General features: G+C 46.3%; 45 protein-coding genes and 4 tRNA genes (2 of these 49 only partly in view). 36 read left to right on the top strand and 13 right to left on the bottom strand.

Annotated features, from left to right (window positions below; all coding sequences use genetic code 11):
• A protein-coding gene (locus AAA952_RS15010; protein ID WP_338258191.1) for a response regulator crosses the window boundary here: on the bottom strand, positions 1 to 227 show its 5' portion. The gene continues 769 nt to the left of window position 1, outside the view; only the first 227 of its 996 coding nucleotides appear in the window; it begins with the start codon at positions 225 to 227; its stop codon lies beyond the left edge, outside the window.
• A gap of 577 nt (positions 228 to 804) precedes the next feature.
• Between AAA952_RS15010 and AAA952_RS15015 the strand changes: the two genes are divergently transcribed.
• Entirely contained in the window at positions 805 to 1611 is an 807-nt protein-coding gene (locus AAA952_RS15015; protein ID WP_338258193.1) for a crotonase/enoyl-CoA hydratase family protein, read from the top strand.
• Between the two features lie 35 nt (positions 1612 to 1646).
• Here AAA952_RS15015 and AAA952_RS15020 read toward each other — a convergent pair whose 3' ends face one another.
• Both AAA952_RS15020 and rapA read right to left on the bottom strand, forming a co-directional pair.
• On the bottom strand, positions 1647 to 2549 hold the full coding sequence (locus tag AAA952_RS15020) for a DUF3530 family protein (RefSeq protein ID WP_338258195.1): 903 nt from the start codon (positions 2547 to 2549) through the stop codon (positions 1647 to 1649).
• Between the two features lie 223 nt (positions 2550 to 2772).
• Entirely contained in the window at positions 2773 to 5679 is a 2907-nt protein-coding gene (gene rapA, locus AAA952_RS15025) for an RNA polymerase-associated protein RapA (RefSeq protein ID WP_338258197.1), read from the bottom strand.
• 406 nt (positions 5680 to 6085) lie between these two features.
• On the opposite strand from rapA, the gene AAA952_RS15030 reads away from it, so the two are divergent.
• The 3 genes from AAA952_RS15030 to AAA952_RS15040 all read left to right on the top strand — a co-directional run bounded on the left by AAA952_RS15030 (position 6086) and on the right by AAA952_RS15040 (position 13959).
• Positions 6086 to 7480 (top strand): PhoH family protein, encoded by a 1395-nt coding sequence (locus tag AAA952_RS15030; RefSeq protein ID WP_105250289.1) that lies wholly within the window; start codon positions 6086 to 6088, stop codon positions 7478 to 7480.
• 215 nt (positions 7481 to 7695) lie between these two features.
• Positions 7696 to 11412, top strand: coding sequence for a response regulator (locus AAA952_RS15035; RefSeq protein WP_338258200.1), 3717 nt, complete (start codon positions 7696 to 7698; stop codon positions 11410 to 11412).
• Between the two features lie 138 nt (positions 11413 to 11550).
• A complete protein-coding gene (locus tag AAA952_RS15040) occupies positions 11551 to 13959 on the top strand; it encodes a zinc-dependent metalloprotease (protein WP_338258202.1) in 2409 nt (802 codons plus the stop codon).
• A gap of 20 nt (positions 13960 to 13979) precedes the next feature.
• On the opposite strand, the gene AAA952_RS15045 is transcribed toward AAA952_RS15040, so the two are convergent.
• The gene (locus AAA952_RS15045) at positions 13980 to 15788 is read right to left on the bottom strand and encodes a protein kinase domain-containing protein (protein ID WP_105250286.1); all 1809 of its coding nucleotides are present in this window, start codon (positions 15786 to 15788) and stop codon (positions 13980 to 13982) included.
• Between the two features lie 249 nt (positions 15789 to 16037).
• Between AAA952_RS15045 and AAA952_RS15050 the strand changes: the two genes are divergently transcribed.
• Entirely contained in the window at positions 16038 to 16379 is a 342-nt protein-coding gene (locus tag AAA952_RS15050) for a hypothetical protein (protein ID WP_105250285.1), read from the top strand.
• Between the two features lie 102 nt (positions 16380 to 16481).
• Positions 16482 to 17138, top strand: coding sequence for a thiopurine S-methyltransferase (locus AAA952_RS15055; protein WP_338258205.1), 657 nt, complete (start codon positions 16482 to 16484; stop codon positions 17136 to 17138).
• A 255-nt stretch (positions 17139 to 17393) separates the two neighbouring features.
• On the opposite strand, the gene AAA952_RS15060 is transcribed toward AAA952_RS15055, so the two are convergent.
• Positions 17394 to 17585, bottom strand: a complete 192-nt coding sequence (locus AAA952_RS15060) for a bacterioferritin-associated ferredoxin (RefSeq protein ID WP_076498521.1) — start codon at positions 17583 to 17585, stop codon at positions 17394 to 17396.
• 259 nt (positions 17586 to 17844) lie between these two features.
• On the opposite strand from AAA952_RS15060, the gene AAA952_RS15065 reads away from it, so the two are divergent.
• A complete protein-coding gene (locus AAA952_RS15065; protein WP_338258209.1) occupies positions 17845 to 19419 on the top strand; it encodes a methyl-accepting chemotaxis protein in 1575 nt (524 codons plus the stop codon).
• A gap of 106 nt (positions 19420 to 19525) precedes the next feature.
• On the opposite strand, the gene AAA952_RS15070 is transcribed toward AAA952_RS15065, so the two are convergent.
• The gene (locus AAA952_RS15070; protein WP_338258211.1) at positions 19526 to 20461 is read right to left on the bottom strand and encodes a D-2-hydroxyacid dehydrogenase; all 936 of its coding nucleotides are present in this window, start codon (positions 20459 to 20461) and stop codon (positions 19526 to 19528) included.
• Between the two features lie 92 nt (positions 20462 to 20553).
• On the opposite strand from AAA952_RS15070, the gene AAA952_RS15075 reads away from it, so the two are divergent.
• Positions 20554 to 20889, top strand: coding sequence for a DUF3392 domain-containing protein (locus AAA952_RS15075; protein WP_113939153.1), 336 nt, complete (start codon positions 20554 to 20556; stop codon positions 20887 to 20889).
• A 20-nt stretch (positions 20890 to 20909) separates the two neighbouring features.
• Here AAA952_RS15075 and AAA952_RS15080 read toward each other — a convergent pair whose 3' ends face one another.
• The 5 genes from AAA952_RS15080 to rsgA all read right to left on the bottom strand — a co-directional run bounded on the left by AAA952_RS15080 (position 20910) and on the right by rsgA (position 27812).
• On the bottom strand, positions 20910 to 21632 hold the full coding sequence (locus tag AAA952_RS15080) for a glycerophosphodiester phosphodiesterase (protein ID WP_219251046.1): 723 nt from the start codon (positions 21630 to 21632) through the stop codon (positions 20910 to 20912).
• Positions 21633 to 21646: 14 nt separating this feature from the next.
• Positions 21647 to 24850, bottom strand: a complete 3204-nt coding sequence (locus AAA952_RS15085; protein WP_113939261.1) for a mechanosensitive ion channel domain-containing protein — start codon at positions 24848 to 24850, stop codon at positions 21647 to 21649.
• Between the two features lie 68 nt (positions 24851 to 24918).
• Positions 24919 to 25800, bottom strand: coding sequence for a DMT family transporter (locus tag AAA952_RS15090; protein ID WP_219251047.1), 882 nt, complete (start codon positions 25798 to 25800; stop codon positions 24919 to 24921).
• Positions 25801 to 25806: 6 nt separating this feature from the next.
• Positions 25807 to 26685 (bottom strand): archaetidylserine decarboxylase, encoded by an 879-nt coding sequence (gene asd / locus AAA952_RS15095; protein WP_106651692.1) that lies wholly within the window; start codon positions 26683 to 26685, stop codon positions 25807 to 25809.
• 62 nt (positions 26686 to 26747) lie between these two features.
• Entirely contained in the window at positions 26748 to 27812 is a 1065-nt protein-coding gene (gene rsgA / locus AAA952_RS15100; RefSeq protein ID WP_263184511.1) for a small ribosomal subunit biogenesis GTPase RsgA, read from the bottom strand.
• Positions 27813 to 27924: 112 nt separating this feature from the next.
• Here rsgA and orn point away from each other — a divergent pair, with 112 nt between their 5' ends.
• The 28 genes from orn (at position 27925) to AAA952_RS15240 (ending at position 55759) form a co-directional block, all read left to right on the top strand.
• Positions 27925 to 28470 carry an oligoribonuclease gene (orn, locus tag AAA952_RS15105; RefSeq protein ID WP_131523968.1) on the top strand — a complete coding sequence of 182 codons (546 nt, stop codon included), beginning with the start codon at positions 27925 to 27927 and terminating at the stop codon, positions 28468 to 28470.
• A 270-nt stretch (positions 28471 to 28740) separates the two neighbouring features.
• Positions 28741 to 28816: transfer RNA gene (locus tag AAA952_RS15110), tRNA-Gly, on the top strand.
• 42 nt (positions 28817 to 28858) lie between these two features.
• Positions 28859 to 28934, top strand: a tRNA-Gly gene (locus AAA952_RS15115).
• 41 nt (positions 28935 to 28975) lie between these two features.
• A tRNA-Gly gene (locus tag AAA952_RS15120) sits at positions 28976 to 29051 on the top strand.
• Positions 29052 to 29093: 42 nt separating this feature from the next.
• Positions 29094 to 29169 (top strand) — tRNA-Gly (locus tag AAA952_RS15125).
• A gap of 806 nt (positions 29170 to 29975) precedes the next feature.
• Entirely contained in the window at positions 29976 to 30431 is a 456-nt protein-coding gene (locus AAA952_RS15130) for a hypothetical protein (protein WP_028761762.1), read from the top strand.
• Between the two features lie 268 nt (positions 30432 to 30699).
• The gene (locus tag AAA952_RS15135) at positions 30700 to 32184 is read left to right on the top strand and encodes an NAD(P)H-hydrate dehydratase (RefSeq protein WP_338258218.1); all 1485 of its coding nucleotides are present in this window, start codon (positions 30700 to 30702) and stop codon (positions 32182 to 32184) included.
• A gap of 102 nt (positions 32185 to 32286) precedes the next feature.
• Complete coding sequence (gene tsaE, locus AAA952_RS15140; protein ID WP_198571956.1) at positions 32287 to 32745, top strand: tRNA (adenosine(37)-N6)-threonylcarbamoyltransferase complex ATPase subunit type 1 TsaE; 459 nt, start codon at positions 32287 to 32289, stop codon at positions 32743 to 32745.
• An 8-nt stretch (positions 32746 to 32753) separates the two neighbouring features.
• A complete protein-coding gene (locus AAA952_RS15145) occupies positions 32754 to 34211 on the top strand; it encodes an N-acetylmuramoyl-L-alanine amidase (RefSeq protein ID WP_113939148.1) in 1458 nt (485 codons plus the stop codon).
• A 13-nt stretch (positions 34212 to 34224) separates the two neighbouring features.
• Positions 34225 to 36138, top strand: a complete 1914-nt coding sequence (gene mutL / locus AAA952_RS15150) for a DNA mismatch repair endonuclease MutL (RefSeq protein WP_445190385.1) — start codon at positions 34225 to 34227, stop codon at positions 36136 to 36138.
• Complete coding sequence (gene miaA, locus AAA952_RS15155) at positions 36131 to 37057, top strand: tRNA (adenosine(37)-N6)-dimethylallyltransferase MiaA (protein WP_263167845.1); 927 nt, start codon at positions 36131 to 36133, stop codon at positions 37055 to 37057. The genes mutL and miaA overlap by 8 nt, the downstream gene beginning before the upstream one ends.
• Before the next feature lie 92 nt (positions 37058 to 37149).
• Positions 37150 to 37422: an RNA chaperone Hfq gene (gene hfq, locus AAA952_RS15160; protein WP_006084207.1), complete on the top strand. Its 273-nt coding sequence runs from the start codon at positions 37150 to 37152 to the stop codon at positions 37420 to 37422.
• Positions 37423 to 37445: 23 nt separating this feature from the next.
• Positions 37446 to 38753, top strand: a complete 1308-nt coding sequence (hflX, locus tag AAA952_RS15165; RefSeq protein ID WP_028761769.1) for a ribosome rescue GTPase HflX — start codon at positions 37446 to 37448, stop codon at positions 38751 to 38753.
• Between the two features lie 36 nt (positions 38754 to 38789).
• Positions 38790 to 39929, top strand: coding sequence for an FtsH protease activity modulator HflK (gene hflK, locus AAA952_RS15170; RefSeq protein WP_028761770.1), 1140 nt, complete (start codon positions 38790 to 38792; stop codon positions 39927 to 39929).
• Between the two features lie 3 nt (positions 39930 to 39932).
• The gene (gene hflC, locus AAA952_RS15175) at positions 39933 to 40826 is read left to right on the top strand and encodes a protease modulator HflC (protein ID WP_113939145.1); all 894 of its coding nucleotides are present in this window, start codon (positions 39933 to 39935) and stop codon (positions 40824 to 40826) included.
• Positions 40827 to 41196: 370 nt separating this feature from the next.
• Positions 41197 to 41787: a ubiquinol-cytochrome c reductase iron-sulfur subunit gene (gene petA / locus AAA952_RS15180; protein ID WP_006080059.1), complete on the top strand. Its 591-nt coding sequence runs from the start codon at positions 41197 to 41199 to the stop codon at positions 41785 to 41787.
• Entirely contained in the window at positions 41787 to 43001 is a 1215-nt protein-coding gene (locus tag AAA952_RS15185; RefSeq protein WP_105250274.1) for a cytochrome b, read from the top strand. The genes petA and AAA952_RS15185 overlap by 1 nt, the downstream gene beginning before the upstream one ends.
• A complete protein-coding gene (locus AAA952_RS15190) occupies positions 43001 to 43699 on the top strand; it encodes a cytochrome c1 (RefSeq protein WP_105250273.1) in 699 nt (232 codons plus the stop codon). Before AAA952_RS15185 ends, AAA952_RS15190 begins: the two co-directional genes overlap by 1 nt.
• 96 nt (positions 43700 to 43795) lie before the next feature.
• Entirely contained in the window at positions 43796 to 44425 is a 630-nt protein-coding gene (gene sspA / locus AAA952_RS15195) for a stringent starvation protein SspA (protein WP_338258231.1), read from the top strand.
• Positions 44425 to 44862 carry a ClpXP protease specificity-enhancing factor gene (locus AAA952_RS15200; RefSeq protein WP_105250272.1) on the top strand — a complete coding sequence of 146 codons (438 nt, stop codon included), beginning with the start codon at positions 44425 to 44427 and terminating at the stop codon, positions 44860 to 44862. Before sspA ends, AAA952_RS15200 begins: the two co-directional genes overlap by 1 nt.
• A gap of 179 nt (positions 44863 to 45041) precedes the next feature.
• Entirely contained in the window at positions 45042 to 45626 is a 585-nt protein-coding gene (locus tag AAA952_RS15205; RefSeq protein ID WP_263206434.1) for an anthranilate synthase component II, read from the top strand.
• Between the two features lie 179 nt (positions 45627 to 45805).
• Complete coding sequence (locus tag AAA952_RS15210) at positions 45806 to 48286, top strand: S9 family peptidase (RefSeq protein ID WP_263206432.1); 2481 nt, start codon at positions 45806 to 45808, stop codon at positions 48284 to 48286.
• A gap of 205 nt (positions 48287 to 48491) precedes the next feature.
• Positions 48492 to 49637: an HDOD domain-containing protein gene (locus AAA952_RS15215; protein WP_263206430.1), complete on the top strand. Its 1146-nt coding sequence runs from the start codon at positions 48492 to 48494 to the stop codon at positions 49635 to 49637.
• A 54-nt stretch (positions 49638 to 49691) separates the two neighbouring features.
• Positions 49692 to 50603, top strand: coding sequence for an alpha/beta hydrolase (locus AAA952_RS15220; protein ID WP_338258237.1), 912 nt, complete (start codon positions 49692 to 49694; stop codon positions 50601 to 50603).
• 308 nt (positions 50604 to 50911) lie between these two features.
• Entirely contained in the window at positions 50912 to 52129 is a 1218-nt protein-coding gene (locus AAA952_RS15225) for an aspartate aminotransferase family protein (RefSeq protein ID WP_338258239.1), read from the top strand.
• A 127-nt stretch (positions 52130 to 52256) separates the two neighbouring features.
• A complete protein-coding gene (gene astA, locus AAA952_RS15230; protein WP_338258240.1) occupies positions 52257 to 53276 on the top strand; it encodes an arginine N-succinyltransferase in 1020 nt (339 codons plus the stop codon).
• A gap of 9 nt (positions 53277 to 53285) precedes the next feature.
• Positions 53286 to 54746, top strand: a complete 1461-nt coding sequence (astD, locus tag AAA952_RS15235; RefSeq protein WP_338258242.1) for a succinylglutamate-semialdehyde dehydrogenase — start codon at positions 53286 to 53288, stop codon at positions 54744 to 54746.
• A 209-nt stretch (positions 54747 to 54955) separates the two neighbouring features.
• Positions 54956 to 55759, top strand: a complete 804-nt coding sequence (locus AAA952_RS15240) for a DUF1338 domain-containing protein (protein WP_338258244.1) — start codon at positions 54956 to 54958, stop codon at positions 55757 to 55759.
• Positions 55760 to 55861: 102 nt separating this feature from the next.
• Here AAA952_RS15240 and AAA952_RS15245 read toward each other — a convergent pair whose 3' ends face one another.
• Both AAA952_RS15245 and AAA952_RS15250 read right to left on the bottom strand, forming a co-directional pair.
• A complete protein-coding gene (locus AAA952_RS15245) occupies positions 55862 to 57190 on the bottom strand; it encodes an ATP-binding protein (protein ID WP_287478547.1) in 1329 nt (442 codons plus the stop codon).
• Positions 57187 to 57671: the 3' portion of a response regulator transcription factor gene (locus AAA952_RS15250; protein WP_131523983.1), read on the bottom strand. It continues 190 nt past the right edge of the window; the window shows 485 of its 675 coding nt (coding positions 191-675); its start codon lies off the right edge, out of view; its stop codon occupies positions 57187 to 57189. Before AAA952_RS15250 ends, AAA952_RS15245 begins: the two co-directional genes overlap by 4 nt.

Genomic DNA, 57671 nt, shown 5'->3' on the forward strand with positions numbered 1-57671 from the left:
GCGGGTAAGTCCTGTTGCTGCACGGTTTGCAGTACTTCATAACCGTCCATTACAGGCATGTTGAGATCGAGAAACACCACTTCGCCTTTTCCAGCGCGGATGGCATCAAGGCCTTCGGCACCATTGGTCGCATAAGTTATTTCCACATCCCACTCTTTGGGAAGTGTGCGGGCCATTTGCTTACGTGCCATGGCGGAATCGTCACAGATGAGTACAGATATTGACATGCTGACTAGTGATCCTTATTTGCCCATTTATTGAAGATAACACTTATTTTTTAGGTCTGACTGACGAATTGCGTTCTTCGGGCAAGTCTGATTAATATCTTTTATATGTAACTTATAGATATCATTGATAAATTTATATTTTTTGGTGGCATTAAAATTTGAATCATTGTTGAATCAAATCATGCTGAATCTTAAATCGAACTGGCTAATGTTGAGTAAATAACAAGGATATAGTGACTAAAAAAGGACTATAGAATCCATATATTGCTGCCCAATCATCCTTCGCTGCAGGTAGCATTGCGATACTGGTGTCGATTTTTAGCAGTTAAATAGCTAGCAGTTAAATAGCTAGCGGTTAAATACGCTTAATTATTGAGCTTGCTAAGGCTATCTAATCGAAAAATACATTAGGATTACTGCACGTAGTGATGACAGCCTAACATAAGTTACCTTCAATCCATGATGGAATTGGCAATATTTTGACTTAAGTCAAAAAACAGGCTCATGTTATATCTTTTAGTGAATTATGCCAAACGTGTTAACATTTATTCTGGACTGACCAGTAACGGAATATTTCATGAGTGGCCAAAGTGTACAAGTTAAAATCGATGATGGCATCGCCTACGTGTTGCTTAATCGTCCTGAAAAAATGAATGCTATTAACTATTTAATGTTTAGTGAGCTTGACTGCGCGATTAAAAGTATTAAATCCAATCGTGCGGTGCTAGCCGTGATCCTCTCGGGAGCGGGTGGGCATTTTAGCTCTGGGCTCGATGTTAAAAGCGTCATGTCGGCACCGATGCAGGCAGTTAAGTTACTGTTTAAGGGCTTACCGGGGAATGCGAATTTGGCACAGCGGGTGTCACTAGGTTGGCAAACCTTGCCTGTGCCAGTGATTGCCGTGCTTGAGGGCTGTTGCTATGGCGGCGGTATGCAGATCGCTTTAGGCGCAGATGTGCGTATTGCTAGCCACGACAGTAAGTTATCTATCATGGAAGCGAAATGGGGACTTGTGCCGGATATGGCGGGTTTAGTCGCATTAAGGCAAATTATGCCTAAGGATCAAGCCATGTTACTTAGCCTGACGGCAAAAGTGCTTGATAGTCATGAAGCGCTAGCTTTAGGACTCGTGACACAAGTGAGTGAGACGCCCATGGAAGCCGCTGAGCAATTGGCGCGGCAACTGATGCAAACCTCACCGGATGCAGCTGCGGCCATCAAACTTAGCATTAATCGCAGTTGGACTGCTTCTATCCGTAGCCTGCTGTGCCGCGAGTCTATTAGTCAGATTCGGTTATTGTTAGGCAAAAATAGCAAGATAGCGGCGACGCGTCAGCTGAAAGATCCGCAGAAACCCTATCGGGATCGCCAATCGGGTTGGTAATGCTATTTTGTCTGAATTAGCTTGAATCGCCGTTTTTAATGCGCGCCGCTCATTCGGGCAGAAAAGCCTTTAATCGCATTTAAGCAATTCTGCCATGCGCTCTCGTTATCTAAATTGAGCGCTAGGGTAGTTTGGCGATAGTTAGGGCTTTCTAAGGTCACCGCGAGTTTTTTGCGATTGTCGGCCGTCTCCAATGAGGCTGGGTGACCGTCTGGTGATTGAATATCTAAAATGGGCAGCGTAAGTTTTGCCAGTTGCTCCGCGAGTGCTTGATTACGCTGTTCGTCTTCTCGATAGGGATTGATGACAATCAGCACATCGGGATCGGCAATCTTCTTCTGGCTTAATAGGCTAATCAATAATCCTGCACTTTGGTCTGCGGTGATCAAAATACGTTTTCCCGCATAATCTGCACCGACGGCATCTAACTGCGACATGCTTTTGACTAGAAAATCTTCCTGCTCTTGCAGATGCTTGCTGTTATCTTCGGGCTTGATTTTAGGGCTTGGTTTGTTGGACGGTGAGCTTAATTGCGCGGCGCCAGGCGAGGTCACTTCAGTGGCGGCGGTGGCAAAGTTAGCTGCGGGCATTTCTGTTGGCGGAGTTAAACTTAAGCTGGCCCAACCAGCAGGATTGATATTGCGGCGTACAAACGCCATCAATCCAGGCGCGTCTGCGGTACCATTGGTGGCGGGCAGGATTATCGCCGCACCAAGTTTCTTTTTACCTTCCCATGGTCGCACTAACAAATCGTAGGGCTGATTATTAATCGTGATTTGTTTAATTTCATTTGTGGGTAGATAGCTGTTATTCGACTTTTTGGCACTGATTTCGGCTGGCGCGGATGTTGGCGGAGTTGTTGTCGTGTCTGCCGCGTGGGTAGCGATGGTTGTGATGCCGAGAATGAGGCAAAAGAGGAGTGAAAGAATGCGCGGCATAGAATTGATAACCACCTGTGTAGTCTCATAAATTCATCAGTGTTTGAGTATAACCTGAACAATTACCAAAAAGTGAATTTTCCTCGCCAAAGAATTGCACCTGTCATTTAGTATAAAAAGCCACTTGTAATAAAAGGCCACTTGGAATCGAAAGCCACAGGGCATAAAAAAGCCCAACGCTGAGGCTGGGCTAATTGATTGAAACCTGCTGTTCCGCTTGGGTCTATACGTGGCTGACGAGGACCATACGGATCGCATCGAGTTGTAACTGGCTGGCATCCAGATAAGTGTTTAACTCTTGCATCTGGTTGCGCAGGTATTCCAATTCTTCCTCACGGATATTGGGGTTCACAGCTTTAAGTGACTCTAAACGATCAAGCTCTGCGCTCAGTTGCTGAGTCATTTTCTCTCTGGCTTGGGCGACCATCTCATCGACAACCACTTGAGCATATTCTTCACCCTTAGCAAATAACGGATGCAAAATAGGCTGAGATGCCGTGACTAACTTGCCGCCAATGTGACGATTCACCGCGCTTAATTGCTTATCGAAACTGGCGTAATCCACCTTAGCCGATAGGTCGTTACCGTTTTTATCCAACAACACGCGAATGGGGGTAGGCGGTAAATAACGGTACAGCTGGCTTGACTTAGGTGCTGAAGCATCGGCCATGTAGATGAGTTCTAAGAATAAGGTACCTGCTGGCAGGGCTTTATTCTTCAGAATCGCGACGCTGGTGGTGCCAGTTTCAGAACCAGTGATCAGATCGAGTCCCGTTTGCACCAGCGGATGCTCTTGGGTGATCAGCGCAATATCATCGCGTGATAACGCTGTGTCACGATCAAAGGTTACCGTCACGCCATCTTCTGGCAAGCCAGGGTAAGTTGGGAACATCATGTGCTCACTCGGGCGTAGAATAATCGAGTTTTCACCCTTATCTTCTTGATCAACACCGATAATATCCCACAGACGGATCACTGAGCCGATTAAATGAGTATCACCGTCACTTTGGGCAAGGCGGTTGACGATTGCCAGTGCCTTCTCGCCGCCGTGTGAGTTGATTTCCAGCAGCTTGTCGCGGCCTTGCTCCATGGCGTGCTTGAGTTCTTTATAACGGCTCTGGGTGTGATTGAGCAGGTTTGTCAGCTCATCGCTGTCATCACCCACAAGCACGTTTAGCAGATCTTCGGCAAATTCACTGTAAAGCACATGACCACTCGGACAAGTGAGTTCAAAGGCGTTCAGCCCTTGGTGATACCACTGCATCAAACGTTCTTGGGCGGTATCTTCAAGGTATGGCAAGTGAATTTGGATATCATTTTTCTGGCCGATACGGTCTAAACGACCGATTCGCTGTTCCAATAGATCGGGGTTTAGTGGCAGATCGAACAGCACTAAGTGGCTGGCAAACTGGAAGTTACGACCTTCAGAACCAATTTCAGAACAGATCAGCGCCTGTGCGCCGCCTTCCTCTTGGGCAAAGTAAGCGCCGGCTTTATCGCGCTCGATAATCGACATGCCTTCGTGGAATACCGTTGCTTGAATCCCTTCGCGGGTACGCAGGGCTTCTTCTAGGCTAAGGGCCGTTTCCGCTTGGCTGGCGATGATCAGCACTTTTTTGCTGCGGTGTGATTTTAAGAACTCGATTAACCAATCCACACGGGGATCGAACTTCCACCAACTGGCGCTGTTATCTTCAAATTCTTGATACAGTTTTTCAGGGCTTAGGGCTTGCGCCGCTTTCGCCTCTAATGACTTGTGTCCGCCCATCATGCCGCTGACGCGTGCGGCTGTTTGATATTGATCTGGCATGGCGTGTGGGTAAGCGTTAAAGAAACGCTTTGGAAAGCCTTTTACTGAGGCGCGGCTGTTTCGGTATAACACGCGGCCAGTACCGTGACGGTCAAGTAATTCTTGCAGTAATTCGCTGCGGGCGGCCTGTTGTACTTCGGCATCAATACCCTCGGCTTGGATTAAACGAATACTTGGGCTGATGTCTTTCTCGCCCAGTAATTCGGTCAAGCTGTTGATGGCTGCATCGGGTAATTTAGCGTTACCAGCCAAGGCTTCGGCGGCAATGGCGACGTCTTTATAACTGTCTTCTTCAGCTAAGAAAGCATCGTAATCGTAGAAACGATCCGGATCGAGCAGACGCAAACGGGCGAAGTGACTCTCATGGCCGAGTTGATCGGGTGTTGCGGTTAACAGCAAAACGCCTGGGATGACTTCGCTTAATGCTTCAACCACTTGATAGGCGCGGCTTGGCGCTTCTTCGGTCCATTCTAAGTGGTGCGCTTCGTCAACCACTAACAGATCCCAATCGGCATCTAGGGCTTGATCAAGACGTTTTTTCTTACGCAGTAATTCGAGTGAACAAATCACTAACTGTTCTGTGTAGAAAGGATTGTCATGATCGGCATAGGCTTCCACACAACGGTCTTCATCGAATACCGAAAAACGCAGATTAAAGCGGCGCAGCATTTCCACTAACCACTGATGGCGCAGAGTATCGGGCACGATAATCAGAATGCGTTCGGCGCGGCCGGTCAGCAGTTGTTGGTGAATAATCAGACCTGCTTCAATGGTTTTACCTAAACCCACTTCATCGGCTAACAGTACACGCGGTGCATAGCGACGGCCGACTTCATGGGCAATCCACATTTGATGTGGAATAAGTCCAACACGTGGACCTTGCAGACCCAGCAAATCCGATGAGGCCAGTTTGTGGCGCAACATTTGGCATTGATAACGCACACCAAAACGGTCGAGGCGATCGATTTGGCCAGCAAATAAACGGTCTTGGGGTTTGTTGAAACGAATATTGTGGTTCAGCAGGGTTTCACGCAGGGTAGCTTGCTCGCCTGTCTCACTGTGAATGCCGTGATAGATCACTATCCCGTCTTTCTCGGTCAATTCACTGACCGCAAGGCTCCAGCCTTCATGGCTTTCAACCGAATCGCCGGGATTGTATATAACGCGTGTCAGAGGGGCTTCTGCTCGGGAGAACATGCGGTTCTCACCCGTGGCAGGGAATAATACAGTGACCATACGGCCTTCTACTTGAACCACAGTTCCTAAACCAAGCTCTGACTCGGTATCACTTATCCAACGTTGACCTAAGGCGAACGGCATCTTAAATTCTCATTTCTAGGCGGACTCTAACAAAGGGCGCGTATGTTATACCAATACTCGTGATATTTAAATCGCCCTCTCACCCGTTAGAGCCTAATTCCCAGAGTGCTAGATTACAAATTGTACAAGCGACAAAATTGTCATGTCAGTACATGAAACTGTCACGCTAATGTCACATCCGCGGTTATACACTGCTTCGAGTCTGTAAGGTAAACAATGGTTGCTGTATTGTTATCTTGTGAGTTTGGTGCCAATATCAACTTAAGGTTTAAGTGCGAGTAAAGTGCTATCAACTTGAACCTTATGATCATTCTTTGCCATATGCTTAGCCAGTAATAGGAGCCGTGTAACTTTTATTGAGACTCAAAAGTGTGTTTAAACTTTAATGAAGCACTCTGGAGGCGCCATGGAACAAGACGACAGAAAGTTGTTTGTACTGGATACCAATGTGTTACTACATGAACCTTTGGCGATCTATTCGTTTAAAGAGCACGATGTGGTCATTCCGATGACAGTGCTAGAAGAGTTGGACCAGATTAAAGATCGAAAGAGTGATGTGAGTCGTGATGCTCGGGTTGCTATCAGGGCATTGGAAGATACCCTAGGCGGTGAAACTACTCCTGAGCAGATTATCAATGGCGTCCCTTTACCCAGCCGAGAGGGTCATGCCGATGCCGTCGGTTCGCTCTCAATTTTCCCTGATCACCTTGTCGATTTTACCTTAGGCGCACTGCCTGGAGATGGAAACGACAATCGCATTATCAATACCGCGCTACATCTACAAAACCTACATCATCCCCGTACCGTTGTCTTAGTCACCAAAGATATCAATATGCGCCTTAAAGCCAAAGGTGCGGGTATTCAATTGGTTGAGGATTACCGAACTGACCAGTTGATTGATGATATCCGCTTCCTCAGTAAAGGCTTTTACCAGTTTGAAGGTAATTTTTGGGAGCACTTGAACAAGGTCTCCACCGAGCGCCACGGTAGACATACAGTGCATGAAGTACCGCTCAAAGACCTCGAAAATGATAATTTCTATATCAACCAATATCTTATCGACACAGAGTCTGATTTTTGCGGTCGTGTTATCGAGCGCACAGACACCCATTTACATATTTTAGATTTAGGCCGTGAGCGGGTGAAAAACCTCGAAGCATGGGGTGTTAAACCTAAAAACGTCTATCAAGGCATGGCATTGCAGGCGCTGCTCGATCCCGATATAGATCTGGTGATCTTAACTGGCCCTGCGGGTTGCGGTAAAACCTTGCTGGCCATGGCGGCGGCGTTGGAACTGGTGGTCGAGCGTAATCGCTACGACAAAGTGATTGTCACCCGTAACACCCCAGAAATCGCCGAATCTATCGGCTTCTTGCCCGGCACGGAAGAGGAGAAGATGATGCCGTGGCTGGCCGCGATTACCGATACGCTCGAAGTGCTGCATAAGAATGATGTGAATCCCACGGGCAGCATGAATTACATCATGGAGAAGGCTAACATTCAGTTTAAGTCGATAAACTTTATGCGCGGGCGGTCGATCCAAAACTCCATAGTGCTATTAGATGAATGCCAAAACCTCACTGCCTCGCAGATCAAAACTATGATCACCCGTATGGGCGAAGGCACAAAACTGATTTGTTGCGGTAACTTAGCGCAAATCGACTCTAACTACTTAACTGCTGTTACCTCAGGTTTAACCTATATTGTCGAACGTTTTAAAGACTTTGAAGGCAGTGCCAACGTGTATCTGAATGGCGTGGTGCGTTCACGCTTAGCGGAATACGCTGAAGAGCATCTGTAAAGCAGGTCAGTTTAATTTAGGGTAATGACTAAGGCCTCAGATATGGAGGCCTTAATTTTATGGAGTAGTAGATTTTTAATCGACTTATCAGTGGTATGAGTAGGCTTTATCTGACAATTATTTTATGTGATTGGCAGTTCCTTCCTGCTACTATATGGAGCTCATAGTTTTTGCCGCCGTAGGCTGAAATTAAGCGCTGCAATCAAGGGTAGTGGATGAAATCGAGTGAGCCGGATCTCCAACTAAAATCGCCGATCCAGAAGAACTACAACCGTGCCGTTTTTTATACGTACATCGGCGTTATCGTCATGTCTTTGTTGACCGCATGGATGTTTTTCGACCGCCAAAAAGCACAGCAGATGGAACAGCGTGAAGAGCAGGTTCAGCGCCATGTATTGCAAATCGATTTGCTACTTGAGTCGAGCATTAGAGCGGTAAAAAGCTTACGCAACGTTGCTGTGGATCATTTACGTTTGGGCGAACTCGTGCGTAAAGAACGCTTACCCCAATACGGTAAATTCAACGAAAGCGGCCAGTATTTTACCTTAGAACCTAGCTACGCCCAGAGCGGTGAGCCTTTTACCAACATGGGGAGGATTACTGGTGCGGGTTCTCTCGACGGCCGCGATGACAAGTTCTATCAAGAGCTTGAGATGTTGTTTGAGCTGTCACTGTCATTCCCCGTCGCCAAAGAAGCCGCCCCGAAAGCCTCGGCGATTTATTACCTGTCGAAACGTAGGATCATGTCCTATTTCCCTTGGTCGAATGACGATCAACGTTTTAGGGACGAATTACTCAACAAGAAACAGTTCCAATACGCCACCCCAGCAATGAACCCGCAGCGCAGTGTATTTTGGAGTGAAGCCTATGTTGACTCCACGGGCAAAGGCTTATTGACCACTTTAGGTGTGCCCATTTATTTGGATGATGAGTTCATTGGCTCAATCAACTTAGACATGACGCTTGCCTCGTTAGCGCGGCAAATTCGGGTTTACTTTAAGATGCCGGGCACAGTGATTTTGCTCGACCAACAGAACAATATTTTATCCCACAGCGATTTTGATAGCTCAGATATCAATCGTGTCTATCACATCAGCCAACGTATTCCCTCTGAGCTGCATTCTTTACCTGAGTCGGAATTGTTCGATGCCCACGATGGCATCATTCGTAACGGCTATTACATTCACTCGGTTGCCCTGCATAACGCGCCTTGGCGTTTACTGTATTTGCAGGATGAAGACGACCTATTCCAAGACTCGTGGGAAAAACTGCAGCTGACCTTTATTTTAGTGGTTATCGCCCTGTCGGTGTTGGTGACCATAGTGCATTGGCAGACGCGTCGATCTTTTGTGAGTCCAGCCTCGCGATTACTGTCGCACCTTGAAGGTTGCTCACAAGAGCCACGTAAACCACCGGAGAAAATCACCCGTGGCTGGGAGCCTTGGTTCTTGTTGGTCAGTCGGATCTTTGAGGAAAACAAACAATATACCCACCATCTGGCTGAGCAGAATAAGCGGCTCGATAAGCTTGTGGCGCGGCGTACTGAACGCTTAAAAGACACCACAGAGCGGCGTGAGCGCGAATATGCGCTACTGCGATCCCTGCTTGACTCGATTCCTGAAGCGATTGTCTTTAAAGATAAAGAAGGCAACTATTTAGGTTGTAACAAGGCGGCTGAACGCATGCTGGGTTACACAGAGAGCGAGATGATAGGTTTATCATCTGAGGATCTGACCTCGCCTGAAATGGGCATACGTATCCGCGCCGAAGACGAACAAGTCTTAAAAGATCGCACGCCGCTGCGCTACCAAGAAAAGGTCGAGCTTGCGGGTAAACCTGTGCTGCTCGATACCCTTAAGCTGCCTTTCTACAATCGCCGTGGCGAACTGCAGGGATTGATTGCCGTGTGGCGTGATGTGACGCGGGAATACGAATCTGCCGAACAATTACGCCTGTCCGAAGAGCGTTATCACTTAGCTATGGATGCGGTGGAAGATGGCCTGTGGGACTGGTATTTAGACTCTGAACAGATCATTTGTAACCCAGCCTATTATTCTATGTTGGGTTATAAAACCAATGAATTCCCAGCTTTAGTATCGACGATTGATGAATTATCCCACCCCGACGATCGTATTCGCGTCGAGGAATACCGTGCTCAGTATCTTGCTGATCCCGTCGGTGCTTTCGAAATTGAATTCCGTATGTTAGGTAAAAATGGCGGCTATCACTGGGTGTTATCCCGTGGTCGTGTGGTGGAGTTCACCGCCGAAGGTCAGCCCAAACGTATGCTTGGTACCCATAAGGATATTACCCGCCATAAGAGTAACGAAGTGGCGCTGCTGGAAGCCAAGCAAGACGCCGAACTCGCTAACCTCTACAAGAGTGAATTTTTGGCCAACATGAGCCATGAGATCCGCACGCCGATGAACGCCATTATCGGTATGTTGCAGTTGGCACAGCGCACCTCGTTAACGGCGCAGCAGAAAGATTACCTCGAAAAAGCCGGTTTCTCGGCGCAATCGCTACTGAGGATCATCAACGATATTCTCGACTTCTCTAAAATTGAGGCGGGTAAGTTGGAGCTTGAGCGGGTGCCGTTCCCGCTGGATAAAGTGCTCGATCACGCTCTGGATCTCAATGCGCTCAAGGCACAGGAACAGGGCGTCGAGTTACTCTTATATGCTCCTGTGACGGCGGGACTCATTCTTAAGGGCGATCCGCTACGTTTAGGCCAAGTGCTGATTAACCTGTTATCGAATGCGGTGAAATTTACCCAATCTGGCGAGATTGAGCTCGGCTGTGAAGATGTCGGCGAGCGGGATCATCGGATTACCTTGAAGTTCTGGGTGCGCGATACGGGTATCGGCATAGGTAAAGATCAACAGGATAAGTTGTTTGATGCCTTCGCCCAAGCCGACGGTTCGACCACCCGTAAATACGGCGGCACCGGCTTAGGTTTATCGATCAGTAAGCATCTGGTGTCTATGATGGGCGGCAAGATGCAAGTGCAGAGTGAGCTTGGGGTCGGTAGTACCTTTAGCTTCACCATCAGTTTTGAAATTGCCGAAGCCGCTAAGATTGAGCCTTTGGTCGTGCCGGAAAAACTCAATAGTCTACGCACCTTAGTCGTTGACGATAACCCGACGGCACTGCAAATTTATTCGACCTTGATGCGAGATTTCCACTTCGACGTCGATACTGCCGCCAGTGGCGCCGAAGCGCTTTACAAACTGTCGCGGGCACCAATCGATCTGTTATTGCTCGACTGGATGATGCCAGAAATGGACGGTAGCGATGTGGTCAGTGCCATAGATACTATGGTCGCCGAAGGCCGCTTAGCGAAACGGCCGGTGATTATTATGATGACGGCCTATGCGGCAGAGCCCTTGCAGCATGAAGTCGATAGTGCCAATGTGTTTGCCGTACTACAAAAACCGTTTAAGGCATCGAGTCTGTTCGATGAGATCATTGCCGCCTTTGCCGATGAACCGAGATTGAATGTGGTTCAGCCTATGGTTGAAGTTCAAGTTAAGGAAGGGGAGCACACAGGTTTAGTGCTGCTGGTGGAGGATAACTTTATCAACCAGCAAGTGGCCACTGAACTTCTTAAGAGCGCTGGCTACGAAGTGGTGCTGGCCGACAATGGTCAAGTGGCGCTGGATACTATCGACTCGCGGCCGTTTGATGCTGTGTTGATGGATATTCAAATGCCAGTGATGGACGGGTTAACGGCCGCAAGGGCATTGCGTGAGCGTTTTAGTGCCGATGAACTGCCTATCATTGCCATGACAGCCCATGCCATGTCGGGCGACAGGGAAAAGAGTTTAGCGGCGGGGATGAATGCCCACATCACTAAACCCATAGTGCTTAACGAATTATTTGAAACATTAAATCACTGGATCAAACACAAGAACCAGCATCAGAATCGTTAATTTATTTGCTCGGGGCCAGTGATGGCCTCGCATTATTTACTTTAAATCAATCGCTTGAGATAAGCAGTCATCAAAGATGCATATGACATAAATGACTTAATAAGGTAAATAACGCAGCCAGCCGAATCAGGAGGAAAGATGAAACCCCAAAGTGTAGCCTTAGCCTTATTTATAGCGCTGTTAGGATTTCCCACCGTTACGGTCGCGGCAGCCGCGCCTAGCGCCAAGATCATTAAGCAGGGCCAAGAGGCGAAAGGGTTTCTTAATCTCTATTACGAGGAGTCTGAGGGAGAGTTATATCTTGAGGTCAATCGTTTAAATCAACCTTTTATCTTAGTTACTAGCCTGCCACAGGGCGTAGGATCAAACGACATTGGTCTCGATCGCGGCCAACTGGGTCAGACCCGTATGGTGCAGTTTGAGCGCCAAGGTCCCTATGTTTTACTCAAGCAACTCAATACTCAATATCGTGCGAATACCTCTGATGCCGCCGAGCAAAGAGCGGTTGAAGAAGCCTTTGCCGATTCTGTGTTATGGCAAGGCAAAGTGATTGAGGGCAAGCCAGATTTGGTAGCGATTAACGATCTGGTGCTCAATGATTTACACGGCGTGTCTTCCGTATTGCAACAAACAGAGCAGGGCAATTATCAGCTCGATTTGAGCCGTTCTGTCATCTTACCCAAAGGGATTAAATCCTTTGAGAAAAACGCCGATGTGGATGTGCAACTGACGTTCAAAGGCGATGTTGCTGGCGCGCAGGTCGCACAGGTAACACCCGATGGCACCTTAATGTCGGTGCGGATGCGTTATTCCTTTGTTGAGCTGCCTGATACCGACTATCAGCCGCGGGCTTATCATCCTATGAGCGGTTATTTGTCCGATGAGTATCGCGATTATGCCACGCCCTTTAACCAGCCTTTAGTGCAGCGTTTTATCCTACGCCACCGTTTACAGAAAGTGCATCCGGGCCCAGCGCCAAGCGAAGTCGTTAAACCTATTACTTATTATCTTGATCCCGGTGTGCCAGAGCCGATACGGTCGGCCTTGCTCGATGGCGCCCGCTGGTGGGAGACGGCTTTTACTCGGGCCGGATTTATCAACGGCTTTAAAGTTGAGTTATTACCGGCAGATGCCGATCCGCAGGATATTCGCTACAACATGATCCAATGGGTGCACAGGGCGACGCGGGGTTGGTCTTATGGCGCCGCGCTGACCGATCCACGCACCGGTGAAATCATTAAGGGTCAAGTCACGCTCGGCAGCTTGCGTGTGCGTCAGGATTACTTGATTGCTAAAGGTTTAACCGCAGGCTGGCAGGATAGAGTGGCGGCCGAGAAAGCGGCGACAGCCTTGTCGCTGGCGCGTATTCGCCAACTGGCTGCCCATGAAGTCGGCCATACCTTAGGGCTAGATCATAACTTTGCCGCTTCGACCAATCAGGATGCCTCTGTGATGGATTATCCCCATCCGAAAATCCAGCTAAAGGGCAATGATATTGATATTTCCGCACCTTACACTACAGGTGTTGGTCCTTGGGATGATTTTGCTATCGCCTATGGCTATAGCGATCAAGGCGATGCTCGCACCCAACAAGCGCTGCAAGTCGACTTACTGGCCGATGTAGCCAAACGTGGCTTACGTTATATCGGTGAGGCCGATTCCCGCCAAAAGGATGCGAGTCAGGCCTATGCCAGTTTGTGGGATAGTGGTGACGATCCGATCGATCAGCTGGGTAAGTTAAATAAAATTCGCACTAAGGCGATTGCGGATTTCTCCAGTGCGGCCTTGTTACCCAATGAGCCACTGGGCGAGCTAGCCGATGCCTTTGCGCCAATTTATTTGCTGACGCGTTATCAAATCGATGCGGTCGCTAAGTTTATTGGCGGCACTGACTATAACTATCAATCTATTGGTGAAGGCAGCCGCTGGAGCTATATTGCGCCGCAGTTGCAGTTAACGGGCTTAGACGCGCTACTTAACACACTCGATGCGGCGAGTTTAAGTGTGCCGCAAACCTTGCTCGACAGTTTAGTGCCAAAGGCGGGGAATTATCATGTTACGCGGGAATCCTTCGATTCAGGTCTAGGTGCAATTAACGACCCTCTCGGTATGGCTGAAGTGTTTAGCCGTCATACCGTGAGCTTGCTATTGATGCCTAAACGCTTGAATCGTGTCAGCCAAGCATCCATGGCAGATAGTGAGCAGTTATCGGTGACGACATTATTGGATAAGTTATTTGCGGTGACCTTGTATCAAGAGGATAAGCTCGCGCTGGTCGAAGGCGTATGGATGCGAGTGAACGCTGTGGTGATTGATGAAGTGCTGGCAACGCTGCACGATCCTCAAACCTCACCAGAGGTGAGGGCTGCGATCAACGATCGCGCTCAGTTTGTGATTAAGCAATTGAAAGCGAAGTCGAATCGAGCGAATGTGAGTCTTGCGGCGCACTATACTTGGTTGCAACAGGGTCTGGCTGCGGGTTTGACCGATGCTAAGGTTAAGCTTATTCCTAAGCCGTTAACCCTACCGCCGGGATCACCGATTTAATCCGATGAACATAGGCGCCATTAGGCGCCTATTTCTTTTGGATTTTTCGGATAAAAGTGATCGGCTTTACGCTCTAGATGAGTAAAGCGGCGGGTGTTTTTGTAGGGCAGTTTCATAAAGCCCGATACGCCGTGACCTTGGATTTTTCCGACATGGTGCAAGATGCGATCGAGGCTCGCGCGAAACGCTGCTTGCTTACGTGGATTGAGCAGCTTCAAGTAACTGTGAATTTTTAAGTGATTCGGCAGCGCCTCAAAAATGATGCAGCCTGTGTGGTGAATTTGGTTGATGCGGGCTAATTCTTCCATGATTTCATGGGGTAATTCGAGGTTCTCATCGGGATCTTTACCGTCTTCAAAATAAGAATGTAAGCGCGACTTATCTTCTAAGGTGGGTACGTCACCGACTTCGAATGGCAACTGCAGTGCGGCACTGGCGACAAAAGGCTCGCTGGTGTCAGCTCGTTCGATATGCAGTGTGTCTTTGGCGTTAAAGAAGCAGGCCTTAAACACCCCTATACGTTTAATTCCCCGTGCAAGATCCACCATATTGTTGACTGCAATGATTAACGCACTTTTTTGCTTTGCATCGTAAATCGCAAGATTGGAGTCGATAAACACGCCGGTTTCCTGCCAATGAATAGCCAGACCACCCACGATCGGATATTGCGCTAAACGACCCACTGCGGCGATAAAGCCTTTTTCGGTATCGCCCATGCCAGCGAGGAAGTTGCGGTAATATTTTTCGAGCTGAATATCATCCATCTTAGCGATGGGATCTTGGGCGTTGTGTTCCTTTAAAAAGGATTTACGCGAACTGTAGCTGACGGTTTCAACATCTTTGTCGCGGGATTGTACCCATACAGGAATTTCACCCTGTAAATCAGCTTTGGGCAGTTCAGGTAAATGCAGTCTGTGGCTGTGGCGCATACTTTTTAAAAAGTAATCGCCGGCAATGTTGCGCTGCTGCGGATCAGTGCTGAGCATGCCTTCTAAGGTACGGGCTAATTCTATCGGTAAGCCAATGCTGGTGGGTGAAATCACCTGTGCACCGAAGCGGCTTGCTTGCCCAGAGGCGAGGGCATACAGAGTCGCGGCAACTCCTTGCTCGTCAAAGCGCGGGCTGGAGAGTGCTCCATTGAGTTGCTCTTCGCCGATAAAGTACACATCACCCATGCGGGCGTTGGTATGTTGTTGATCGCTCGACATTAACGCCATCACATTGTCTTCGACGGGTTTGTTATGTTCATCCCGCTGCGCAAATACCGCAGAGCCCCAATCGATTAACGATAAGTGTTGCTGTTCAATATCGTAAACCAGATTCGAAGGTTTGATATCGCCGTGCACTAAAGGCTTGCCCGTGCGCAGGTAATACAAGATATCGGCGAGTTGGCGGGCGATGCTCATGACCATAGCGGTAGGTAAGGCGCCCATGCGGCGGCAAAGTTGGTCGAGATCTTCCCCTTTTGCCCGTTCCATCACGAGTATTCCCTGCTTACCTACTCGCTCAAATTTGATCGCCCCCGGCACATTGGGATGCTTGAGTAAGGAGAGCATAAAGGCTTCTTCTTCGAGCCGATCTTGAATGTGTTGTGGCAGATTAATCCGTGAAAACTTAAACACATGGGCATCGCCAGCTTGATTGATACCCGCAAACACGAAACCGTAGGCGCCTTTGCCGACCAATTCGATATCGGTATAACCTAATTTGCTCAGCTGTTGTTTACAGAGGCGGATCCACGCCTTGTGTTTACGGGCATCATTGGCTTTGAGCAAGTAAATGGATTGCTCTTCAGAAATATAAAAATGCTGCAGCTGCGGTGTTTGCAAATTGTGCTCCTTGTTTTGTTCATTTAACCAGTAAGCGGGGGAGATAATCAAATAGCGGGTGGCTTTATTTTAGTATTTTGAATGGCATTGATGATCAGCGTCAGGCGCGGCTTACCTATACGATCATTTCGTCACTGACTTTGACTTACATCAAATTAAATCCTCGCGACTATAGGTAATCTTTGGGGCATTAGATGGAATCAATTTTTGTTAATTAACCCACAGACAAAGTGCAGCTAAGGAGGGCGTATGCCCACCCAATATAAAGCCTTGTTGATCGAACTTTTGGAATATCCGCGTAAGCGTATTTTACAGTCAATGGAAGTGACCCATTGCCCGCATGCGGTATTTTTTAATGATAGAGACGAGCAATGTTTAACGTGTCATCAGGGCATGGAATGTATCTGGATGAACCAGAATGACGAGCTGGTAGCCGTGAACGAAAAATCGATTGCCGAGTTAAAACAGCAGTTGTTGATCGCCGTGGACTTTATCGACTCATCTTTAAGCCCACATCATTTATCACGCCGTCAATGCCAATGCGATAACTGTGTTTGGCTGCGTAAAGTGCAAGCCACGTTAGATCAGTAAGTTAGTCTTTACATTGCAGAGTTTGCCGAATGGCAGGAGGTTTTGCATCCACTTTAAAATGTCATTAGAGTAAGGACAACATTAGCGAATAGAGATAAACCCATGGAACCCGGTTTTTGGCATGAAAAGTGGCAGCAGCAACAGATAGGTTTTCATCAGCAAGACATCAATCCTTTCCTCGTTAAGTATTGGCAGCAGCTTGCATTACCCGCAGATACCAAGGTTTTTGTGCCCTTATGTGGTAAGTCGCTAGACATGTGTTTCCTCGCAGAACAGGGGCATCAGGTCATAGGTTGTGAGTTGAATGAATTGGCAGTACAGCAATTTTTTAGCGATAACCAACTCGAGATGACGAAAACGGCCGTGGGTGAGCACCAGCATTATCAAACCGAACAGATCAGCTTGTATCAGGGTGATATTTTCACCCTACCTAAGGCTATCACTCAAGAAGTGACAGCATTTTATGATCGCGCGGCTTTGATCGCATGGCCAGAAAGTATGCGTGCACAATATGCCAAGCAGTTAGCGAGCTTATTACCTAGCGGCAGTGTCGGTTTATTAGTGACTTTAGATTATCCGCAAGAATCCCTTATCGGCCCACCTTTTGCTGTATCCCCTACTTGGGTAGAGCAGCATCTGAGTGAGGATTTTGATATTGAAGTATTAGCGTCGCAAGATGTGTTGGCCGACAATCCACGTTTTATTAAGAAAGCCGTGCCTTGGCTTAATGAAGCGGCCTATTTGTTGAAACGTAAGTAGGCTTGACTCGGAAGTTGGATCTGTAACCCCATTGAATTATTCGCGGCTTTCGAGCTTGGCGTTCAGTGGGGCTTGTCATTAAAACATCATATCTAAAGATTAGGCTGGCAAGATTATTTAAGACGAAATGACAGATAGAAGACTTTGTTGCCGCTGGATTTTTGGGATTAAGTTTGCTTGAGTCAGCGTGGTTTTAGCTTGTCGGAAGTTTGTTCGTGAGTGAATTACCCTTTACCATGCTATTCGCGATGAACTCTATGCGACTTCGTAATAATTAGGCTCAAGCTCTAGTTGATTCTGAATGATCTGCACTGCCATTCTGGCGCATTTACCACATTGATCGGCAACACCTAAGCGCTTTTTTACGTCAGCAAGCGAGCTATCGCCCTGGCTTACTGCGTTTTTAATTTGCGTATCAGTGATCGCATGGCAAAGACAAACGTACATATATTAGTCTCCAATCGAATTGCGCTAATTCTAAATGAAAACGCTTATCAAATGCAATCATGTTTTTTGGGTGATTTTCATACTTTAACGTTTTTGTTACATGGCGCACGTTTTATCGTCTATGCTAGGTGTGTTTTAGCATTAAAAAGCTAGGCAGTTTTAGAAGGGTTTAGGAATACAGAGTCAGGGTGATGATGCCTCACGGATGGATAACTCATGGATGAATAACGAAGAATTAATCAAAGATCCATAAGGTTTCATGAGAACTAATTTACCAGTTACACAGCGAGAATATGATTATCCAGCGGATTGGATTTTATTGTCGACCACGGATACTCAAAGTCATATCACTTACGCCAATCAATCTTTCTGTACCGTTGCCGGTTACGACCTCGATGCCATGCTAGGCAAGCCCCACAACATGGTGCGTCATCCAGATATGCCTCCGCAAGCGTTTGAAGATCTGTGGCGATGTATCAAAAAAGGCGAGCCTTGGAAAGGGATAGTGAAAAACCGCTGCGCCAATGGCGATCACTATTGGGTCGATGCCTATGTCTCACCGATTTCAGTTAATGGCAAAGTCGTCGAGTTTCAATCTGTACGCACTAAACCCACACGCGATCAGGTTAAGCGTGCAGAAATAGCCTATGCGGAGTTGAACAAAAAGGGCAGCGTCAGTGCGTTAAAACGTACCTTGGATATGCCAGTTAAATTGCTGTTACTCGCATTGGTTGCCATGCTACCTATGTTTTACCTTGCTCTGCAAATTGGCTTAATGGGCTTTATTGCCCTAGCGATAAGTGTCCTAGTATTGCTGGTGGGCGGTAATCTGGTGCTGAGTCGTTACTATGCTTTAGTGACTAAGGCGAAGCATATCTACGATAACCCCTTGATGGCGCATATTTATAGTGGAAGCAGTGATGATCTTGGCGCGATTGATTTAGCACTGCAAATGCAGAATTCAGAGCTTAAGTCGATTCTTGGGCGTGCATCGGATTCCTGTTATAACGTGTCAGAACAGGCCAAAATATCTGCCGCCAAGGGCAAACAAATCCAGAGTACCAGTCAGGCTCAACTATCTGAAATAGAACAAGTTGCTACAGCGATGCAGGAAATGACCGCCACATTAGGCGATATGTCCTCCAATTGTGCAGATGCGGCGAGTGCCACGCAAATGGCATCCGCTGAAACTATTAATGGTGATAAAACGGTGTCGAGTACTATTCGCTCGATTCAAGCTATGGCGGAGCAACTGCAACAAACGTCAAAAGTTATTACTGAGTTAGAAGCCCACAGTAAAGATATTGGCACAGTGCTCGATGTGATTCAGAGTATTGCGGGGCAGACGAATTTGCTGGCATTGAATGCAGCAATTGAAGCGGCTCGAGCGGGTGAGCAAGGTCGTGGCTTCGCTGTCGTTGCTGACGAAGTACGGGCGCTGGCACAACGTACTCACGATGCCACCAAAGAAATCCACAGTATGATTAATCTGTTGCAGCAGGGAACGAATAAAGCTGTTATCAGTATGCAGCAAGGAGTGGTTGCCGCTTCCGAATGTATTTCAACGGCGGATTTAGCGGGTACGGCATTACGTACGATTCGTGAGGCCATTTCGACCATTACCGATATGACGCACCATATTGCCAGCGCGGTTGAAGAGCAATCGAGTGTGGCAAATGAGATGAATCGCAGCGTGGTGAATGTGTCGCAATTTACCCATTCTAGTCATCAACTCGGCAGTGAAATGGTCGGCTTGAATGACGAAGTGACTCGCGAGATGGATTCTCACTCGGTATTAGTCGAGCAATTCTTAAAGCGCAGCTTTAGGATTTAACTGCCTAAAATTTAAAATAAAAAAAGGCAATAGTCTGACTATTGCCTTTTCTTTTTCTGATTTCTAACTCAATTTCTGCTCTCTGAATCAATTCCTGATCGTTAACTTAATAGCCTTTACTAAAGTCGACTCTATTCTGCAGTGGTTCACCCATGATGTAGCGGCGATAGTTTTGGCTAAAGATATCGACGATTTGTGCAGGATGGCTTGGCGCCGAAATATGCGGCGTGATCACGGCATTTTCCCGTTCCCAAATAGGATGGCTATTGGGCAAAGGTTCCTGAGCAAATACATCGAGGATCGCTTGCTGACTAGGATTAGCGATAAGTTGGATATTGAGTGCATCGAGATCGAGTGCATCACCGCGGCCAACATTAAACAGCACTGCATCAGTTTTTAACATGGCTAACATGTCAGCATTGAGAAGATTGTACGTTGCAGGAGTGCTTGGCAGTAGATTTGCAACCACATCGGCCTGTGTCAACACTTGGCCTAAATTGGACATAGCTTCTATGATATCAAAACCTTCTACGGCATTACCGCTGCTATTGATACCAGTAACATGCATGCCAAAGTGTTTTGCCGTCTTCGCTAAATGCTGGGCTATTGACCCTGTGCCAAGCAAGAGCAATCGCATGCCCTGTAAACTTGAGTGGCGCTGCTGGGGTTGAATCAGCCACTGTTTTTGTCCTTGTTGCTGGCGATAAAAACGATGGCCGCGGATATGCGCGAGTAAATAGCCGAATAGATACTCGCTCATCAGCGGGCCGAAAATGCCTTTAATATTGGTGAGTTGATAGTCTTTTCTGCCCCTTGGACTCATCAGGGCATCTATGCCAGCAAAGCTTGATTGTAACCATTGCAGATTTTTAGCATGGGGTAATAGGGGCGCGGCGAGTTTAGGTTCGGCTAACCAAATATCTGCATCAATTATGCTCGCAGGATTATCGTCGAGTAACGTTAAATCTGGGAGACTCTGCGCCTCAATCAAGTCGCGGTACTGTTGATTTACCTTTGTTAGCAAGAGTAACTTGTGCCCCATGGCGTCTCCCTTTATGCTTGGTTATTGTTATTTTTCAATACGCTGTCGCGGCCACTCAGATGGATTGCGCTGCATATTTTTAGGTTAAGTCTATGTTTGATCAATTAGTCGCCATTATTGCCCAGTTAGGTAATATGCTTCGCCCTTGGGCCTTCGATATTGCTACCGCTATGGTGGTGTGTCTTATTTTGGTTTTTTCAGCGGATGTAAATCGTATCTTAAGGCGTCATTTGTTGGGGCATTCTTTTGTGCTGCGAACATTTGTTTTTATTATTGTGAATGCCTTTGGCTATGGCCTATTAATCGTGAAAGCCACGCCTTGGGTGGCAAGACACATAGTGGCTATGCCATCCCATTGGATGTTTCTGTTAATTGTGGCCATGTTTATTTTTATCGGTTATTGGGCTCAGCGAAATAGCCAAGCTTAATATCGTTATTATTTTTGCCGCTACTCAAAGTAGCCAGAGTAATCGGCCATTGCCTTTTGGGTTAAGGCTTGCATGGCGCGATCGGGGTAATTGCTGAACACGCCATCGACGCCTATCTGCTTAAGCGCATGAATATCATCAATATGATCGACAGTATAAACATAAACCTTGGCACCTCGGTTATGGGCGTCGTCTACTAGTGCTTGGCTGATAAAACTCACATCTAAATGCAATGAATAGGCATTCAGTTCGCTTACCACGCCAGCCCCATCGAGTGGAATACTGGCAAGCAACGGTGCGACTAACGCATCCGGCAACGCCTGTTTAAGTTCATGTAGATAGGGGTGATTAAAGGAAGAGATCAGTAACTGCTCCTTGGTAAACCCAAGCTGACTCATAGCCTTTGGGTATAAGTCGATTAACGGCGTGACGGTATTAATGCCTTTTAACTCTATATTGACTATGCAGCGCCCCGCAATCAGCTCAAGTACTTGCCATAGCGTCGGAATGGATTCACCTTTCACATTGATGCTTGCTAGATAATCCTTGCTCACTAAGTGAATGACGCCCGTGCCCGAGCTTTTATTATCGAGTCGTCTGTCGTGAAACACGACTAACTCACCTTCGACATTATGTACATCGAGTTCGACGGCTTGTGCACCCAATTCTAACGCTTTAGCCATGGCGGCTAAGGTATTTTCGGCCTGATAACCGCTGGCGCCGCGGTGAGCAAAAATAAGCATGGTCTGCGATCCTATTAGCTTCTAATAATGCCTTGTTGCTCGCGATTTTGACCATTCTTAATATGGATTTCCATCTGCGGGTAGGCGAGTTCGAGATTGTTTTCTTTGAGTTTTTTAGTCACTCGTTTATGTAAATCATGGCGCAGTGGCCAGCGTGCCGACATATCTTTTGCATAGGCGCGCACTTCATAATCTTGGGTATGTTTACCAAAGCCGGCAAACCAGACTTCAGGTTCTGGGCTGGCAAGTGCATCTTCACACTCTTGCACCGCTTGATACAGGGTCGCTTCAACTTTGGCAGGGTCTGAATCCCGCGCCACCGACACATAAACAATGACCCGCGTAATAGGATCTGACAAGGACCAGTTGATCAGCTGCTCTGTGATAAAGGCCTTGTTCGGGATGATAATTTCCTTTCTATCCCAATCAATAATCGTTGTCGCCCTAATTTGGATTTTACTGACTGTCCCCGTTAAATCACGAATTGTCACTGTGTCGCCAATCCGCACGGGTTTCTCAAACAAAATGATCAAACCTGAGATAAAGTTGGCGAAAATTTCTTGCAAACCAAAACCTAAACCGAGCGACAGTGCGGCAATCAGCCATTGAAGCTTAGACCATTCCATCCCGAGATTAGAGAAGCCGATTAATAGTCCGAGGAAAACCACCAGATAACGACTGACGGTTGTGATCGCAAAACCCGTTCCAGGCGAGAGATCAAGCCTTTGCAGGATCATTAGCTCAAGTAGGCCGGGTAAATTGGTGGCAATCATTAACGAGAAACCCACCACTATCAGCCCAAACATCAGTGACTTCATGGTAATGGGTAATTGTTGCTCTAAGCCATTCACACTGGTATTGGTCGTCCACAGCGTAATGCCATCGAGGAAGGAAAACAGCGCCGTATGGGTTTGAGTCCACAGACCAATCAAACTGGCTAAAAAGGCCAATAACAAGAGTGAACGCACTAGACCAAGGGATTGGCTCGAAATGGTTTCGAGATCGACCACGGGTTCTTCGTAGGTATCGAGTCCATCGACGGAAGGGTGATGTGTTTCGCCTTTTTCCCTTTGTGCTAAGCGCTCTGCACGTTTTGCCTTCGCGCGATCGAAGGCGATACGGCGGCGTTCGATTAACATCCACCGTTTGATCAATTGGTATAAGAGCAAGAAACCCAGACCCAGCACGATAGATAATTGCAGTTGTAACAGCATTTGGAAAGCGGTGAAGTAGTAACCCCTAAAGGCTAACACTGCGCTTAAAAGCGGCACAGAAATCAGCAAGGTCCAGAGCATTTTCTGAATGAGTTTTTTGTTTTTACCGTCTTTCTTGGCATCTGAGTTTTTACGGCTCAGGATTAAAATATCTTTGTATAACAAGAATAAAACGATACAGAAAATAATGAATGCGCCGCGGCCTATGCTATTACGCACCAGTGATGTGTCGAGCACTTCGGTAAAGCCCATCAGACCCAATAATGGGCTAGCAATCAGCACAAAGTGTCTGAGCCGTGATTGTCCCGCTTGGATGAGTTTCGAGGGGCGTTTGAAATGGCCCACGAGTACGCCTTTGTCGAGCGTCAGAATAAAGATGAAGCGATATAAGAGATACACTAAACCAATCGCCAGTATGCCCATACCCACTGCTTGCACAAAATTGCGATCGGAATGATAGAAAATCAATCCCGCCATGATCACTGGGAAAGGTTTTATCAACGCATAGCTGATACTGCAGGCGAGCGCTTTGAGAGTGTAAATGAATTTATCTTGGGTCACATTGCCCACATAAGTGGTGTAATGATTTAGCAAGCGATTGAATTTAGGAGTGATCAAGTCTTGTACGACTAAACACAGTACCAGCAATATGATCCACCAAGACCAATAATCGTTTTGTTCATCCCAGGCTTTTCCCAGTTCATCCCACTGTGCTTGTTGCACAAGCCAAACCGTGCTGCGCTCAAGATCCGTAAGCCATAACTTACTGATACTTGCAGCGTTAGGCACCCAGAATAAATGTTCGTTAAGGGTATTTTTGAGGGTGAGATTCTGTTGACTCAGTTGTTGGTAATTGACTTTCAGCTTGCCTAATTCACTCAAGTATTGGTCATAGCTTTGCATCAACTGCGAGATCAAACTCTGTTGCGAGTGTAAGAGCTTAATCTGCTGCTCATTGTATAAGCCGGGTTGTTCTAATTCTTGCTCATTGAGGGCTTGTTGCTGCTCTAAATGGTATCTGTCTAAGCGCGCATCGGCGATCAGCGTTTGCAGTTTTTCGTGATTCGGTGGTTTAGGCAGTGATTGCAACATCTGCAAAAAGCGCTCACCAAAGGCGGAGTTCATTTTGACCCAAGTGATCTGCTCTTGGATGTTTGCCAGTTGTTTGGCTTGGGATTGATATTGGGTTTCTGCCTGTTCCTGCTGTTCGACCACATTATTGATCTGCAAAGTTAACGTTTGCAGCTTTTGGCCGTAAATCTGGTTAGTGTCGGCAATATTACGGGTGATAGGATCGATGACTTTTTCGGTATTAACTAAGTTTTTGGCTAGGGTGGCATCCGTTTGTTGCTGACGTTGTTTATTGATTGCCTTGTTGATGGTTTCGATCAAGGCTTCTTGCTGCACCAGTTGTTGGCGGACTAGCTGTAATTGTAATTGCGTCAGTTCAATGCGTTTTTGGCTGCTGGCAAGTTCTGCTTCATCGGTGGCAAGGCTTTGTTCAAAGAAGAGTCGTTGAGTTTGCTGTAACTCTCCCGTTGGGGTATCTAGCGGGGCGAGTTCTGCTTTTTTGTTTTGGGCGACAGTTTGCCTCGCAGTGGCGATAACGGTAGGTAAGTCATTGTGACGTAGTAATAAATCGTTAACTTGTCGGCCAAGGGTGGATTCGCTTTCTTTAAGTTCAGACAAGCGAATATAGGCCATGGAAGCCTGCTGGCTGAGGTCAGTACCTTTTTCTAGTGATAAAGGCTTATAGGCGTCTTTCAGCGCTTGGTTAGTGCGCTTCTTATGTTGCTCAAAATCAATCTGCGCTTGTTGGAAACTGGCTGCGTTGGCGGCGAGTTTTTCTATGTTAATTTTTAGTTCGTTAATTTGTTCGTCAATGCTGAGATTTTGTTGCTGATCTTGCTTGTTCATGCCAAGACGTTTGTCCAATTGCAAAGGCGAATTGGCAAGTGCGGAAAATGTGAAAAAAGCAATAATGAACAATAAAATACGTGGCATATAGGCTAAAGACATTTAGGGGCGAAAGACGCTCCATATTAGCCAAATTGCGTTGAGATTGGTATGTTTCAGGCGTTCTTTTTTCGCCGCTGTGACTGGTGCGATTGATGGGTTTCGAAGATGGCGGTAGCGACTATGATAGTGCCACCAATTAAGGTGTTGAGATTGAGCTCTTCACCTAAAATAATCAGCGCTAACATGGCGCCATAAAAGGGCTGTAAGCAAGAGACTAGCCCAACCGTTTTGGCGCTGAGTTGCCTCAGCGCAGAAGTAAATAGCGCATGTGGCGCTGCGGTAAAGACGACGCCGAGTAAAATAATTAATCCCCACACTTCTAATGAGATACTGCCCAGTTCCGTTTGGTGCCACGGCATCAGGAACACCACAGCGACCAAGGTTTGATAGAACATGGCATGGGGGCCGCTGTACTGGGAAAAGTAGCGTTTGTGCAATAAGTTACGGGTGGTGAACAAGATGGCGGACACTATGCCGATGGCAATGCCCAGCGTAGTGTCGTTACCTAAATTGGCCTCAGGGATCAGTAATATCACCCCAATCAGCACTAATACACCGCTGATCATATCGTGTAATTTTATCTTATTACCTGTCAGCAACGGCTCGGCAATCACTGTCATCACCGGATAGGTGAAAAACGCAATCATGCCAATGGCGACCGACGATAATTGCATGGCCGCAAAATAAGTCACCCAATGCAGGCTGACGATAACCCCAAGCCCGATGGCGACTAGATAATCTTGTTTGCTTGCCAGCGTTAGCCGTTTACGGCTGAATTTGACTAGCAAACCTAACACTGTGGCAGCGACGATACAGCGCAGAAAGGTGATGTCGAGGGCACTGAGTGGGATTAATTTAGAAAACAAAGCTGTGCCGCCAAATAGCAGCACAGCCAGATGCAATTCAATTAATCCCGAAGGTTTAGCAGAACTCAAGAAAGCTTAATCCGCTTGCTTAATGTCTTTCAGGTTAGCGAAGGCTTGTCCCATACGAGTCACTGCTTCGGCTTCGACACCTTCAGCAAAGGTCGCGATAGCATCTTTAGCAAACAACATCACTACAGTACTGCCTAACTTGAAGCGACCCATTTCTTCACCTTTGTCTAAGGTGATGGCATCTGGGCCTTGGGTTGGATATTCCCAAGTGAAGACTTGCTTACCTGTCGGCGGCGTGACTGTGCCAGCCCATACGGTTTCAATACTGGCAACAATCGTTGCGCCAACCAATACCATGGCCAATGGACCTAATTCGGTTTCAAAAATCGCCACAACGCGTTCGTTTCGGGCAAACAGACCGGGTACGTGTCTCGCCGTTAACGGATTCACCGAAAACAGTTCGCCAGGTACATAGGTCATTTTTGATAACGTGCCTTTAATCGGCATGTGGATACGGTGATAGTCTTTAGGCGCCAGATAGATAGTCGCAAAATCACCGCCTTCGAAGCGTTTAGCATCTTCGGCTTGATCGCCAAGCAAAGTTAACGATGAATAGTGGTGACCCTTAGCTTGGAAGATACGACCGTTTTTGATTGGGCCTAATTGGCTTACGGCACCATCGACTGGATGCACCATGATATCGGCGTCCATATCTAACGGACGAATACCGGGTTTAAGGGCGCGGGTAAAAAAGGCATTAAAGCTTTTATAGGCTTCAGGCTCACTCTGCGCCGCTTCGCTCATGTCGATTTTATATTGTTTGATAAACCACTTAATGGCGGCAGTGGTTAAGGCGCCAGCTTCGGCTGCAGCGAGTTTACCCACTAAACGAGATAACAAGTGTTTTGGCAGCATGTACTGCAGCGCTATTTTGACTTTATCCAATTTCAATTCCTTTTCTTACTGCTCAATCTTTGCTGAGACTGTTGTTATTTATCAATAAGTCGTTATTCATCAGTGGCCGCACGGAAATGGCGGGCATGACGTTGTTCATCTAAGCTGGCGATAATTTTATGGTAATTATTAAAACGATCTGCGCTGATCTTACCTTGGCTCAGGGCTTCTTGCAGTGCACAGCCGGGATCGTCACCGTGTTTACAATCGCGGAATTTACACGCGCCAAGATATTCGCGAAACTCGATAAAACACCAGCCTACACGTTGTGCAGGAAGATGCCATAGGGCGAACTCGCGCACGCCTGGGGAGTCGATTAAATCGCCGCCACTAGGCAAGTGCAACAGTTTGGCTGTGGTGGTGGTGTGTTGGCCTAAACCTGAGTTGTCGGACACATCGCCGATAATAAGCTCTGCATCGGGTAGTAATGCATTGATGATTGATGATTTACCCACACCAGATTGGCCGGCAAACACGCTGACTTTATCTTTGAGTATACCTTTGATGGTATCGATACCATCGCCGAGCTTGCTGCTGACCTTATAAACCGGATAGCCAATGTCTTTGTAGCGCTGTAGCGCTTCATCGATTGCCTGCGCTTCAGCGGGATTGAGCAAGTCAATTTTATTCAAAATGATGATAGGCGGAATATCGGTATCTTCGGCAGCCACTAAATAACGGTCGATGATCTGGGTGGTAAAGCTGGGTAATACCGAGGAGACAATCAAAATTTGGTCGATATTCGAGGCGATAATTTTCACGCCATCGTATAAATCTGGGCGTGTAAGTGATGAGCGACGTGGATGAACGGCTTCAACAATACCTGCGATGCCGCTATTGGCTTGGCTCTCAATGGCTAAGCGTACGATCACTTTATCGCCAGTCACTAAACTGGTGACGGCACGGCGAATATTACAGCGCACAATTTGGCCGCTTTCAGTTTCTATGTCGGCATGTTGGCCAAAACGTGAAATCACAGTACCGGGCTGTTCTTGCCCCAATGAACTATCCTGTAACTCTGGCGTATTTTTATCGCCACTATCACGATTGAGTCGCTTCTCGTGATTAGCGCGCATACGGCGTAATTGACCTTGGCTTAGGGGTTTCTTTTTACTCACTGATTCGTCTTCGTCAATTAGGTGATTTTTTGTGTTGGAAAAAAGCAGTATGATACACACTCTTGAATAAAAAAGCCTGAATTTAGGCTAACTGACACGATAAGGCTGATTTATGACGGCAGATGTAAATAATCTCATTTGGATCGATTTGGAAATGACAGGGTTAGAGCCCGATGTCGACAGGATCATTGAAATTGCCACTTTAGTGACAGATCAAGAACTCAATATTATCGGTCAAGGTCCGGTTATCGCAATTCATCAGTCAGATGATGTGCTGGCCGCTATGGATGATTGGAATCAAAAGCACCATGGTGAGTCTGGGTTGATTGATCGCGTTCGTGCTAGCCAAGAAACCGAAGCGCAAGCCGTGGCTAAGACGATTGCCTTCTTAGAACAGTATGTTCCTAAGGGCGCCTCTCCAATGTGTGGTAACAGCATTGGGCAAGATAGACGCTTCTTAAATCGTTATATGCGCGAGTTGGAAGATTATTTCCACTACCGCAACGTGGATGTCAGTACGATTAAGGAGCTAGTGAAGCGTTGGAGTCCAGAAACGATGGATGGTTTTAAGAAGCAAAATACCCACCAAGCCCTGCAGGATATCCAAGAGTCGATCGCTGAATTACAGTATTATCGCAGCAAAGTATTTAAAATTTGACCGATCAGTAGATAAATATGCAAGAAGGGGTTGCAGCCGCATGAATTTTTCATATAATGCGGCCTCAACTTTTTGATGCGAACAGAGATGTGCGGTCATTTAGATTGAATGCGACATTAGCTCAGTTGATAAAGGTTGATAGGCGATACCTTTGTTAATGTTGAAGGCAAATGTAGCAGCGATGCAAAAAGCGACATTAGCTCAGTTGATAAAGGTTGATAGACGATACCTTTGTTGATGTTGAAGGCAAATGTAGTAGCGATACAAAAGGCGACATTAGCTCAGTTGGTAGAGCGATACCTTGCCAAGGTATAGGTCATCGGTTCGAACCCGATATGTCGCTCCAAATTAAAATTTAGTGATTTGCCAAATCATTAATACGGATTATGCGACATTAGCTCAGTTGGTAGAGCGATACCTTGCCAAGGTATAGGTCATCGGTTCGAACCCGATATGTCGCTCCAAATTAAAACTTAGTGATTTACCAATCATTAATACAGGTTATGCGACATTAGCTCAGTTGGTAGAGCGATACCTTGCCAAGGTATAGGTCATCGGTTCGAACCCGATATGTCGCTCCAAATTAAAACTTAGTGATTTACCAAATCATTAATACAGATTATGCGACATTAGCTCAGTTGGTAGAGCGATACCTTGCCAAGGTATAGGTCATCGGTTCGAACCCGATATGTCGCTCCAATTTCCTAAATATTCCACTATCATATTACTCAATTAACATTAGTTTAGTTGTGGTTTTGATATGGCGATACCTTTGTGATTGTTAAATTAGTCAAGGTATAGGTCATCGGTTCGAACCGCTCTTGATCAAAATCATGTCGCTCCAATTTCCTAAATATTCCACTATCACATTACTCAATTGACATTAGCTCAGTTGTGATTTTTGATATGGCGATACCTTTGTGATTGTTAAATTAGTCAAGGTATAGGTCATCGATTCGAACCGCTCTTGATCAAAATCATGTCGCTCCAATTTCAATAAATCCCTCCAAAATTATTTTATCCAACATCATTTCAATCGTGTTGCTCATATTGCTATCACTTACAATGCTTAGCCGTTGACTAAGGCATTGATCATTGCTCGAACCTCTCCCTATCAAAATCATTTCGCTGTACTTCCGTTAAACTCTCTAACAATGACTTTTTCGTGTCATTCCCTCAATTCGCTCATCTGTATTTGTCTTGATTCACTGCTATCTACTTCAAGCCCTCTATCTCAAATTTACCATCTGCAACTAAAGACTTACGAATACCCTTTGGGCTAAGTGTGTTGAGATCTCTTTTGGCTTTTCTCTTTTATACAAAACAGTGTGATAGGATTTAGATGCGTGATCTATAGCGTGTTTCTTCAAGTTTTCCTAAATTAGATAGCTGCGTGAAAGTTAAATTATGACCTTGTTCAAATATTCGTAACGCTTTTACTCACATAATGGAATTAGACAAAATTAATAGCGCCAAGTAGTTGGCCTGACAATGGAGTGCATTATATGCGTATTCAACAATTACGTGATCTACTCGAGTATGTGGCAAATTGCCGCTTAGATATGGCGCAACTCTATGGCCGACTCAATAATCAAGCTGACTCGGCTCGTGTGAAAATGATGTTGGAGTATTTTGAATCACACCAAAAAACCATGGCAGAAAAACTGCGTGATTATATGGATGAAGCACCACATCGTATTCTTGATACTTGGTATAAAGACTTCACTTTTGAAGACTTTACTAAGCGTTGCCAAGATACTATGTTGCCCGCAAACATGAATGAAGATGATGTGCTCAACTTACATTTAGACCTAGAGAATCGTCTGATTGGTTTGTTAGAAAAAACAGTTAACTCAACCACGGCGGAAGATGCGCGCAATGCGTTAGCCAATTTGATCCGAGTAGAGAAAACTCAGCAGCAACGTCTAGTCCATAGTACGATTCGGATGGACGATATCTAAATCGTCATTTCTTCTCGATTCTCAAAGCCAGCCCAGTGCTGGCTTTGGTTTTTATGTCGACTTTGTATCGGCAACTTTTACTCTACTTTGCTCCATTTGGGCGGGTTTCTGCGCCTGAACTGATTTACGTCATAATTTCTCGCTGCTTTTTTTGCTACTTTCTTGATCTATTGGCTGATTTTTATTGGCCTTGCTCAATTCTGCCAAGACTTCTATGGTGAGATTACTCATTGTGAAATGGAGTCATTGGTGTCTAAGGAGATCCTTCATGGCACAAGATCTATCGCAATTTCCCAAAGCTCTATACACCCAAACACAAGTTCGCGAAGCTGAACTGAGTGCAGTGTCTCAGGGAGTATCTAGTCTCTATGAATTGGTCGAGCGTGCTGGCGCGGCGGCTTTTGAGTGTTTAGCGAAACATAGCTCCAAAGTCTTACCTGTGTTAATTCTTGCTGGCAGCGGTAACAATGGTGCCGATGCTTTAGTGTGCGCCCGTCTAGCCCGTGCCAGTGGTATGGACGTTTCTGTGATGATGACGTCAGCGGCAGGCACGCCTGAGTGTCAGCAAGCATTGACCCATTATCTTGCTGAAGGTGGAAAATTACTGCCGTTAGAGGTTGAACCTATTCTCGCAGCGAAAATCATAGTCGATGGTCTGTTAGGTACGGGGGTGCGTGATGCTGTACGCGACGATATGGCTAAATATATCCGTGCCATCAATGACAATTCGGCTTGGGTATTGAGTCTTGATTTACCCTCTGGAGTCATTGCCGATACAGGCGCCGTAGCAGGTGTTGCTGTGATGGCGGATATCACCTTATGTTTTGGTGGTGTAAAGCAAGGTGTGTTAACGGGTAAGGCGCGGCATTACAGTGGCGAGCTTGAATTTGCAGATTTAGGATTAACGCCTTTCTTTACTGAAGCGAGCGCACAAAGAGTAGGAAGAGAGACTCTTAAGGACTATTTTGCCGCCCGAGCACGGGATAGCCATAAAGGCCAATCGGGCAAAGTCACTGTAATTGGTGGGGATATGGGCATGGCTGGCGCCGTGAGACTGGCAAGTGAGGCTTGCCTACGTGCAGGCGCGGGATTAGTCACTGTGATTAGTCGACCTGAGCATCAACTGACGGTGAATGTCTCCCGTCCTGAACTGATGTTTTGGGGTTGTGATTTAGTCGATATGGAAGTGTATCTGCGCCTTGGTTGGGCGCAGGTTATCGTGCTTGGCCCTGGTTTAGGTAAGCATGACTGGGGGTATAATTTGTTTAAAGCCGTGGGCTTGAGCGATAAGCCTTGTGTTTTAGATGCCGATGCATTGAATTTGCTCAGTAATGAACCAAGGCGCCAAACGAATTGGGTACTAACACCACATCCGGGTGAGGCGGCGCGTTTACTTGGTTGTACCGTGGTCGATATTGAACAGGACAGATTTGCCGCTGTTCGCGCGATACAGCAAAAGTACGGCGGTGTTGTACTGCTAAAAGGCGCAGGAACGGTCATTTTTGATGGTCAGCAAATGGTAGTGGCACCAGTCGGCAACCCTGGGCTTGCCAGTGGTGGGTGTGGCGATGTGTTATCTGGTATTATAGGCGCGCTCATGGCTCAGGGAATGGATAATATGCAGGCAACTGTGCTTGGCGTAGTCGTACATGGTTGCGCCGCTGATCTTGCGGCAATACAGGGAGAACGGGGTATGTTAGCGAGCGATTTAATGCCTTTTATTCGCCAATTAGTGAATAGTGATTTACTCTAGGCGGAATGTGAGACTCAAGCGGGGCTGGACTTTGTTATGTGCCCTGTGCCTTTTTAGGATTGAGTCGCTTCTCCATCAATAACAGCAGTGATATAAGCGGATATGACAGAGTTAACTTTTTTCTTAGACAACGAAGACGACACTATTGCGGTTGGGCAAAAATTAGCCCGCCATGTCCAAGCGCCTTTGACTCTGTATCTTACGGGTGATTTAGGAGCCGGTAAAACGACGCTGAGTCGTGGCTTAATTCAGGGATTGGGCCATAAAGGTGCCGTTAAAAGCCCGACTTACACTTTAGTTGAACCATATGAGCTAGAAGATGTCGAAGTTTATCATTTTGATTTGTATCGTTTAAACGATCCAGAAGAACTCGAGTTTATGGGGATCCGTGATTACTTTACGGATAAGAGTCTGTGCATTGTTGAATGGCCAGATAAGGGAGAGGGTTTACTGCCCGCTGCCGATGTCCATATGCATTTAAGTTATCAAAATAGTGGGCGAGAAATACGTATAGAGGCCTTGTCTGAGCCAGGTGAAAAGTTATTAAAAGCGATAAAATAAAAACTAAAATGATAAAAAATAACCCGTATTTTCAAATTATTATTCTTTCTTTATGTTCTTTTTTCTCTGTGGCGGCCCATGCTGCTAATCAGTTAGAAAGCGTACGTATTTGGGCCGCGCCTGAGTCAACTCGAATCGTGTTTGACTTGAGTGGAGTGCCTGATTACACCTATTTCTCTTTAGATGGCCCTAATCGTTTAGTGGTGGATTTAAAAAAGACCACTGCTAAAGTTGTGCTTAAAAATCTTGAAAACAACAGTAAGTTAGTTAAGGGCGTGCGGATCAGTAAGTCACCGACTAAAGGTGATTTGCGCTTAGTGATCGATCTCGTAAAACCATTGAATGCAAGCTTGTTTTCTTTGCCTGTTACTGCGCCCTATGGCAATCGTCTAGTGGTTGATTTAGAAGATAAAACGTTAACTACGGCAACGGCTATCGTGTCATCTACACCCGTTAAAACTGTCACCCAAGCGGCGCAATCATCCCGCGATATTGTCATTGCTATTGATGCGGGTCATGGTGGCGACGATCCTGGCTCCATTGGTCCTTCTGGTGTTTATGAAAAAAAGGTCGCCCTAGAAATCGCCAGACGTGTTTCCAGCAAAATCAATGACACGCCAGGCATGCGTGCTGTGATGATCCGTACTGGTGATTATTTTGTGAATTTAAATAAACGCTCTGAACTGGCGCGCAACAGTAAGGCAGATCTGCTGATTTCTATCCATGCGGATGCCTTTACCTCGCCCAATCCACGTGGCGCCTCCGTATGGGTGCTATCAATGCGTCGTGCTAATAGTGAAATTGGTCGTTGGTTAGAGCAAAAAGAGAAACACTCTGAGTTGCTGGGCGGCGCGGGTGAGATTATTCAAAACACGGATAATGAACAGTATTTGGCTATGACGCTGCTCGATATGTCAATGAACAGTTCGATGGCAATTGGCCATTCTGTTGCGGGGGATATTTTAAAAGATTTAGGTGGCGTGACTCAATTGCATAAAAGTCGCCCTGAGTCCGCGAGTTTAGCCGTGCTGAAGTCACCGGATATTCCTTCAATATTGGTTGAAACGGGCTTTATTTCAAACCCTAAAGAAGAGCGTTTACTGTCGAGTAGTCGCCATCAAGAGAGCATTGCCAATGCTATTTATAAGGGGGTGAGCCGTTACTATCACAACAATCCGCCAGCGGATACTTTGCTTGCCCAAAGAAGGGGAGGAAGCTCTAGCAGTGCTAAGCCGGCCAAAACCACAGCAAAAGCATCAGCAGAAAGAACGCCAACTGAAAGAACACCTACAGCCTATGTTGGCGATGCGGTATCGACAAAGGTTAAACATAAGGTCCGTCGCGGAGAATCTTTATCTGCAATCGCGCAACGTTACAGTGTGCCAATGTCCAGCATCAAACAAGCGAATGGAATGAAGTCCGATGTGGTGCAGTTAGGGCAAACGCTAGTCATACCCCAGAGTTAAATAGGAAAGCATGATGGGCATTCAGATCCTGCCTCCGCAATTAGCCAACCAAATTGCGGCGGGGGAAGTGGTTGAGAGACCCGCTTCCGTAGTCAAAGAATTGGTCGAGAATAGCCTCGACGCAGGAGCGAGCCGAGTCGATATTGAAATCGACAAAGGCGGTAGCAAGCTGATTAAAATTCGCGATAACGGATCTGGCATACCTAAAGATGAACTCGCGCTAGCCTTATCGCGCCATGCGACCTCAAAGTTACACACTTTAGACGATCTTGAAGCGATCCTTAGTTTTGGTTTCCGTGGTGAAGCGCTAGCCAGTATCAGCTCAGTCTCACGTTTAACTTTAACGTCACGCACGGCTGAGCAAACCGAAGCGTGGCAAGCCCATGCTGAAGGTGCCGACATGGCAGTTAAAGTGATGCCTGCCGCGCATCCAGTAGGTTCGACGATTGAAGTGGTGGATTTATTCTTTAATACACCGGCTCGCAGACGCTTTTTAAAGAGTGACAAAACCGAATTTACCCATATCGATGAATGGTTAAAGCGCATTGCATTAGTGCGTGGGGATATCCATTTCACGCTGACGCATAACGGCAAGACAGTACGTAATTATCGTCCTGCCATGAATGAAGCCCAGTATTTACAGCGTTTGACGCAAGTGTGTGGCCGTCCATTTGCCGAGCAAGCGCTTAAGATTGAATGCCAACACGATGATTTGCGTCTCAGTGGTTATTTGCAGTCACCTTGGTCACCGGTTATCAGCGATACCCATTACTTTTATGTCAATGGACGCCTTATCCGTGATCGCTTGGTCAATCATGCAGTGCGTCAAGCCTTTGCTCAAAAAGCAGAAATTGAACAACCCGGCTACGTGCTGATGTTGGATATCGATCCCCATCAAGTGGATGTTAACGTGCATCCTGCTAAGCATGAGGTGCGATTCCATCAGAGTCGCTATGTGCATGATTATATTCTGCAAGCATTGCAATCGGCGCTGGAAGAAGCAGGAGAGCTCAACTTCGTTCACTCTAGTTCTTTGGGTGAGGTTGAAGATGTGTTTGTGGATGCCCCAACAAGCGCAGCTGAAATATCTGCTCCTTTTGCACTTGGCGCTGACTCAGCTCTAGTTAATGCGCAAACTGATACACTTGAGTCTGCTCAAGATTCAGTAGCCCCTGCAGTTCAAGTAAAGTCTCTAGTCGCAGGACGAGAAGGCGCCAGTTTTGGCACTCAAACCAATGCTTTTGGCAGCATGACAACGCCAAGGGACAGCAGCCGTGGCAGTTATTCTGCAGGTGAATCTCGACAACGTACTGAATTACCGTCAAAGGCGGCAATAGCAAGTTATGGTGCTTTACTGCAAACCCCTTCTTACAGTGTAAAAGATCAAGATTATCAGTCTGTGTTACCTATGCCATCGATATTAGATGGGCAATATTGGGTGATGACGTCGGAAGATAAACTCAGTCTATTATCAATAAAATCAGTAGCATTGGCGACGCGATGCCAAGAGATTGAAGCTAAACTAGCGACGGGGTTAATTGGTCAGCCTTTATTGATGCCAGTGTCTGTCGCGGCTGATGCGGATTGGCAGGCTGTGCTCACTGAACACGACACGCTGATCCGCCAATTAGGTTTAGAACTAACAATTCGTTACCAGCAGTTGATTATTAAAAAAGTGCCCCCATATATCAGAGAGAGCCAGTTAGCCAAAGTGATCCCTGAGTGGCTACAATCGCTACGTTTTGAAACACCTGCGCCGAGCGCATTGGCATTTTGGTTGGCAAAACACAGTTTAACGGGATTCGTTTCGGCACCAGAAGTCTGGGCAGCATTTTCGCAGTTAGCTGAAGAGAAAAAACAGCTTATTGCCAACAAAGCGATATTCTTACCTTGGCAATCGTGGCTAGAAGAGCAAGCAAGTGAATAAAGAATTACAGCCTAAAGTGTTATTTTTGATGGGGCCAACGGCCTCAGGTAAGACAGCTTTAGCATTAGAATTGGCCGAAAAGCATAACTGTGAAATCATTTCGGTCGATTCGGCATTAATTTATCGTGGTATGGACATTGGCAGTGCCAAGCCTTCAGCAGACGAACTGGCTCGTGGGCCGCACAGATTAATTGATATTCGTGATCCCAGTGAAAGCTATTCGGCAGCCGACTTTAGAGCCGATGCAATAGCCCAGATAGAAGAGATTGTCAGCATGGGGAAAACGCCAGTATTAGTTGGCGGAACCATGATGTATTTCAAAGCGTTACTCGAAGGTTTGTCACCTTTGCCGAGTGCGGACGACGCCATTAGGGCCGAGATCCAAGCGGAGGCGGATGAAAAGGGATGGGAAGCACTGCATGACCAATTAAGGGAGATAGATCCCGTGTCGGCAGAAAGAATTCATCCTAATGATCCACAAAGACTTTCAAGAGCGCTGGAAGTCTATAGAATAAGCGGCAAGAGCATGACTGAGTTGACTCAGACCAAGTCAGCTCCCTTGCCTTATGACGTAGTGCAGTTTGCTATTGCACCGCGCGAGCGCAAAGTGTTACATGACTTAATAGCGCAACGTTTTGCGATTATGCTCAAACAGGGCTTTATTGAGGAAGTCACAGAGCTAAAAGCCCGCGGAGACTTGCATTTAGACTTGCCTTCAATGCGTTGTGTCGGTTATCGACAGTGCTGGCAATACCTAGATGGTGAGTTTGACTATGATACTATGGTCGAAAAAGCGGTTGCTGCTACTAGGCAATTGGCTAAGCGTCAATTAACATGGTTGCGGAGTTGGCCAGAGTTGAATTGGCTTGAAAGTGGTGCTGAGGGGAATTTAGTTATACTTATGCGTCAATGCCGCTAGCTTATTAGCCCTTGCTGTATAATACTAAAACTAAACAAAAAACTATCACTGATATCGATTTATTTTATATAAATTAAAAAGGAAATAATAAAATGGCTAAGGGGCAATCTTTACAAGACCCATTTTTGAACGCATTGCGTCGCGAGCGCGTTCCTGTATCAATTTACTTGGTTAACGGCATTAAACTCCAAGGACAGGTAGAGTCGTTTGATCAATTTGTCATTCTGTTGAAAAATACAGTGAGCCAAATGGTTTATAAACACGCTATTTCTACTGTCGTGCCAGCACGCCCATTCAACGTTACTGGTCACCAAAATGCCCAAGGCGGATATGGTGCTCAAGATGATGCGCCTAGTGGCGAATAAGTATTATCTGAGGAGTTTGCTTCTTGTTTGATCGTTATGAGGCGGGAGAAACTGCGGTTCTTGTCCATATCGACTTTTCCGATGAGGAACGCCGAGAAGATTTAGTCGAGCTGCAGCTATTAGTAGAATCAGCTGGGGCAAGATCAGTCGGGGTGATTACTGGAAGTCGACGTTCACCGGATCGCAAATTTTTTGTGGGTTCTGGTAAAGCCGAAGAGTTAGCTGCATTAGTGGCGGCGACTGAAGCCAATGTGGTGATTTTTAATCATGCATTGAGTCCAGCCCAAGAGCGTAATCTTGAGCAAGTGTGTCAGTGTCGAGTGCTCGACCGTACGACACTTATTCTCGATATTTTTGCCCAAAGAGCGCGAACTCACGAAGGTAAGTTACAGGTGGAGCTAGCGCAATTGCGCCATATGTCGACTCGCCTGATCCGTGGTTGGACGCATCTTGAAAGGCAAAAGGGCGGTATTGGTTTACGTGGTCCAGGGGAAACCCAGCTCGAAACCGATAGACGTTTGCTCAGAGGACGGATTAAAAATATCAACAAACGCTTAGAGCGAGTTGATAAGCAACGTGAACAGAGTCGACGTGCACGTAAGCGTAGTGATTTGTCGACAGTTTCATTAGTCGGCTACACAAACGCGGGTAAATCAACGCTGTTTAATGCCCTAACATCATCTGATGTTTATGCTGCAGATCAGCTATTTGCCACACTCGATCCTACGCTAAGAAAGTTAGATTTACCTGATGGTGCCGTGATATTAGCGGATACTGTCGGGTTTATTCGTCATTTGCCCCATGATCTCGTTGCTGCATTTAAGGCAACCTTACAAGAGACAAGGCAAGCTGAGTTATTACTACACATAGTTGATTGTGCAGATGAAAACATGGCGGATAATTTTGATCAGGTTCAATCTGTACTGAAAGACATCCAAGCCGATGAAGTCATGCAACTCGTGGTCTGTAACAAAATCGATTTACTCGAAGATGTGACGCCAAGAATTGAATATAACGACATAGGCAAACCCGTTCGAGTTTGGGTGTCAGCACAGAAGCGTTTAGGATTTGATTTGCTCTTGAAAGCCATCACTGAGCTTATTGGTGAGGTGATTAAAGAGCTAACACTTAGAATTCCGGCAACTGCTGGACATTATCTTGGCCAGTTTTATCGACTGGATGCGATACAGCAGAAAGAGTACGACGATCTGGGGAACTGTATTTTGTCTGTTCGTTTATCGGACGCCGATTGGCGCCGATTAACAAAACAGAGTCAGGGTGAGTTAGAAACCTTCATCTTCGAAGATTCGATAGATGAGGCTGTTTGTTAATAATCTAATTTATTTCATCCACTTATGGAGTGCTAAATGGCTTGGAACGAGCCCGGTAACAAGGGTAATGATCCTTGGGGAAATAAAGGTGGTAACGACAAAGGACCACCGGACCTTGACGAGGTTTTTCGTAATCTTTCAAAGCGCTTTGGCGGCAAAGGAAATGGCTCTGGCCAGTCTTTTAGTTCGTTTAGCCTAATCATCATTCTTGCTGTTGCTGTAGTTGTTTGGGGACTTTCGGGTTTTTATACAATTAAAGAAGCTGAGCGTGGTGTGGCACTGCGATTTGGTAAACACGCTGGCGAAATTGGTCCTGGACTTCATTGGAAAGCCACATTTATCGACCAAATTTATCCCGTCGACATTCAATCGGTTCGCTCTATTCCTGCGTCTGGTAGCATGCTGACATCCGATGAAAACGTCGTGAAAGTTGAGCTTGATGTTCAGTATCGTATTTTAGATGCTTACTCATATCTATTTAGTGCCGTCGATGCGAACGCCAGTTTGCGTGAAGCGACTGACAGTGCACTGCGTTATGTCATTGGACATAACAAGATGGATGATATTCTGACTACGGGCCGTGATGCTATTCGTCGCGATACGTGGAAAGAGTTAGAGCGCATTCTTGAACCGTACAAATTGGGTCTTGCTGTTGTTGACGTTAACTTCTTACCGGCACGTCCGCCAGAAGAAGTGAAAGACGCCTTCGATGATGCGATTTCTGCCCAAGAAGATGAACAACGTTTTATTCGTGAAGCTGAAGCTTATGCCCGTGAAATTGAACCAAAAGCTCGTGGTGAAGTTGAACGTATGGCGCAACAAGCGAATGCTTACAAAGAGCGTGAAGTCTTAGAAGCTCGCGGTAAAGTGGCTCGTTTTGAGTTGTTATTACCAGAGTATCAAGCTGCGCCTGAAGTGACTCGTAAGCGTTTGTATCTTGATACAATGCAGCAAGTGATGACAGATACGAATAAAGTGCTGATTGATGCTAAGAACAACGGCAACTTAATGTACCTACCGCTAGATAAGTTAATTCAGCAGAAGCCTGCGACAAATGAGCTGGAAGCTAAGCCACAGCAAAATGTTAATTCTTCATCTGTATCAACGACTCGCGCGAATGAGCCTTTGAGTGGACGTCCATCCCGCGATGATCGTACTCGCCAAGGGAGGGAGTAATCCATGGGTAGATTAAGCGTTATTCTTATCGCCGTGCTCTTAGGTATTGGTTTGTCATCTTTAATGGTGGTGAATGAAGGCGAGCGCGCTATTGTGGCGCGTTTCGGTGAAATTTTAAAAGACGACGTTGACGGTAAGCAAGTCACCCGCGTCTACGGCCCAGGCCTGCACATGAAAGTGCCTGTGATCGATAAAGTAAAATTACTCGATGCTCGTATTCAAACACTTGATGGTGCAGCTGATCGTTTTGTGACTTCAGAGAAGAAAGACCTTATGGTCGATTCCTATGTGAAGTGGCGCATTATGGATTTCGAAAAATATTACCTGTCTACAAACGGTGGTATTAAGTCGAATGCAGAATCGCTATTACAACGTAAGATCAACAACGATTTACGCACAGAGTTTGGTCGTCGCACTATCAGAGAGATTGTTTCTGGTAAGCGTGATGAACTGCAAAATGATGCGTTATCCAATGCCTCAGAAAGTGCAAAAGACTTAGGTATTGAAGTTGTTGATGTGCGTGTAAAGCAAATCAATCTACCGGCTAACGTCAGTAACAGTATTTACCAGCGTATGCGTGCAGAGCGTCAAGCTGTGGCAAAAGAGCATAGAGCGCAAGGTAAAGAACAGTCTGAAATTATTCGTGCAACAATAGATGCTAATGTGACGGTGAAGATTGCCGAAGCTGAACGTAAAGCCTTAACCATTCGAGGTGAAGGGGATGCGTTAGCAGCGAAGATATATTCTGATGCTTACAACAAAGATGCTGAGTTCTTCGGTTTTGTTCGTAGCTTAGAGGCTTATCGAGCAAGCTTCTCAGGCAAGTCCGATATTATGGTGTTAGAGCCTGATAGCGAGTTCTTCAAGTATATGAAGAGCACTGCACCTAAGAAGTAATGCATTAAAAGTATTGATTTAATAGGTCCTGTTACTCAGGGCCTATTTTTTTATCTGGCGATTGTTAACTTAGTTTGAAAAGTCTGGGCTAATTTATATTAGCGATGCATGCTTTATGCCGATGTCACAGACAAGAAGCTTAAAATATGATCCAAATGAATTAAAATGGGTTAATAGTTGGGTCTTTTTTAGGCTTTTTTTAAAAAACACGCAATCTCCCTAACTTACTTGAGTGTTTTCACTATGATCTGCTTCTAATTTTTAGCTATAATGAGCCCCGCTTCAAACTTCGATTTTTGACCCTAGTGATGACTAAGGGCTGAAAGTCTTTGAAATATAAAAATTCCAACACCCTCTGGGAGATAAGTGGATGAGCAATGCGCCAGTCGATACCGGACGTCGCAGATTCCTGACAGCCGCAACCGCCGTAGTAGGTGGTGCTGGTGCCGTCGCTGTAGCGGTTCCTTTCATCAAGTCATGGAATCCGAGTGCCAAAGCGAAAGCTGCAGGTGCACCGGTCGAAGTAAATATCAGTAAAGTAGAGCCAGGTCAGCTGATCCGTGTTGAGTGGCGTGGAAAACCTGTATGGGTTGTCCGTCGCACAGATGCTGTGATCAATGAACTGCCAACACATGATGATAAGTTAAGAGATCCTGCTTCTGCTGAGATGCAGCAGCCTGATTATGCAACAAATCCTTTGCGCTCAATCAAGCCAGAGTATTTTATTGCTGTCGGTATTTGTACCCACCTCGGATGTTCACCTACTTATTTGCCAGATTCATTTGGTGAGCAAGTTGAAGGTGTCACTTCTGGTTTCTTCTGTCCATGTCATGGCTCTAAGTTCGATATGGCTGGTCGCGTTTTCCAAGGCGTACCTGCTCCATTGAACCTAGTTATCCCTCCACATCAATACGTTGATGATGGCACCGTGATTATCGGTGTAGATAAAGGAGTGGCGTAATGGTTAAGAATTTAATTAATTGGATTGATGCGCGTATCCCAATGACGGCGACTTATAACCGTCACGTGGGCCAGTACGCTACGCCAACTAACTTTAACTTTTGGTATTTTTTCGGTTCGCTAGCGATGTTGGTATTGGTTAACCAATTACTGACAGGTATCTGGTTGACGATGAACTATGTACCAACAGCAGAAGGCGCATTTGCCTCTGTTGAATACATAATGCGTGATGTTGAATACGGTTGGTTACTGCGTTATATGCACTCAACGGGTGCATCAGCCTTCTTCGTTGTGATCTATCTGCACATGTTCCGTGGTTTAATTTACGGTTCATATCAGAAGCCTAGAGAACTACTGTGGCTGTTCGGTATGTTAATTTTCCTCGTGCTGATGGCCGAAGCCTTTATGGGTTATTTGCTGCCATGGGGTCAAATGTCATATTGGGGCGCGCAGGTAATTATCTCTCTGTTCGGTGCGATTCCAGTTATTGGTGACGACTTAACCCTGTGGATCCGTGGTGACTACGTGATCTCTGGCGCAACGCTGAACCGTTTCTTTGCGCTGCACGTTATTGCTCTGCCGCTAGTATTAGTCGTACTCGTGTTTTTACACTTAATTGCGCTGCATGAAGTGGGTTCTAACAACCCTGACGGTATCGAAATCAAGAAGAACAAAGACGAAAATGGCTGGCCAGTTGACGGTATTCCATTCCACCCATATTACACTGTAAAAGACATCATGGGCGTCGCGGGCTTCCTGATAGTGTTCTGCTATGTGTTGTTCTTTATTCCTGAAGGCGGTGGTTACTTCCTTGAAAAGCCAAACTTTGAAGCGGCTAACTCGATGAAGACACCTGAACACATTGCACCCGTTTGGTACTTCACTCCTTTTTACGCCATTTTACGTGCAGTGCCTGATAAATTGGGTGGCGTGATAATGATGGGTCTGTCGATTGCAGTACTGTTCGTATTGCCTTGGTTAGATCGCTGTAAAGTGAAGTCAGTTCGCTACCGTAGTACGCTGCATAAGCTGAACATTGCTCAATTTGCAATTTCATTCATAGTGTTAGGTTACTTGGGTGTAGTTCCAGCTACGCCGACACTGACGATAGTTGCACAGGTATTTACTTTTACTTACTTTGGTTTCTTTGTTGCGCTGTGGGTATACAGCAAGAATGAAAAAACTAAACCTGTTCCAGCGAGGTTGACACACTAATGAAAAAATTATTGATTGCATTAGTTACCTTGTTGCCGACGTTGGCTATGGCCGCGAGCGGACATAAAATTCATTTAGAAGATGCCAATGTTGATCTGCATGATAAAGCTTCTTTAGAGCGTGGTGTGGACCTGTTCCAACATTACTGTTCTGGTTGCCACAGCACTCAGTATCAACGTTATGAACGTGTAGCGACCGATATCGGTATCTCTGCGGATGATATGCGTAATAAGTATATGTTCACCGATGCTAAAATTGGTGAGTTGATGCAAAACGCTATTCCACCTAAAGATGCTGCTAAATGGTTTGGTGCTACACCGCCAGACTTAACTTTAGTTGCTCGCGTGCGTGGTGAAGATTGGGTTTATTCCTATCTGAAAGGCTTCTATAAAGATCCAAGTCGCCCATTTGGTGTGAATAACACAGTATTCCCATCTGTTGGTATGCCACATGTACTCGAAGAGTTACAAGGCACACCAGTTAAACAAGAAGATGGCACTATTGTGGTGACTGGCGGTAAATTGAATGCGGAAGAATACGACCAAGCAGTACGTGATATCACTGGCTTCTTAGTTTATTCGGCTGAACCTGTTAAGCTAGAGCGTCAAGCTATGGGCTGGTGGGTACTCGGATTCCTATTTATATTCTTTATTGTGGCCTACCTCTTGAAGAAAGAGTATTGGAAAGATGTACACTAGGCACCAATAACGGGTAAAATGTAATATCCGCATAGTGTAAACGGGGGGCTTTGCCCCTCGTTTACTTTTGTTTTATTTCGATTCTGGAGGGTATCAATGGCTGTTGCTGCCAACAAACGCTCTATCATGACACTGTTTTCAGGTGCTGATGATCTGTATAGCCATCAAGTACGTATCGTGTTAGCTGAGAAAGGGGTTACTGTTGATGTTTTACAGGTCGACCCTAACGAAATGCCTGAGGATTTACTCGAAGTAAATCCATATAACTCAGTGCCAACTTTGGTAGACCGTGAACTCGTTTTATACGAATCACGCATTATCATGGAATATTTGGATGAGCGTTTTCCTCATCCGCCTTTGATGCCAGTTTATCCAGTGTCTCGCGGCCAAAGCCGTTTGATGATGCATCGCATCGATACTGACTGGTATTCGCTCGTTGACCGTATCCGTAAAGGTGATCGTGTTGAAGCGGCTCGTAAAGAGTTGACTGAAAGCCTGACCGCAATTGCGCCTATCTTCGGTGAAGTGCCTTACTTCATGAGCGAAGAATTTGGTCTAGCGGATTGCTACCTTGGCCCATTGTTGTGGCGCTTACCTGTATTAGGTATTGAGCTAGATAGCCGTGTAGCTAAAGATATCAAAGCGTATATGACACGTATTTTTGAGCGTGAATCGTTTAAAGCTTCTTTAACTGAAGCCGAACGCGAAATGCGCATGGGTATGTAATGAAACCTTTGACTCCAAATCGTCCTTATTTACTAAGGGCTTACTATGATTGGTTGATGGACAACCAATTGACTCCTCACGTTGTGGTTGATGCCTTTGTTGAAGGCACTCAAGTACCGCAGCAATACGTGAAGGATGGCCAGATAGTGTTGAATATTGCTGCTGGCGCAGTGGGCAATTTGCAAATTAGCAATGAGTGTGTGGAGTTCAATGCGCGTTTTGGTGGTGTTCCTCAGCAGGTGATGTTGCCAATGGCGTCGATTGTCGCTATTTATGCCCGTGAAAACGGTGCTGGCACTGTCTTCGATATCGAAGATGCTTATCTGATGGACGATGAAGTCGATTCATCTTTATCCGTTGTTGAAACAACAGATAAAGCGTTTGAACCGACAGATGAGCCTCCTAAGCGTCGCAGTCATTTAACTGTGGTTAAATAACTGTGGTGAAATGCCCAAGTCGTTTTAAAAACTAAGCCAGTCTAATGACTGGCTTTTTTGTCGCTGTATTTTATCGCCGTAATTGGTTAAACCTTAAGTACAAGGTGTGATAGCATTTGCGCCCGCATTCATCCGTTAGATATGCGTTACCTTTACCCATTTAGACCAATGGATCTTGTATGTTGCTAATGATCGATAATTACGACTCTTTCACCTTTAACTTAGTGCAGTATTTTCAGCAGCTAGGGCAAGAGATAGTGGTTAAGCGTAATGACGAAATTAGCATCGCCGACATCGAGGCGCTTTCGCCTAGTCATTTGGTGATTTCGCCCGGCCCTTGCACTCCCAATGAGGCGGGGATTTCCCTTGCGGCGATTGAGCATTTTGCTGCGCGCATGCCAATCTTAGGTGTCTGTTTGGGACATCAAGCGATGGCACAGGTTTTTGGTGCCAATGTCGTGCGTGCCGAACGGGTGATGCACGGCAAGGTCAGTGCAATTACGCACACTGGACAGCGGTTATTTAAGGGATTAAATCAGCCTTTAACCGTGACACGTTATCACTCGTTACTGGTTGATGCTGTGCCTGAAGGTTTTGTACTCGATGCTTGGTTTGACGATGCAATTCACGGCCGAGAAATCATGGCCATGAGCCATCAAGACTTACCGCTTTATGGGGTGCAATTTCATCCCGAATCAATTCTCACCGAGCAAGGTCTCGAACTGTTAGCCAATTTTTTAGCGCAACCGGCTGTGTCCGTATAATTTCCTCGCCTTAAAAACTCTCCACACTATCAATTTCTGTTACAAGATTTATCCTTCTTTTAAGCAAGTTTAGCGATTAACTATGCTATAACTGCCGCAAAACTACGCGAATAGGCGAAACCAGCAGATAAGTAGACTGGGTCATTTAGCCATTGCGATAACAATAAAAGGAAGGATAAATGAGAAGCGTAATGCGAAATTTGGGTTTTAGTGCGTTAGCGGTTGCCGTATTGGCAGGGTGCGCAGCGACATCGACTGAAACTGCAACTCCCGTAATAGCTCCGCCAGCATTCCAAGTTCCCTTAGCCCAACCGCCACAAGTTTCACAGGCGCTTACGCTTAATCAAATTATGGCAAATCCTGATTGGATGGGGATCTTTGCCAAAGAGGCTTACTGGAGCGACGATAGCCAAAGCGTGCTGTTTGCCCGCCAAGCGAGTGCTTCACCTCTGCGTAGCTATTATCAGCAAGGCATCAATGACAGTCGCGCCGTCGAGCTAGCTCTCGATAAGTTACATGCCGCAGATCAGCAGTTTGGTGTGTTTGATCGCACTAAGTCCCACAAGGCTTACCTATATCAAGGCAACATTTTTGTTAAGCAATTAAGCACGGGTAAGATCAGCCAATTGACTCGCCAGCGCACCGCCATCGATGGTGTGCGTTATCTCAATAATGGCGATATTGCCTATTGGCAGGGCGACAATGTTTTCCAAATTCATCAAGATTCAGGCTTAGTCGAGCAACTTGCTGAAATTAAAATGGCGAAAGCGCCAGAAGGTGTAAAAGAGCCGACGTCTTATATTGCGAAACAACAGCACAGATTGATTCAGTATGTAGCGCTGCAGCAAGAAAATGCTAAAGCTAAAGCGCAGTACCAAGATGAATTACAAAAAAACGATCCAACGCTCGCCGCCAGCACTTGGTATTTAGGCGATAGCGAAGTGGTGTCAGAGCTGAGTTTATCACCCGATGGCCGCTATATTTTAGTCGCGCTTACAGATAAAAATTACACAGGTAGCAGCGAACACGACATCATGCCTAATTACTTAGGTAGCGAAGGTTATATCGACCCAGTGCCAGTGCGCGCGCGCGTGGCTGAAGATACGCCACCAGGGCAACGTTTTGTTGTGCTTGATTTAAACCAACATAAAAAAGTCGATATCACAATCGAGGGCCTTACTGGTTTTGATGAAGATGTGCTAGCCAAAGTGAAAGCTGAAAATGCTAAAGCGAAAGGCGAAACTTATCAAAGCACTAAATCGCCACGTAAAATTCAGTTGATGCAGGATTGGGGCTGGACTCAGAGTGCGATTCAATGGCATGAGTCGGAAAATAAATTAGCCCTGATGCTAGAAGCCACCGATAACAAAGATCGCTGGATCGCCAGTGTCGATCTTGCTAAGGGTAAATTCATTACCGAACATCGTTTGCATGATGATGCATGGGTGAATTACGACTACAACCAATTCGGTTGGTTACCGGATACGGATACCTTGTATTACTTGTCAGAAGAGTCCGGTTATTCGCAGCTTTATATTAAAGCTCAAGGCGAAAAGCCGCGTGCGTTAACCCAAGGCAAGTTTGTGGTGAGTGATATTACGCTGTCACCGGATGCCAATTACATCTATTACAAAGCGAACCAGAGTCACCCCGGCATTTATAACGTTCACCGCGTGAATCTTGCCACAGGTAAAAATGAGCAACTAACCCAGTGGGATGGCAACTTAGATTACAGCTTAAGCCCCGATGGCACTCAGCTATTACTCAATGCCTCACGCCGCACACAGCCTAATGAACTCTATGTTCAACCCATTGGCGGCGAGTTAAAGCAGCTGACGTCTTATACCAGTGATGCCTTCAAAAATTACCCATGGCAAGCGCCAGAAGTGGTAGCTGTACCTTCAAATCATGGTGCTGGCAATGTGTACGCTCGAGTTTATCTGCCGCAAGGCTATGATAAGTCCCGCGCTGAGAAATATCCTGCGGTTATTTTCAATCACGGCGCAGGTTATCTGCAGAATGCCGATTATGGTTTTAGCGGTTATTTTCGCGAGTTTATGTTCCACAACCTGCTGACTCAACAAGGTTATGTTGTGATGGACATGGATTACCGTGGCTCTAAAGGTTACGGCCGAGATTGGCGCACCGCTATTTATCGCAATATGGGTCATCCAGAAGTGGAAGACTTAAAGGATGGCGTAACGTGGATGGCGACTCATACCCATGTCGATACTAAGCGTGTCGGTACTTATGGTGGCTCTTACGGTGGGTTCTTAACCTTCATGTCTTTGTTTACCGCGCCGGACTTGTTCCAAGCTGGAGCTGCATTGCGTCCTGTGGCGGACTGGGCACATTATAATGCGCCTTATACCTCTAATATCTTAAATACGCCTGATGTCGATCCTATCGCCTATGAGCGCAGCTCTCCTATTGAGCATGCCCAAGGATTAACTAAACCACTGCTTATCATGAGTGGCGTAATGGACGACAACGTTTTCTTCCAAGACAGTGTGCGTATGGTACAGCGCCTCATTGAACTGGAAAAACCAACCTTTGAAATGGCGATTTATCCTGTTGAGCCCCATGGTTTCCGTCAACCTTCTAGCTGGTTAGATGAATACCGCCGCATCTATAAGTTATTTGAACAAGAACTTAAATAATTCAGTTCGATTTCTTTTAAAGGTCTCCTAGTCGAGGCCTTTTTATTGGGTAACTGACTAGGAAATATCCGATATAACTCTTTGTTTGCGTTCTGCGACTTTGCATTATTGCTAAGATTAAGTGTATGTGCTGAAATTGTAATGATTTTGAGAGTTTGATTGTGTTGACGTCACTCGGGCATTAGCGATATAGGAAAGATTTATAGTGGCGATTTCGGTTGCGGGCGGTGTAAGACCCGGCAAAATTATAGAGATAGAACATAGACTCTATCAACAATTGATCCTCGGAAAGCAAAAAGCGAGCCCGACTCTTTTGGATGAACTCGACCTTGAATTAGAGGCCGATGCAAATAAGTTAGATGTTGAACGCGAAGCGATTTTGGTGCGTTTGATGAAACAAATTAAAGCTAAAGAAGTGTTTGAAGCCGTATCGAGCCAGTTGCATGAAACTGTCATTAACGCCATCGAGCATCAACTCGCGTCCCCTGAATCTGTTCTGGCTAAGTCAGATATCAATGAGTCGCAAATCCTCTTGCTGGAATTATTGCTGGCAAAAAATCTCGATGCAACGCGATTAAGACCACTGATCAGTAACTTAAGTTGGTTGTGCCGCGACTTAACCAACATGGTCAACAGCCCATCTTTTCGCGCTCGCCGGTCTCAGAGCTCAGATGTGCGGGTCACTGATATCAAATTAGTGATGAATTACATCGGTATCGAAAACCTTCGCACCATTATCCCTTACTTTTGTTTGCGAAATTGGCTTCCTAGTGGCAATGCTAAGTTGTTATGGACTACTCGTAAATTATGGCGCTACAGCATAGTCAGTGGCATAGCGGCAAATGCTTTAGCTCAGCTTCATAATACTGACTCAGCCTTGGTTTATAGTAGTGCCTTACTTAATCAGTTAGGCACATCCGTTGTATTGAGTTTAAGTGCCCGTTTATTCGACCAAACATGGGGATCTTGGATAAGAGAAGCCAGTAGCAGCCGTGATAAGGAAGTGTATGATGCGGTGATTGCCACTGAGTTTCCTGCTAAGGCCGTGTTTGAACAAGTGTTAAACCATGGTCTTAAACTTAATTGGCAATTATTAGAGTTACTTAAGTTTGAAGCGAGTCCCTTAACTCGGTTGTTAAAGGAGTTAGACCAAACCTTAAGTTATCGAGAATTGTCGCCTCTGTCGGCATTAGTCGCGCGGGCAAACTGTTATGCTAAGGTGGTATTACTCGAAGAAATGCGTCAAATCGATCCCCAAGAAAAGCGCTTAATGTTTGATTATTATGAGTTAACTGAGCAAGAAGTACTGCGCTTAAAAGCACAAAACTATAGGAAGTTAGATCTGCTGTAATCCACGGTCTGCTACGTAGCGCCATGATTGCGGCGTTTAAGTAGAGGAAGGGATATGCCAAGCTGGCAAGCATCTGTACTAAATACCATTTTATCCTATGTCGCTAGGCCATCCATCAGTCGTGGACAGGCCAAAATGCCCTTAGCGCAAGTGCGTGAAAAGTTGCTTGAGCTTGATAGACGCTGGCTCCCTTGGCCGGATAAGTTAGTCAGCGCTACCATCCCCTTACAACACTCAAACTTGTTACATTATGTGCTTCTCAACGAACCTCCTCGCCTTGGAAATCTATTTTATATCCGTGGCGGAGGCTTCTGTTTTAAAACGCCCCATGCCCATGCAAGACTGGTCGCAGATATCTGCCAGCGTTGTCAATTAGATGCTTATATTCCGGATTATCGTCTCGCACCTGAGTATCCTTTCCCCGCGCCATTTGATGATGTACTTGAAGCCTATAGACGGTTAATTGAGCTGAAAGGCACGGAGAATTTGATCCTCATGGGTGACTCGGCAGGCGGCAATTTAGCACTGAGTTTGTTGCTGGAATTAAAGCGTTTAGGCCTGCCTTTACCGACCGCCTGTATCTTACTATCGCCCGCGTTAGACTTAGCTCTTACGGGGGATACTGAGTTGATACTCGCAGCCGACGATCCCTTCTTCACCATAGAGGCATTGCTGCGCTTACGTGGCGCTTATCTTGCGGGGGCCGATCCTATGTCGGCAAAAGTTTCCCCCTTACAGGGGAACTTGGCAGACCTGCCGCCTATCTTAGTGATTGCGGGTACGCGGGAGTTATTATTACAGGATTCTGAACGTTTAGTCGCCCAAATAAAAGCCTGTGGTGGTGAGATAACGGGCTGCTTTTACCCTAACATGCCCCATGTGTTTCCCTTGTTCAATTTATTGCCCGAAGCCCTTGAAGTGAGGTCGAAAATTGGCCATTTTGTGCTTTCACACTTGATTCGTTAAAATGGTGTAGTTATTCACATTCAGTGAATAGCTAGCAAAATGAGGGGCAAATAACTTTTTTTCTGACTAATTATGCTGCAAGCCATGGGCTTAACCGCTTGTATAGTTCTTAAACTGCAATCTTTATGCACTTTGGGTGGAAGTGCGTGGATTGATGTTTGTGAAAAACTGGTATTTTGATCACATTTTCGCTAATAATGGTTATTAATAGACACAAGCAATCCCAGTATCACTAACTCTAGATAAAGATACCTATGGGACTCTGACGGTGCAAGGCGCCGTTAAACAAACACAAAGGACGAAGAAGAATGAGCGTTGATATGAAGTTGGACCGTGCCCAGTTTGACGCAGTGATGGTGCCTAATTATGCGCCTGCTGCCGTGATCCCTGTTCGTGGCGAAGGAAGCCGAGTTTGGGACCAAGAGGGCAACGAGTTTATCGATTTTGCTGGCGGTATTGCGGTAAATTGCTTAGGTCACTGTCATCCAGCCCTTGTGAATGCCCTAAAGACACAAGGTGAAAAATTATGGCATCTGTCAAACGTAATGACGAATGAGCCAGCCTTAGCATTAGCGACTAAATTAGTTAATAGCACGTTTGCCGACAAAGTGTATTTTGCCAACTCTGGCGCCGAAGCCAACGAAGCCGCATTAAAACTTGCCCGTCGTTATGCCTTAGAAAAACATGGCGTTGAGAAAGATGAAATCATAGCGTTCGATAAAGCTTTCCACGGCCGTACATTCTTCACCGTCAGTGTCGGTGGACAATCTGCCTATTCCGATGGTTTTGGTCCTAAGCCGCAGAGTATTACTCACCTGCCATTTAACGATGTTGCCGCCTTAGAAGCCGCAGTGACGGACAAGACTTGCGCCATCATGCTTGAGCCGCTGCAAGGCGAGGGCGGTATTATCGATGCCGATCCTGCATTCTTGAAAGCCGTGCGTGAACTGGCTAATAAGCACAATGCACTAGTGATTTTTGATGAAGTCCAAACGGGTGTGGGCCGTACTGGTGAACTGTACGCTTACATGGGTACTGAAATCGTGCCTGACATCTTAACCACAGCTAAAGCGCTCGGTGGTGGTTTCCCTATCGCAGCTATGCTGACAACGGCTGAGATTGCCGAGCATTTAAAAGTGGGCACTCACGGTTCTACCTACGGTGGTAACCCATTAGCCTGCGCTATCGGTAATGCAGTGTTAGATGTAGTGAACACACCTGAAGTGTTAGATGGCGTAAAACATCGCGAGCAGTTATTGCGTGATGGTTTGAACAAAATCAATGAAAAATATCATGTTTTTTCAGAAGTACGCGGTAAAGGTTTACTCTTAGGGGCCGTTCTTAATGAACAATACCAAGGTCGTTCACGCGACTTTTTGGTGGCCTCTGTCGCTGAAGGCTTAATGAGCCTGATGGCGGGTGCTAACGTGGTGCGTTTTGCTCCTTCTCTGGTGATCCCTGAGGCAGATATTGCTGAAGGTCTAGCTCGTTTTGAACGTGCTGTGGCGAGCATAGCTGCCGCCTAAATGACCAAAGGAGTGCTGAATTTATTCGCACTCCTTTTTTGTCAGGGAATACTTACCTGCATCACTGCCTGTCTTTTTGAAGAGAGGTGCCTTGATGCACGGTAAGCCAAAGTGAGGAGACACTAAGATGTTAATCATACGTCCTATTCAGGCTGGTGATTTTGAGGCCTTATATCAAATTGCTGAAGAGTCTGGTCATGGTTTTACGTCATTACCTGTGAATGCGGATCTGCTCAGACATAAAATTGCTCGAGCAGAAGCCTCATTCGTCAAAGCCGTAGAGACTCCCTTCGATGAAGGTTATCTAATGGTGCTGGAAGATACCGATACCGGTGAAGTGGTGGGAACGTGCGCCATCGAAGCGGCGGTGGGAATGGAAGATGCGTTCTACCATTATCGACTTGGTACCGAAGTCTATCATTCTGAACAAATTGATGTGCGTAACGAGGTCGAAACACTCACCCTTTGCCATGACTACACTGGTGCTGCCGAGATGTGTACGCTGTTTTTGCGTGAAGCATATCGCAGGGGCAACAATGGCCGCATGTTATCCCGCAGTCGCTTTCTGTTTTTAGCTCAACATGCGAAGCGTTTTGGTGAAACTGTGATTGCCGAAATGCGCGGTGTGAGCGATGCCGATGGTCATTCACCTTTCTATGGCTGGCTGCAAAAACACTTTTTAGGCATTGATTTTATTCAGGCAGATTATCTTTCTGGTTTGGGCAAAAAGGCATTTATGGCCGAAATGATGCCACGAAATCCTGTCTACGTTTGTCTGTTGCCTGAAGAAGCGCAGAAAGTGATTGGCGAAGTGCATACCAATACCCGCCCGGCATTAAGTTTACTGCAGGCCGAAGGTTTTAGATGCCGCGGTTACGTGGATATTTTTGATGGTGGTCCAACGGTAGAGTGTCGTTTATCGGACATTCGCGGCGTGCGTGAAAGTCGTTTATTGACCGTCGATATTGGTGACATGGTCGAAGCCGACACTCAATTTATTATCTCAAATACCCAATTAGCCAATTACCGAGCGACGTCTGCCGCACTGGCCGTGGACGACAAATCCGAACAGATCATCATTAGCCCTGAGCTGGCAGCGGGTTTGTTACTCGCAAAAGGCGATCAAATCCGTATTTTGGCAATGTAGGAATAACCAATGACACATTATATTCAAGGCCAGTGGCATGCTGGCAAAGGTCATGACGTGACCTCAATTAACCCTGCCAATGCTCAAACTATTTGGACAGGTAAAACGGCCACTGCAGAACAAGTTAATACCGCCGTTGATGCCGCGCGCGCCGCACAGTTTGATTGGTTTATGTTAGGTTTCGATGCGCGTTTAGCCATAGTTGAAGCGTATCGCAGCCAACTCGAAGCCAATAAAGCGGAACTGGCAGAAACGATTGCCCAAGAAACCGGTAAGCCTCAGTGGGAAACCGCGACCGAAGTCGGCGCTATGATAGGCAAAATTGCTTTATCGGCCGCGGCTTACAATAAACGTACGGGCACTGAAGCCAACGATACGCCAGCCGGACGTGCGGTTATCCGCCATAAGCCTCACGGTGTTGTGGCGGTGTTCGGTCCTTACAACTTCCCTGGTCATTTGCCGAACGGCCACATAGTCCCTGCGCTGCTGGCTGGGAATACCGTGATTTTCAAACCTTCAGAGCTCACGCCTAAAGTCGCCGAGTTGATGGTCAGCCTATGGGATAAAGCGGGTCTGCCTGCTGGCGTACTTAACTTAGTCCAAGGTGAGGTGGATACGGGTAAAGCACTGGCTTCTCACCCGCAGCTCGATGGTCTGTTCTTTACCGGTAGCTCACGCACGGGTCATTTTTTACATCAACAATATGCCGGTCATCCAGGCAAGATTTTAGCACTTGAGATGGGGGGCAATAACCCACTGATCATTAAAGGTGTGCAGGATATTAAGGCCGCAGTGCACGATATTTTGCAGTCGGCTTATATTTCATCTGGCCAACGTTGTACTTGTGCGCGCCGTTTATATGTCGAGCAAGGCGAGCAGGGCGATGCGCTGATTGCCATGTTAGTCGATGCGGTTAAACAGATTAAAGTCGGTCCTTGGAATGTGCAGCCACAACCTTTTATGGGCTCAATGATTTCTGAAACTGCCGCCAAAGGTATGGTTGCGGCGCAGGCGAATCTGCTGAGCTTAGGCGGCGTGTCTTTGGTCGAGTTGACCCATCTAGAAGCGGGTACAGGCTTAGTGTCTCCTGGCCTTATCGATGTGACAGCGATCGATGCATTGCCGGATGAAGAATACTTCGGACCTCTGCTACAGCTAGTGCGTTATAGCGATTTCGATCAGGCAATCAAACTGGCTAACCAAACGCGTTATGGTTTGTCAGCGGGTTTACTGGCCGATAGCCGTGAAGATTATGACTATTTCCTCGCGCGCATTCGTGCAGGGATTGTTAACTGGAATAAACAAATCACTGGCGCATCGGGCGCGGCACCTTTTGGTGGCGTAGGTGCATCGGGTAACCACAGGGCGAGCGCTTTCTATGCCGCCGATTACTGTGCTTATCCGGTCGCTTCGGTCGAGGCCGATGCAGTGAGCTTACCTGCGACATTAAGCCCAGGTTTGAGCTTGTAAGCGGGTAGATATTTGACTTTTATCTGGTAAAGAGTACGTGGTAAAGAGGAGGAAGGACGAATGTTCTTCCTTTTTAATAACAAGCAGTAACGTAACTTGAGCTTCTACTGTGGGTATGTGTGACGCTGCAACAGTGGCATTTAGGTCGTTACATTTAGTGTTCGCGGCAAAATAACAGCAATAACCGCAGCACAATAAAAGGAGTTTTTATGCATACCGACATCAACGCGTTATTTGCCGCCCTGTGGCAAGACTATATTCAAATGACCCCTTCTGCGGCAAAAGTGCACGCGTTGTTGGGTCATGGTAAGCCGATCATCAACGACCATATTGCCCTGCGTACTTTCAATATCGCTAAGGTGAATTTGGACGTACTGGCTAAGCATTTCACTTCATTAGGTTATGTACCTTGCGGTGATTATAAGTTTGAACAGAAAAAACTGATCGCTAAGCATTTTGAACATCCAGACTCGACTCAGCCTAAAGTGTTTATCTCTGAGCTGTTGGTTGAAGAATTTAGTTCTGCGCTGCAAAAAACTATTCAAGGCTTAATCGCTCAAGTGGACGCTGCTGCGACTACCGCTGACAACTTTATTTACTCTGGCCGTCATTGGTCTTTAGATGCTAAAACCTATCAGGACTTATTAACTGAGAGTGAATATGCAGCTTGGGTAGCGGCTTTTGGTTATCGCGCTAACCATTTCACTGTGTCTATCAATCACCTCGACGGTTTTGAGACTTTAGAGTCAGTGAATGAAGCACTGAAGAAAGCGGGATTTGTGCTCAATAGTTCAGGTGGTGAGATCAAAGGTTCGCCAGAAGTATTATTAGAACAATCGTCGACTATGGCCGATAAAATTGGTGTTGAATTTACTGACGCGACAGTGGAAATCCCAAGCTGTTTCTATGAGTTTGCACTACGTTATCCTATGGCTAATGGTGAGCTCTACACAGGCTTTGTGGCAGCGTCTGCCGACAAGATTTTTGAAAGCACCAATGTGAATAAAGCCTAACGTCCTCAAATTGCTTTGAGCATAAAAAAACGCCATCAATTCGATGGCGTTTTTTATGGATATTTCAAACAAGGTATTTAATACGATTGGCATAACCTGGGGCTAGCTAAAGGTCAGCTCGATCCTCAATCCACCTAAGCGAGTGCTGTGATTAAACTGCAGTTCAATCTCGTATTGCTCGGCAATTTCTTTCACTATTGATAATCCTAAACCGTGACCCATCACAGACTCATCAAGCCTTGTTCCTCTTTGTGTGAGCTTATCTAGCTCATCATCAGCAACCCCTGGACCATCATCATCGATACAAAGGCAGAGACGCTCTTGCTGACGCGATAGCTGAATGCTGACTCGGCTCTGGGCCCATTTAAAGGCGTTGTCTAGCAGGTTGCCTAAGAGCTCCATGCCATCTTCCCTGTGAATAGGCAGTCTGAGAATATTGGGATCGAGTTCGAAATCACATTCAATGGACTTGTTGCGGTGAACCTTATTTAGCGTGTTGGCTAGGCTGTGTAAATCCCTAGGGATCACCAATTGCGCTGCGGGGAGCATGTCGCCAGTGATCCTCGCGGCAGCCAGTTTACGCTCGACCATCTTGTGAATCGAATCAAGTTGCTGCTGCAGGGCAATGGCAGTTTCAGGATCTTTGAGGCCAAGGGCTTCAACCTGTTGCTGCATCACGGCAAGTGGCGTTTTGAGCCCATGGCTCAAATTACCTAAGTTATTGCGGCTACGTTCAATTTGCTTGGCAGTGTACTCAAGTAGTTCATTATAGGTTTTTGCTAATGGTTGTACTTCGGGGGGAATATTATTGAGCTCCAGTGCGTTAATTTCCCCTTGTCTTAGCCGAGAAAGTGCGTGCTGTATGTGCTTAACTGGCTTAAAGGATTGACGTAGGATCAAGAATATCCCCGCGATCATAGCAACTAACATCGCCAGATTGACACCAAGCTTAGTGCCATAAACCTCACTAAACACGCGTCTACCGATACTCAAATCTTGCGCAACGGTTAAGGTGGCGCTGACATTGGCACTGCTGGAATTTAATCCCAGTGATAATAACTGCATATCGTTATTTTTTGGCCCTTTAGCTTGCCAGACGCGGGTTTGATTCGGTGCTAGTGGCTCGATATCTAACTGCATATCCCACAGGGAGCGTGAGCGAATCACTTCATTTGGCAGGTTAAGCTGAAAATAACGGCCTGAATAGGCGGGCTTGTAGAAACTGGAAAGCTGGCTTTGATCTATGCTGATCTCCCCATCATGGATATGGGTTGCCAGCATGATATGTTCGAGATCTTCTTCTAAGCGATTGATAATAGAGTCGTGGAAGGCCTGACGTAGCATGGACTCAAACAGTATCAGTCCAATCATAGTACCTAACACGAGTAAGCCAGTTAACCATAAACTGAGCTTAGTGCGGATCGAGATCATTCAATAATGCCGTGGAAGATGTAACCTTGGCCGCGACGGGTTTCGATCGTGGTTTTACCCAGTTTCTTGCGTAGATGGGTGACATAAACCTCGACCACATTACTCTCTTTTTCATCGTCAAACTGATAGAGCTTATCGGTTAGCTGCGTCTTAGATAGCAGCTTCTTAGGTGACATGAGGAAGATTTTTAACAGCCTGAATTCCATTGCTGTGAGTTCATACAGCTGCTCGGCCACTTTTACCGTTTGCTCTGCTTCATCTAAAACCACGCCACCATAACTCAATTGTTTACTTGAGGTGTTTAGACGACCATGTGCACGGTGGATTAAAGCTTGGATTCGGGCCAATAATTCCTGGGCGTGGAAAGGTTTACCTAAGTAATCGTCGGCGCCAGCATTAAAACCTTCTACTTTTTCATGCCATTGGCTGCGGGCAGTCAGCATGATAACTGGAGTGCTGATCCCTTGATTTCGCCAGCCTT

Source organism: Shewanella sp. M-Br (assembly GCF_036245925.1).
In the GTDB taxonomy this organism is placed as follows: Bacteria; Pseudomonadota; Gammaproteobacteria; order Enterobacterales; family Shewanellaceae; genus Shewanella; species Shewanella oncorhynchi.

Excerpts from the sequence above, each read along its gene's own strand:
- sspA (WP_338258231.1), top strand. The coding sequence starts at position 43,796 with ATGGCTGTTGCTGCCAACAAACGCTCTATCATGACACTGTTTTCAGGT.
- AAA952_RS15145 (WP_113939148.1), top strand. The coding sequence starts at position 32,754 with ATGATAAAAAATAACCCGTATTTTCAAATTATTATTCTTTCTTTATGT.
- hflC (WP_113939145.1), top strand. The coding sequence starts at position 39,933 with ATGGGTAGATTAAGCGTTATTCTTATCGCCGTGCTCTTAGGTATTGGT.
- rapA (WP_338258197.1), bottom strand. The coding sequence starts at position 5,679 with ATGCCGTTCGCCTTAGGTCAACGTTGGATAAGTGATACCGAGTCAGAG.
- AAA952_RS15185 (WP_105250274.1), top strand. The coding sequence starts at position 41,787 with ATGGTTAAGAATTTAATTAATTGGATTGATGCGCGTATCCCAATGACG.
- AAA952_RS15135 (WP_338258218.1), top strand. The coding sequence starts at position 30,700 with ATGGCACAAGATCTATCGCAATTTCCCAAAGCTCTATACACCCAAACA.
- AAA952_RS15080 (WP_219251046.1), bottom strand. The coding sequence starts at position 21,632 with ATGCTTATTTTTGCTCACCGCGGCGCCAGCGGTTATCAGGCCGAAAAT.
- AAA952_RS15055 (WP_338258205.1), top strand. The coding sequence starts at position 16,482 with ATGGAACCCGGTTTTTGGCATGAAAAGTGGCAGCAGCAACAGATAGGT.
- AAA952_RS15205 (WP_263206434.1), top strand. The coding sequence starts at position 45,042 with ATGTTGCTAATGATCGATAATTACGACTCTTTCACCTTTAACTTAGTG.
- mutL (WP_445190385.1), top strand. The coding sequence starts at position 34,225 with ATGGGCATTCAGATCCTGCCTCCGCAATTAGCCAACCAAATTGCGGCG.
- AAA952_RS15015 (WP_338258193.1), top strand. The coding sequence starts at position 805 with ATGAGTGGCCAAAGTGTACAAGTTAAAATCGATGATGGCATCGCCTAC.
- AAA952_RS15085 (WP_113939261.1), bottom strand. The coding sequence starts at position 24,850 with ATGCCACGTATTTTATTGTTCATTATTGCTTTTTTCACATTTTCCGCA.
- AAA952_RS15075 (WP_113939153.1), top strand. The coding sequence starts at position 20,554 with ATGTTTGATCAATTAGTCGCCATTATTGCCCAGTTAGGTAATATGCTT.
- petA (WP_006080059.1), top strand. The coding sequence starts at position 41,197 with ATGAGCAATGCGCCAGTCGATACCGGACGTCGCAGATTCCTGACAGCC.
- AAA952_RS15245 (WP_287478547.1), bottom strand. The coding sequence starts at position 57,190 with ATGATCTCGATCCGCACTAAGCTCAGTTTATGGTTAACTGGCTTACTC.
- AAA952_RS15070 (WP_338258211.1), bottom strand. The coding sequence starts at position 20,461 with ATGGGGCACAAGTTACTCTTGCTAACAAAGGTAAATCAACAGTACCGC.
- AAA952_RS15065 (WP_338258209.1), top strand. The coding sequence starts at position 17,845 with ATGAGAACTAATTTACCAGTTACACAGCGAGAATATGATTATCCAGCG.
- AAA952_RS15225 (WP_338258239.1), top strand. The coding sequence starts at position 50,912 with ATGAGCGTTGATATGAAGTTGGACCGTGCCCAGTTTGACGCAGTGATG.
- AAA952_RS15035 (WP_338258200.1), top strand. The coding sequence starts at position 7,696 with ATGAAATCGAGTGAGCCGGATCTCCAACTAAAATCGCCGATCCAGAAG.
- tsaE (WP_198571956.1), top strand. The coding sequence starts at position 32,287 with ATGACAGAGTTAACTTTTTTCTTAGACAACGAAGACGACACTATTGCG.
- hflK (WP_028761770.1), top strand. The coding sequence starts at position 38,790 with ATGGCTTGGAACGAGCCCGGTAACAAGGGTAATGATCCTTGGGGAAAT.
- hfq (WP_006084207.1), top strand. The coding sequence starts at position 37,150 with ATGGCTAAGGGGCAATCTTTACAAGACCCATTTTTGAACGCATTGCGT.
- AAA952_RS15130 (WP_028761762.1), top strand. The coding sequence starts at position 29,976 with ATGCGTATTCAACAATTACGTGATCTACTCGAGTATGTGGCAAATTGC.
- AAA952_RS15210 (WP_263206432.1), top strand. The coding sequence starts at position 45,806 with ATGAGAAGCGTAATGCGAAATTTGGGTTTTAGTGCGTTAGCGGTTGCC.
- AAA952_RS15200 (WP_105250272.1), top strand. The coding sequence starts at position 44,425 with ATGAAACCTTTGACTCCAAATCGTCCTTATTTACTAAGGGCTTACTAT.
- AAA952_RS15240 (WP_338258244.1), top strand. The coding sequence starts at position 54,956 with ATGCATACCGACATCAACGCGTTATTTGCCGCCCTGTGGCAAGACTAT.
- astD (WP_338258242.1), top strand. The coding sequence starts at position 53,286 with ATGACACATTATATTCAAGGCCAGTGGCATGCTGGCAAAGGTCATGAC.
- AAA952_RS15020 (WP_338258195.1), bottom strand. The coding sequence starts at position 2,549 with ATGCCGCGCATTCTTTCACTCCTCTTTTGCCTCATTCTCGGCATCACA.
- astA (WP_338258240.1), top strand. The coding sequence starts at position 52,257 with ATGTTAATCATACGTCCTATTCAGGCTGGTGATTTTGAGGCCTTATAT.
- orn (WP_131523968.1), top strand. The coding sequence starts at position 27,925 with ATGACGGCAGATGTAAATAATCTCATTTGGATCGATTTGGAAATGACA.
- AAA952_RS15030 (WP_105250289.1), top strand. The coding sequence starts at position 6,086 with ATGGAACAAGACGACAGAAAGTTGTTTGTACTGGATACCAATGTGTTA.
- AAA952_RS15040 (WP_338258202.1), top strand. The coding sequence starts at position 11,551 with ATGAAACCCCAAAGTGTAGCCTTAGCCTTATTTATAGCGCTGTTAGGA.
- AAA952_RS15190 (WP_105250273.1), top strand. The coding sequence starts at position 43,001 with ATGAAAAAATTATTGATTGCATTAGTTACCTTGTTGCCGACGTTGGCT.
- AAA952_RS15060 (WP_076498521.1), bottom strand. The coding sequence starts at position 17,585 with ATGTACGTTTGTCTTTGCCATGCGATCACTGATACGCAAATTAAAAAC.
- AAA952_RS15220 (WP_338258237.1), top strand. The coding sequence starts at position 49,692 with ATGCCAAGCTGGCAAGCATCTGTACTAAATACCATTTTATCCTATGTC.
- AAA952_RS15050 (WP_105250285.1), top strand. The coding sequence starts at position 16,038 with ATGCCCACCCAATATAAAGCCTTGTTGATCGAACTTTTGGAATATCCG.